The 40,447-nt window shown below is 33.7% G+C and carries 44 protein-coding genes and 1 pseudogene (1 of these 45 running past the window's edge); 23 read left to right on the forward strand and 22 right to left on the reverse strand.

The genetic code is table 11. The features are described 5' to 3' along the window. The 5 genes in view from DUZ96_RS04245 to DUZ96_RS04265 are tightly spaced (at most 10 nt apart) and all read right to left on the reverse strand, a layout consistent with a single transcriptional unit that may run on beyond the window. Positions 1 to 601: the 5' portion of a YgcG family protein gene (locus DUZ96_RS04245; RefSeq protein WP_114300712.1), read on the reverse strand. It extends 206 nt beyond the left edge of the window; the window shows 601 of its 807 coding nt (coding positions 1–601); its start codon is at positions 599 to 601; the stop codon falls past the left edge of the window. Next, on the reverse strand, positions 601 to 1,038 hold the full coding sequence (locus tag DUZ96_RS04250) for a TPM domain-containing protein (protein WP_114300713.1): 438 nt from the start codon (positions 1,036 to 1,038) through the stop codon (positions 601 to 603). Before DUZ96_RS04250 ends, DUZ96_RS04245 begins: the two co-directional genes overlap by 1 nt. 8 nt (positions 1,039 to 1,046) lie before the next feature. Next, positions 1,047 to 1,646, reverse strand: coding sequence for a LemA family protein (locus tag DUZ96_RS04255; protein ID WP_114300714.1), 600 nt, complete (start codon positions 1,644 to 1,646; stop codon positions 1,047 to 1,049). A 10-nt stretch (positions 1,647 to 1,656) separates the two neighbouring features. Next, entirely contained in the window at positions 1,657 to 1,986 is a 330-nt protein-coding gene (locus DUZ96_RS04260; RefSeq protein WP_114300715.1) for a MerR family transcriptional regulator, read from the reverse strand. A 1-nt stretch (position 1,987) separates the two neighbouring features. Further along, a complete protein-coding gene (locus tag DUZ96_RS04265) occupies positions 1,988 to 2,959 on the reverse strand; it encodes a M23 family metallopeptidase (protein WP_114300716.1) in 972 nt (323 codons plus the stop codon). Between the two features lie 133 nt (positions 2,960 to 3,092). Here DUZ96_RS04265 and alaS point away from each other — a divergent pair, with 133 nt between their 5' ends. Both alaS and DUZ96_RS04275 read left to right on the forward strand, forming a co-directional pair. Continuing rightward, positions 3,093 to 5,708 carry an alanine--tRNA ligase gene (gene alaS, locus DUZ96_RS04270; RefSeq protein WP_114300717.1) on the forward strand — a complete coding sequence of 872 codons (2,616 nt, stop codon included), beginning with the start codon at positions 3,093 to 3,095 and terminating at the stop codon, positions 5,706 to 5,708. A gap of 30 nt (positions 5,709 to 5,738) precedes the next feature. Next, positions 5,739 to 6,704, forward strand: coding sequence for a GSCFA domain-containing protein (locus DUZ96_RS04275; protein WP_114300718.1), 966 nt, complete (start codon positions 5,739 to 5,741; stop codon positions 6,702 to 6,704). A 343-nt stretch (positions 6,705 to 7,047) separates the two neighbouring features. On the opposite strand, the gene coaD is transcribed toward DUZ96_RS04275, so the two are convergent. Together coaD and DUZ96_RS04285 are read right to left on the reverse strand one after the other, a co-directional pair. Beyond that, entirely contained in the window at positions 7,048 to 7,512 is a 465-nt protein-coding gene (gene coaD / locus DUZ96_RS04280) for a pantetheine-phosphate adenylyltransferase (RefSeq protein ID WP_114300719.1), read from the reverse strand. A gap of 53 nt (positions 7,513 to 7,565) precedes the next feature. Next, the gene (locus DUZ96_RS04285) at positions 7,566 to 8,543 is read right to left on the reverse strand and encodes a D-alanine--D-alanine ligase (RefSeq protein WP_114300720.1); all 978 of its coding nucleotides are present in this window, start codon (positions 8,541 to 8,543) and stop codon (positions 7,566 to 7,568) included. 128 nt (positions 8,544 to 8,671) lie between these two features. Between DUZ96_RS04285 and DUZ96_RS04290 the strand changes: the two genes are divergently transcribed. From DUZ96_RS04290 to DUZ96_RS04320, 7 genes are all read left to right on the forward strand, one after another. Beyond that, entirely contained in the window at positions 8,672 to 9,220 is a 549-nt protein-coding gene (locus tag DUZ96_RS04290) for a PASTA domain-containing protein (protein WP_114300721.1), read from the forward strand. Between the two features lie 9 nt (positions 9,221 to 9,229). Further along, on the forward strand, positions 9,230 to 10,264 hold the full coding sequence (locus DUZ96_RS04295) for an RluA family pseudouridine synthase (protein ID WP_114300722.1): 1,035 nt from the start codon (positions 9,230 to 9,232) through the stop codon (positions 10,262 to 10,264). An 82-nt stretch (positions 10,265 to 10,346) separates the two neighbouring features. After that, positions 10,347 to 11,105 (forward strand): peroxide stress protein YaaA, encoded by a 759-nt coding sequence (gene yaaA, locus DUZ96_RS04300; protein WP_114300763.1) that lies wholly within the window; start codon positions 10,347 to 10,349, stop codon positions 11,103 to 11,105. Then, entirely contained in the window at positions 11,105 to 11,758 is a 654-nt protein-coding gene (locus DUZ96_RS04305) for a uracil-DNA glycosylase family protein (protein WP_114300723.1), read from the forward strand. The genes yaaA and DUZ96_RS04305 overlap by 1 nt, the downstream gene beginning before the upstream one ends. 122 nt (positions 11,759 to 11,880) lie before the next feature. Further along, positions 11,881 to 12,687: a tryptophan-rich sensory protein gene (locus tag DUZ96_RS04310; RefSeq protein ID WP_114300724.1), complete on the forward strand. Its 807-nt coding sequence runs from the start codon at positions 11,881 to 11,883 to the stop codon at positions 12,685 to 12,687. A gap of 120 nt (positions 12,688 to 12,807) precedes the next feature. Then, a complete protein-coding gene (locus tag DUZ96_RS04315; RefSeq protein ID WP_114300725.1) occupies positions 12,808 to 14,097 on the forward strand; it encodes a DEAD/DEAH box helicase in 1,290 nt (429 codons plus the stop codon). Between the two features lie 4 nt (positions 14,098 to 14,101). Then, positions 14,102 to 14,326 (forward strand): VF530 family DNA-binding protein, encoded by a 225-nt coding sequence (locus DUZ96_RS04320; protein ID WP_114300726.1) that lies wholly within the window; start codon positions 14,102 to 14,104, stop codon positions 14,324 to 14,326. 101 nt (positions 14,327 to 14,427) lie between these two features. Here the strand turns inward: DUZ96_RS04320 and DUZ96_RS04325 are convergent, their stop codons facing one another. From DUZ96_RS04325 to DUZ96_RS04370, 9 genes are all read right to left on the reverse strand, one after another. After that, complete coding sequence (locus tag DUZ96_RS04325) at positions 14,428 to 15,324, reverse strand: esterase family protein (RefSeq protein WP_114300727.1); 897 nt, start codon at positions 15,322 to 15,324, stop codon at positions 14,428 to 14,430. Continuing rightward, on the reverse strand, positions 15,321 to 16,205 hold the full coding sequence (locus DUZ96_RS04330) for an esterase family protein (protein ID WP_114300728.1): 885 nt from the start codon (positions 16,203 to 16,205) through the stop codon (positions 15,321 to 15,323). The genes DUZ96_RS04325 and DUZ96_RS04330 overlap by 4 nt, the downstream gene beginning before the upstream one ends. Before the next feature lie 318 nt (positions 16,206 to 16,523). After that, a complete protein-coding gene (gene trpA / locus DUZ96_RS04340) occupies positions 16,524 to 17,285 on the reverse strand; it encodes a tryptophan synthase subunit alpha (protein ID WP_114300729.1) in 762 nt (253 codons plus the stop codon). Position 17,286: 1 nt separating this feature from the next. Next, positions 17,287 to 18,468, reverse strand: coding sequence for a tryptophan synthase subunit beta (trpB, locus tag DUZ96_RS04345; RefSeq protein ID WP_114300730.1), 1,182 nt, complete (start codon positions 18,466 to 18,468; stop codon positions 17,287 to 17,289). Beyond that, the gene (locus DUZ96_RS04350; RefSeq protein WP_114300731.1) at positions 18,452 to 19,066 is read right to left on the reverse strand and encodes a phosphoribosylanthranilate isomerase; all 615 of its coding nucleotides are present in this window, start codon (positions 19,064 to 19,066) and stop codon (positions 18,452 to 18,454) included. Before DUZ96_RS04350 ends, trpB begins: the two co-directional genes overlap by 17 nt. After that, positions 19,063 to 19,848, reverse strand: coding sequence for an indole-3-glycerol phosphate synthase TrpC (gene trpC / locus DUZ96_RS04355; protein ID WP_114300732.1), 786 nt, complete (start codon positions 19,846 to 19,848; stop codon positions 19,063 to 19,065). Before trpC ends, DUZ96_RS04350 begins: the two co-directional genes overlap by 4 nt. Next, positions 19,845 to 20,837 carry an anthranilate phosphoribosyltransferase gene (gene trpD, locus DUZ96_RS04360; RefSeq protein WP_114300733.1) on the reverse strand — a complete coding sequence of 331 codons (993 nt, stop codon included), beginning with the start codon at positions 20,835 to 20,837 and terminating at the stop codon, positions 19,845 to 19,847. The genes trpC and trpD overlap by 4 nt, the downstream gene beginning before the upstream one ends. 2 nt (positions 20,838 to 20,839) lie before the next feature. Further along, the gene (locus tag DUZ96_RS04365; protein ID WP_114300734.1) at positions 20,840 to 21,406 is read right to left on the reverse strand and encodes an aminodeoxychorismate/anthranilate synthase component II; all 567 of its coding nucleotides are present in this window, start codon (positions 21,404 to 21,406) and stop codon (positions 20,840 to 20,842) included. Position 21,407: 1 nt separating this feature from the next. Beyond that, complete coding sequence (locus DUZ96_RS04370; RefSeq protein ID WP_114300735.1) at positions 21,408 to 22,808, reverse strand: anthranilate synthase component I family protein; 1,401 nt, start codon at positions 22,806 to 22,808, stop codon at positions 21,408 to 21,410. 234 nt (positions 22,809 to 23,042) lie between these two features. Here DUZ96_RS04370 and DUZ96_RS04375 point away from each other — a divergent pair, with 234 nt between their 5' ends. The 5 genes from DUZ96_RS04375 to DUZ96_RS04395 all read left to right on the forward strand — a co-directional run bounded on the left by DUZ96_RS04375 (position 23,043) and on the right by DUZ96_RS04395 (position 27,172). After that, positions 23,043 to 23,582: a TlpA disulfide reductase family protein gene (locus DUZ96_RS04375; RefSeq protein ID WP_114300736.1), complete on the forward strand. Its 540-nt coding sequence runs from the start codon at positions 23,043 to 23,045 to the stop codon at positions 23,580 to 23,582. Positions 23,583 to 23,588: 6 nt separating this feature from the next. Next, entirely contained in the window at positions 23,589 to 24,200 is a 612-nt protein-coding gene (locus DUZ96_RS04380) for a thioredoxin family protein (protein WP_114300737.1), read from the forward strand. Positions 24,201 to 24,325: 125 nt separating this feature from the next. Then, positions 24,326 to 24,637: a rhodanese-like domain-containing protein gene (locus tag DUZ96_RS04385; protein WP_114300738.1), complete on the forward strand. Its 312-nt coding sequence runs from the start codon at positions 24,326 to 24,328 to the stop codon at positions 24,635 to 24,637. An 18-nt stretch (positions 24,638 to 24,655) separates the two neighbouring features. Further along, complete coding sequence (locus DUZ96_RS04390) at positions 24,656 to 25,060, forward strand: rhodanese-like domain-containing protein (RefSeq protein WP_114300739.1); 405 nt, start codon at positions 24,656 to 24,658, stop codon at positions 25,058 to 25,060. 135 nt (positions 25,061 to 25,195) lie between these two features. Continuing rightward, entirely contained in the window at positions 25,196 to 27,172 is a 1,977-nt protein-coding gene (locus DUZ96_RS04395; protein WP_114300740.1) for a cytochrome c biogenesis protein CcdA, read from the forward strand. A gap of 2 nt (positions 27,173 to 27,174) precedes the next feature. Here DUZ96_RS04395 and DUZ96_RS04400 read toward each other — a convergent pair whose 3' ends face one another. From DUZ96_RS04400 to msrB, 3 genes are all read right to left on the reverse strand, one after another. Further along, positions 27,175 to 27,903, reverse strand: coding sequence for a nitroreductase family protein (locus tag DUZ96_RS04400; RefSeq protein WP_114300741.1), 729 nt, complete (start codon positions 27,901 to 27,903; stop codon positions 27,175 to 27,177). Positions 27,904 to 28,078: 175 nt separating this feature from the next. Continuing rightward, positions 28,079 to 28,627 (reverse strand): peptide-methionine (S)-S-oxide reductase MsrA, encoded by a 549-nt coding sequence (gene msrA / locus DUZ96_RS04405; RefSeq protein WP_114300742.1) that lies wholly within the window; start codon positions 28,625 to 28,627, stop codon positions 28,079 to 28,081. Further along, positions 28,627 to 29,079 carry a peptide-methionine (R)-S-oxide reductase MsrB gene (gene msrB, locus DUZ96_RS04410; RefSeq protein ID WP_114300743.1) on the reverse strand — a complete coding sequence of 151 codons (453 nt, stop codon included), beginning with the start codon at positions 29,077 to 29,079 and terminating at the stop codon, positions 28,627 to 28,629. The genes msrA and msrB overlap by 1 nt, the downstream gene beginning before the upstream one ends. A gap of 201 nt (positions 29,080 to 29,280) precedes the next feature. On the opposite strand from msrB, the gene DUZ96_RS04415 reads away from it, so the two are divergent. Beyond that, a complete protein-coding gene (locus tag DUZ96_RS04415) occupies positions 29,281 to 30,177 on the forward strand; it encodes an EF-hand domain-containing protein (protein WP_114300744.1) in 897 nt (298 codons plus the stop codon). A gap of 95 nt (positions 30,178 to 30,272) precedes the next feature. On the opposite strand, the gene DUZ96_RS04420 is transcribed toward DUZ96_RS04415, so the two are convergent. Both DUZ96_RS04420 and DUZ96_RS04425 read right to left on the reverse strand, forming a co-directional pair. Beyond that, complete coding sequence (locus tag DUZ96_RS04420; protein ID WP_114300745.1) at positions 30,273 to 30,779, reverse strand: nuclear transport factor 2 family protein; 507 nt, start codon at positions 30,777 to 30,779, stop codon at positions 30,273 to 30,275. Between the two features lie 25 nt (positions 30,780 to 30,804). Further along, the gene (locus DUZ96_RS04425; RefSeq protein WP_114300746.1) at positions 30,805 to 31,497 is read right to left on the reverse strand and encodes a hypothetical protein; all 693 of its coding nucleotides are present in this window, start codon (positions 31,495 to 31,497) and stop codon (positions 30,805 to 30,807) included. 270 nt (positions 31,498 to 31,767) lie between these two features. Here DUZ96_RS04425 and DUZ96_RS04430 point away from each other — a divergent pair, with 270 nt between their 5' ends. The 3 genes from DUZ96_RS04430 (at position 31,768) to DUZ96_RS04440 (ending at position 33,513) form a co-directional block, all read left to right on the forward strand. Next, positions 31,768 to 31,998, forward strand: coding sequence for a hypothetical protein (locus DUZ96_RS04430; protein ID WP_114300747.1), 231 nt, complete (start codon positions 31,768 to 31,770; stop codon positions 31,996 to 31,998). Positions 31,999 to 32,186: 188 nt separating this feature from the next. Then, entirely contained in the window at positions 32,187 to 32,660 is a 474-nt protein-coding gene (locus DUZ96_RS04435; RefSeq protein WP_114300764.1) for a T9SS type A sorting domain-containing protein, read from the forward strand. 7 nt (positions 32,661 to 32,667) lie between these two features. Beyond that, on the forward strand, positions 32,668 to 33,513 hold the full coding sequence (locus DUZ96_RS04440) for a DUF1566 domain-containing protein (RefSeq protein ID WP_147267053.1): 846 nt from the start codon (positions 32,668 to 32,670) through the stop codon (positions 33,511 to 33,513). Positions 33,514 to 34,110: 597 nt separating this feature from the next. Here the strand turns inward: DUZ96_RS04440 and DUZ96_RS04445 are convergent. After that, a complete protein-coding gene (locus tag DUZ96_RS04445) occupies positions 34,111 to 35,508 on the reverse strand; it encodes a hypothetical protein (protein ID WP_147267054.1) in 1,398 nt (465 codons plus the stop codon). Positions 35,509 to 35,843: 335 nt separating this feature from the next. Here DUZ96_RS04445 and DUZ96_RS04450 point away from each other — a divergent pair, with 335 nt between their 5' ends. From DUZ96_RS04450 to DUZ96_RS04470, 5 genes and pseudogenes are all read left to right on the forward strand, one after another. Further along, complete coding sequence (locus tag DUZ96_RS04450) at positions 35,844 to 36,314, forward strand: T9SS type A sorting domain-containing protein (RefSeq protein WP_258774316.1); 471 nt, start codon at positions 35,844 to 35,846, stop codon at positions 36,312 to 36,314. Further along, positions 36,311 to 37,552: a fibrobacter succinogenes major paralogous domain-containing protein gene (locus DUZ96_RS04455; protein ID WP_114300750.1), complete on the forward strand. Its 1,242-nt coding sequence runs from the start codon at positions 36,311 to 36,313 to the stop codon at positions 37,550 to 37,552. The genes DUZ96_RS04450 and DUZ96_RS04455 overlap by 4 nt, the downstream gene beginning before the upstream one ends. A 116-nt stretch (positions 37,553 to 37,668) precedes the next feature. Then, positions 37,669 to 38,589 (forward strand): DUF1566 domain-containing protein, encoded by a 921-nt coding sequence (locus DUZ96_RS12890; RefSeq protein ID WP_181855224.1) that lies wholly within the window; start codon positions 37,669 to 37,671, stop codon positions 38,587 to 38,589. 10 nt (positions 38,590 to 38,599) lie between these two features. Then, a complete protein-coding gene (locus tag DUZ96_RS04465; protein WP_114300751.1) occupies positions 38,600 to 40,165 on the forward strand; it encodes a beta-1,3-glucanase family protein in 1,566 nt (521 codons plus the stop codon). A 54-nt stretch (positions 40,166 to 40,219) separates the two neighbouring features. Next, positions 40,220 to 40,447: pseudogene (locus DUZ96_RS04470) on the forward strand (hypothetical protein); the annotation flags it as partial.

Raw genomic sequence — 40,447 nt, forward strand, 5'->3', positions numbered from 1 at the left:
TTTTCGAAATAGCAATGATTAATATTATGAAGACGATTAACATTATTATAAATAATTCAATAGGGAAGTCTGTTGTATTGCTCTGCCGTGTGCCTTGATATTCATCATTTAATACTTCAAAAATAGCTTCAGTTCCTCGGTCAAGTCCTCCAAAATAATCGCTTCTTTTAAAATAAGGGATTATTTCCCTATCAATTATTCGTTTGCTCATGGCATCAGTTAAAAGATGTTCTACGCCTTTTCCTGTATTAATACCAATTTTCCGGTCATTTTTAGCCAGTAGAATTAATACACCATTATCCTCTTTTTCTTGACCAATGCCCCATTTTTCACCCCATTGTGCACCCAGATAATTGATGTATTCGCCTTCAGTAGAATTTATAATAGCGACTACAATTTGTGTTGAGGTGGTGTCAGAGTACCTCACTAAATTCTGTTCTAAAGTACTTTTCTCTGAAGTATTTAATAGATTAATATAATCATAAACACTAGTTTGAAATTCTGGTTTGGGCGGAATTTCAAATTGGGCATAAGAGCAATGCACCGAGAAAATAACTATGACGATTGAAATTTTTGAAACGATGGGTTTTAAATACTGCATTAGCCTTTAGAAATTGTGTCATCTAATTCATTTCTATCACCATGCTCCCAAGGAAAGTATTCAGATAATTCTTGGCCAGCTTTAGAAACACCATCAATTAGTCCTTGTTTAAAATTCCCGTTTTTGAAATGTTGTTGAATTTTGTCTCTGGTTGAATTCCAAAAATTCTCACCAACTTTTTCATTGATACCTTTATCTCCGTAAACCACAAAAGATTTATTGTTAACTGCTACATAGATAAGTACACCATTTCTTTGAAGTGTATTATCCATTTTTAAAAAGTGGAAAACTTCAAGTGCATGATTAAATATGTCACCATTATAATTCTGCTCAATGTGTACACGTATCTCACCAGAAGTATTACGTTCTGCAATACGGATAGCTTCAATGATTTCCGTTTCCTCTTCTGATGTTAGGAAATCTTCAATATGTGGCATATGGTGAATTAATTAAATTCAAAGTTTACATCAGGAACTTTTTCGCTCCCAGGTTCTGCCTGATATCTTGGCATTTCTTCAAAACCGAATAATCCTGCTAATAACTTTCCAGGGAATTTCGTAGTATGTTTATCGTAGATGTTCACTGCTTCGTTGTAACGGTCTCTAGCAACATTAATTCTATTTTCTGTTCCTTCTTGTTGCGCTTGAAAATCTCTAAACTGTTGTGTTACTTTTAAATCTGGATAACGCTCAAAAGTTGCGATTAATCTACTAAATGAACCTTTTAATTGACTCTGAGCTTGTTGAAATTTCTCCAGGTTTTCAGGTGTTAAATCATCAATATTCACATTCACTGATGTTGCTTTGGAGCGTGCTTCAATTACTTCGTTTAAGGTTGTTCTCTCAAAATCTGCTGCGCCTTGCACCGTCTTAATTACCGTGCTGTATAAATCGCTTCTGCGTTGGTATGTACTTTCTACATTAGACCATGCGGTTTTTGCATCAGCTTCATATTCAACTGCAGTATTATTAAAACCTACTGCCCATTGATATATTCCAAAGGCAATAACTGCGATTACTATTACAGGGATTAACCATTTTTTCATATTGATAAGTTTAAAGTTGTGATTTAATTTTATTTAGTTGTGCCTTTATATTTTCAAGTTTTTCAATGATTTCGTACTTCTCTAGTGCTTGTTTTTTTTCTTCCTTTAAATGAATTTTAGCACCTTCTAAAGTAAATCCGCGCTCTTTTACCAAATGATAAATGAACTTTAAATTTTTAATATCATCTGGCGTAAATTTCCTATTCCCTTTTGCATTCTTCTTTGGTTTGATTACATCAAACTCCTTTTCCCAAAAGCGTATCAAAGAAGCGTTAACCTTAAATGCCTTGGCAACTTCCCCAATCCCATAATATCTTTTTTCTGGTAAATCTATGTGCATTCTAATCTAAGGATTGGTTTTCTAATGATGCTTTTTCCAGTAGTTTATCAAACTCTTCAGCTGATAGGTTTCCGTAATAGAAATTAATTGGGTTTATACGGATTCCGTCTTTAAAGACCTCATAGTGCAAATGTGGTGCTTCTGATCGACCTGTACTACCTACAAAGCCGATTAAATCACCGCGCTTTACGCGTTGATTTACACGTACATTATATTTAAATAGGTGCGCATATAAAGATACGTAACCAAATCCATGGTCAATACGGATATGCTTACCATATCCAGTTGCACTATTGTCTGCACGTTTTACAATTCCATCACCAGTTGCGTAGACAGGTGTGCCGCGTGGTGCTGTAAAATCCATTCCAAAATGAAACTTCCTCACTTTGGTAAATGGGTCAGTTCTAAAACCGTAACCAGAAGCAACTCGTGTAAGACTTACATTATTTACTGGTTGAATGGCAGGTATGGCTTCTAAAAATTTTTCTTTGTCTTCTGCAAGTTTGGCTATTTCATCCAATGATTTGGATTGTACTACTATAGCCTTTTCGAGAATATCTAATCGCTTATTTGTTTCAGCTATTAACTGTGAGTTATCAAAGCCTTCATACTTTTTATAACGATTAATACCTCCAAATCCAGCACGTCTTTGTTCATCTGGTATTGGATTGGCTTCAAAATATAGTCTATATATGGCGTTGTCACGTTCTTCAACATTTTCTAATGCCGCAATTGCATCATCCATTCTCTTGTTGAGTAGCTGGTACTGCAATTCCATATTTTGCAATTCACGAGCAAGTTCACGTTCTTTTGGTGATTCAACATATTGGCTCACAATGAAGAATGAAAGAAACCCAAACAATCCCGCAGCAGCAAGAAACAACATGATATATTTAAATGTTGTTCTTTTCCTACGTCTTATTTTGCGGTAAGAAAGTGTTTCGGAATCATAATAATATTTTACCTTACCCATATTGCAAATTATACTATTTTTACAGCTAATAAAAACATTTTGTAGCCCAATTTTATTAGCGTAACGACCAAAGATAAAAATTGTTTTGCAATTGTGGGAATTTAATATAGAATCAAGCTCTAATTAATTGTATATGAAATCTAAAGATATTCGTGCTAAATTTTTAAACTTTTTTAAAGGGAAGGAACATCTTATTGTCCCTTCTGCGCCGATGGTTGTAAAAAATGACCCAACACTGATGTTTGTTAATTCTGGGATGGCACCATTCAAAGAGTATTTTTTAGGTAATGCAGTGCCTAAGCAAAACAGAATTGCAGACACACAAAAATGTTTAAGAGTTTCTGGAAAGCACAATGATTTAGAAGAGGTTGGTTACGATACTTACCACCATACACTTTTTGAAATGCTTGGCAACTGGAGTTTTGGTGATTATTTTAAAAAGGAAGCGATTGCTTGGGCTTGGGAATTAATGACCAAAGAGTATGGTATTGATAAAGATATGCTTTATGTCACTGTTTTTGGGGGAAGTGATGATGATGATAAACTGGAAATGGATAATGAGGCTTTTGATATATGGAAACAATACATTGATGTAGATCGAATTTTAAAAGGTAATAAGAAGGATAATTTCTGGGAAATGGGTGAACAAGGTCCTTGTGGGCCGTGTAGCGAAATACATGTAGATATTCGTTCTGCTGAAGAAAAGTCAAAAGTAAACGGTAAAGATTTGGTAAATATGGACCATCCTCAGGTGGTTGAAATATGGAATTTAGTTTTCATGCAGTACAACCGAAAAGCTAATGGATCCTTGGAAGTATTACCTAACAAACATATTGATACAGGAATGGGCTTTGAACGTCTTTGTATGGTACTACAAGGTGTACAATCTAATTATGATACTGATGTTTTTACGCCGATTATTCGTGAGATTGAAACTATTACGAGTTCAAAATATGGTGAAGACGAAAAAATTGATGTTGCAATTAGAGTAATATCAGATCATGTAAGAGCGGTTGCATTTTCAATTGCAGATGGGCAATTACCTAGTAACACAGGTGCTGGTTATGTAATTCGTAGAATTTTGAGAAGAGCGATTCGATATGGTTTTACATTCTTAAACCAGAAAGAACCATTCATTTACAAGTTAGCAGATACTTTAGGGAATCAAATGGGTGAGGCATTTCCAGAAATTAAGTCTCAAGAACGACTTATTGAGAATGTGATAAAGGAAGAGGAGCACTCTTTTTTAAGAACATTGGATCAAGGCTTATTATTATTGGATAAGGTAATTGAAAATACTTCATCAAAGACTGTAGATGGCAGTAGAGCTTTTGAATTATATGATACTTATGGCTTTCCTTTGGACCTAACCCAATTAATTGCCAGAGAGAAAGGGTATGAAGTTGATGAAGCCGGTTTTGATTCTGAAATGCAAAAGCAAAAAAATCGCTCTAGAAGTGCTTCTGCAACCGAGACTTCGGATTGGGTGATATTGAGAGAAGACGATACGGAAGAATTTATAGGTTATGATACATTAACTGCAGATGTGAAGTTAACGAGATATAGAAAAGTAGTTTCTAAGAAGGATGGCGATCAATATCAACTTGTTTTTAATTTAACACCGTTTTACCCAGAAGGTGGTGGGCAAGTTGGCGACAAGGGATTCATTGAAGTTCCAAATGGTGATATTGTTTATATAAGAGATACAAAAAAAGAGAATAATCTTATTATTCATATAACCAAGCAATTACCAAGTCATTTAGAAGATACGTTTAAGGCTGTTGTTAATGACGAGCATAGAAGACTTTCAGCGAGCAATCATACGGCAACTCATTTGTTGCATCAGGCATTAAGAACAATTTTAGGAACTCACGTAGAACAGAAGGGATCTTTAGTAAAACCCAAAAATTTGAGATTTGATTTTTCCCATTTCTCTAAAGTAGATGCAGATCAGTTGCAACAAATTGAAGATTTTGTTAATGCAAGAATCCGTGAAAACTTACCTTTAGAAGAACAACGAAATATCTCAATGCAAAAAGCCTTGGATGAAGGTGCTATTGCTTTGTTTGGTGAAAAGTATGGTGATAGTGTAAGAGCAATACGGTTTGGTCAATCCATGGAACTTTGTGGTGGAACACATGTTAAACAAACAGGCGATGTTTGGCATTTTAAAATTAAATCTGAAAGTGCAATTGCCTCTGGAATAAGAAGGATAGAAGCCATAACCAATGTAGCTGTTGGTGAATATTTTGAAAATGTAGATAAACAATATGAAGCGATAAAACAGGTTTTGAAAAATCCTGCTGAACCTGCAAAAGCAATTCATAACCTTCAAGAAGAAAACGCAAGTTTAAAAAAGCAAATCGAAGCTTTGTTAAAAGATAAGGCGAAGAATTTAAAAGGTGATTTAAAAAATGAAATCACTGATGTTAATGGTATTCAGTATTTGGCCAAAAAAGTAGATTTAGATGCCAAAGGAATTAAAGATCTTTGCTTTGAGCTAGGCAATCAATCTAACAATCTTTTCTTGTTTTTTGGTGCAGATAATAATGGCAAAGCCCTACTTTCTTGCTACATATCCAAAGAACTTGTGGCGAGTAATGGCCTTAATGCAGGCACCATTGTAAGGGAACTTGGCAAGTACATCCAAGGTGGAGGTGGAGGTCAACCATTTTTCGCAACTGCAGGTGGTAAAAACCCCGCAGGAATAGAAGAGGCTTTAAAAGCTTCTGAGAACTATCTCAAATAGGTAAAAACATTTGATTTTGGAGTTTATACGATGGATTTACAAACTAAAATACCATTAAAAAGGCAAATACATAATCAGATTGATTATGATTCTAAGGCTCTCTTTCTTGGGTCGTGTTTTTCTGAGAGTATTGGTCAAAAATTTGAGTATTATAAACTACAAACTGTAATAAATCCATTTGGTATTTTATTTCAACCCTTAGCCATAGAAAACCTTATTACTAGGGCTGTTAATCAATCATATTATGAGAAAAATGAACTTCTAAAGGTTCAAGATCGTTGGATTTGCCTTGATGTACACTCTAGATTAGACAGAAGCTCAGAGGATGAAATATTGGATTTATTAAATCATCAAATAGATAAGACTGAACAACAACTTAGAACATCTTCACATATAGTGATTACCCTTGGTACTTCTTGGGTATATAGATTTATTGAAACCGATAGGGTTGTTGCTAATTGCCATAAGATTCCTCAAAAAAAGTTTTTGAAAGCGCTTTTGAAAGTTGAAGAAATTGAAGAAAGCCTACACTCTATAGTAAGTTTAATAAAATCAGTAAACAAAGAAGTTTCTATTTTATTTACTATTTCTCCGATACGTCATATTAAGGACGGAATAATAGAAAACAACCAGAGTAAATCTCACTTGATATCGGCTATTCATAATATCGTAGATCCACATCATAAATTGTATTATTTCCCAGCTTATGAAATTATGATGGATGAGTTAAGAGATTATCGTTTCTACAAAGAAGATATGATTCATCCAAGTCAATTAGCAATTGACTATATATGGGAAAAATTTAAGACTGTTTGGTTTACGGATGAAGGTTTGTCAATGATTGAAAGCATTGGAAAGATTCAGGCCAAACGCTCTCATAAACCATTTAACTCGGATTCTGTTGAGCACAAGAAATTTTTGGCTCAATTAAAATTAGATATTAACAATATTCATAAGAAATATCCTTTTATATCTTTTTTAGAATTAGATGAGTAACAATAAAAATCCACTTTAACATTTAAAATGTGTTTTTTATCGAAAAAACGGCAATTACATTTTAAATAATGTTATCTTAAGTTGCTATTAATCAAGTTTTTGAAAGCATCATTTATTTTTTGTATAAAACAAAAAATATTTGATGTTTTTTTTTGCCCTTGTTTATCTAATAGCTCGATTCAGTCTTTTTTTTACCAGATTAAAACTCTTTTAACTAGTACGTTCCCATCTATAGGCATTGGATTTCTTTATGGTTTTGGTGATTTATTTTGTTTGTCATTAAAAAATTTCACCCAGTGAAAATACTTTTAGTTAATTAATTTGGAAGTCTCCTAAATGGTTTTTAGTCTTGATCTGGAAATACTACACTATCTGGCACCAAAACGGAATAATTACCATTATTTCTAATGACGTCCCTAACGATTGATGATGAGATATAAGATGTTTTGGCCGCAGTTAATAAAAATACAGTTTCGATTTTTGAAAGCCTTCTATTGGTGTGAGCAATAGCTTTCTCAAACTCAAAATCTGCAGGATTTCTCAATCCTCTTAAAATAAATTTTGCATTTACCTCTTTGCAATAGTCTACTGTAAGACCGCTATAAGTCGTAACCTTTACTTTTGGTTGGTGTTTGAATGCTTCTTCAATAAACTTTTGACGCTCTTTAATTGAGAACATGTATTTTTTATCTGCATTTATACCAATAGCAACAATAATCTCATCAAATAGTTTTACACCGCGTTTAATAATATCGTAGTGCCCTAGGGTAATTGGATCAAAAGATCCTGGGAAGATGGCTCGTTTCATGCTATAATTTTTTATAAGCTATTGGTGTCGAAGTATTGATTAAGCAAATATAATTAATTCTGTAATGCCTCTTCAATGGCATTATTAAACAGAGCTTTTAAACTAATTCCTGCTTCATTAGCTTGTTGAGGTAATATACTTTCTTTTGTGAAACCAGGTACGGTATTCATTTCCAAGAAATAGGGATGGTCGTTTTTAAAAATAAACTCACTTCTGGAAAACCCTTTCATTTTTAGAATTTCATAAATACGTTTTGCCTCAGTATTTACTTTGTTTTTGTATTCCTCAGAGATTCTTGCTGGAGTAATTTCTTGAGACTTACCTTCATATTTAGCTTGGTAATCGAAAAAATCATTTTCTGAAACGATTTCCGTGATAGGTAATACCAATGTTTCTCCTTGGTAAGATATAACACCAACAGACACCTCTATACCATCTAAGAATTCTTCAATTATAATTTCATTATCCTCTTTAAAGGAAGCGTCAATGGCAGGTTTAAGTTCTTCTTTATTGTATACTTTAGAAACACCAAAACTACTACCTGCTTTATTGGCTTTAACAAAGCATGGTAAACCAACTTTGTTTATTATTTCATCTTCATTAATGCTATCACCGTAATTAAGGTAATAGTTTTCAGCAGTTTTTATGCCATAGGGTTTTAAAGTAGATATGAGATCCCTTTTGTTAAAGGTAAGAGTGGCTTGGTACATACTGCAGCTTGTATGTGGTATATCAAGCAGCTCAAAATAAGCTTGCATATAACCATCTTCACCAGGTGAGCCATGTATGGCATTAAACACACAATCAAATGTTACTTTATGGCCTTCAATTTTTACTGAAAAGTCATTCCTGTCTATTGTAAATTTGTCTTCATTATCATCAACATAACACCATTCATCTTTAAAAACATGAATTCTGTAGGCATCATATTTCTCCTTATCCAATGTTTCATATACCACATTACCGCTTTTAAGTGATATTTCATATTCACTTGAATATCCACCCATTATTATGGCAACATTTTTCTTCATTGTATCTTCTGAAAATCGATAATGTAAATGTATCATTTATTTTGAATAAACTAAATCATTCCTCGATACGTATATAAAATTTTATGACGTGATATATTTTATTAGTTTTGTCAATAATCAATTAATTCATGGGTTTAGTCAAATTTCTAACCAGCAAAGTATTTTTTAAACAATTAGCTTTGGCTATTGTAGCCATAGTGGTTTTAAGTTTTTTGGTCTTAAAATGGTTAGATATAACTACTAAAAATGGTGAATTCGTGGTTGTACCTAATTTAAAAGGTAAATCAGTAGAAACAGTTGAAATAGAACTCAGGGATAATGATCTGGTAATGCAAATTCAAGATTCGGCCAACTTTAATCCAAATTATCCAAAGTATTCTGTTTTAGAGCAGAATCCTGTGGCTGGCTCAAAAGTAAAAGAAGATCGTAAGATCTATCTTATTTTGAATGCTTCGGGTTATAGAAAGGTCGAAGTACCTAATATATTAAAACGAACATTAAGGCAGGCGAAACCTACTCTTGAAGCCTTAGAGTTTAAAATTGGTAAGATTACCTACAGAGATGCAATTGGTGAAGGTGTTATGTCAATGTCTCATAATGGCAAACCATTGAAACCAGGAGCTCTTTTGCCACTTACTTCTCAAATAGACTTAGTCGTTGGTAACGGCGAGTTATAAGCTATTGAAATGCCAAATATATCTGATTTAGATACTCAAGATGACCAACTTTACGAGCATTATGCTTTTAGGGTAGTGAAGGGTCAGCAATCTGTTAGAGTAGACAAGTATTTAATGAATTTTATGGAAAATGTAACACGCAGTAAAATTCAAAATGCAGTCAAAGACGGGTTTGTCTTTGTAAATGGCAAATCAGTTAAAGCAAGCTACAAGGTAAAACCTAATGATTACGTTACGGTTAAATTTGAACATCCAACTCACGAACAATTACTAGTTGCGGAAGATATTCCGATTGATATAGTCTATGAAGATGACGATGTTCTTGTAGTAAATAAACCTGCCGGTATGGTGGTTCATCCAGGCCACGGAAATTATTCAGGTACCCTCATTAATGGGTTAATATATCACTTTGAGAATTTACCGAATAATTCTAGTAATCGACCTGGTTTAGTACACAGAATTGATAAGGACACAACTGGTTTATTGGTTGTTGCGAAGACGGAATTGGCGATGACACATTTATCTAATCAGTTTGCAAAAAAGACAAGTGAACGGGAGTATATTGCTCTTGTATGGGGAAATGTTGAGGAGGATGAAGGTACAATTGAAGGAAATATTGGTAGACACCCTAAAAATAGACTTCAAAATACAGTTTACGAAGGAGAGGACGCTTATAAAGGCAAGCCAGCTGTAACACATTTTAAGGTCATTGAACGTTTTGGTTATGTTACTTTAGTGAGTTGTAGACTCGAAACTGGCCGAACACACCAAATCCGTGTGCACATGAAACATATTGGACATACGCTTTTTAATGATGAACGCTATGGTGGAGAAAAGATTCTGAAAGGTACCACCTTCACCAAGTACAAACAGTTTATTTCAAATTGTTTTAAAATTTTACCTAGACAAGCTTTGCATGCTAAAAGTTTAGGTTTTGAACATCCAAATACAGGAAAATTTTTGCGCTTTACAACTGAAATACCAGAAGATATCCAGTCTTGCATAGAAAAGTGGAGATCTTACGCAAAGCATCAAGATAATTAATAGTACCATTGTTAATATTTGTTGAATGTCATTTCAACTTTTTGAAGGACTTCGTAAATTTGCAATCAGAAAAAGCAACTATATGAAACTTGTAATATCACCTGCCAAATCTTTAGATTTTGAAAGTAATGTACCAACGACAAAATCGAGTGAATTTTGTTTTTCTGCAGAAGCAGAACGCCTCAATAAAATCCTAAAGAAAAAATCGCCTAGAAGTTTATCTCAACTGATGAATATTTCAGCAAATTTAGGTGAGTTAAATTATGATCGTAATCAAGAGTGGAGTTTGCCCTTTAATAAAGACAACGCAAGACCTGCAATGTATGCTTTTAATGGTGATGTTTACAGAGGATTAGATGCTTATACAATTGACAAGTCAAGTTTAGATAAGGCCCAAGATACAATAAGAATCATTTCTGGCTTGTATGGTATCTTAAAGCCACTAGACTTAATACAACCTTACAGATTAGAGATGGGAACTAAACTTCCTGTAGGAAGAAATAAAAACCTTTATGATTTTTGGCGCAAAAAAGTTACTCAAGCACTTAATGAGGAACTTAAGGAAGGAGAATTGTTCTTAAACCTAGCAAGTAACGAGTATTTTAAGGCTATAGATAAAAAAGCGCTTAAAGTACCTGTTATAACTGTGAGTTTTAAGGAATTTAAAAATGGGCAATACAAAACCATTGGTTTTTTCGCTAAATATGCAAGAGGGTTAATGGCTAGATATATTATTGATACTGATGCAAAGACACTTGATGATATAAAAGGTTTTAATTATGATAATTATGCGTTAAGTAATGAGTTATCAAGTAAAAACGAACTTGTTTTCACAAGATAATGTTTTTGCACAAGCATCCTTACCCACCATTTATTAATCAAGACACTACAAAACTAATTGTAGGCACTTTACCACCACCAAGATTTTCAACAGGACAATTGTTAGAAAAAGATGTAGACTTTTGTTATGGGAGCTGCTATAACTCCTTGTGGTTATACCTTGATAAAATTCATAATCTTAATTTAAGATATGACAATTCAATTAGGGCTATTGAACAACGTAAAGCGTTTTTGAAAATGCACAAAATTGGTGTTTGTGATATAGTAGCCAGTGGTGAACGTCAAAAAATAGATGCCTCAGACTTAGGCTTGTCAAATGTAATACTTAGAGACCTTATCGGTTATTTAAGAGAATTTAAATATGTAGATACTATTCTATTCATTGGAGGTAATAGTAAAAATGGTCCTGAATATTTCTTTAGGAAACTTATTAAGACCAATAATTTAAGATTAGAATTGGTTTCTAGCGAGATTCCTAGAATTCATCAATTTTCTATAGATAATCGAATAATAAAAACAGTCTCTTTAACTTCTTCTTCTGGTTCTGCAAATAGAGCAATTGGTAGTATGCAGTTATACAAGCAACTTAAGGCCAAAAATCCAAATTTTTCAACTTTTGATTTTAGAGTATTGCAGTATCAGGAATATTTTTAAGGACTGAGTATAGAAAATTAGTTTGTGATGATTATTATTTCTGTTTCAGACAAAAATCTTTGTTCAAATTCTAAAAATTACTAATGATTGATTAACTTGTATTACGAGTAACAACAATCATTGTGAAAAAAGCACTGCAAATCGGAAATGGGTTGGCATTGGGTTCAACTATTTTCATCAACTACTTATCAAATACTGGTTTAATTAATGATACAACTATTGGAGAAATGTCCAATGGTTATAGGTCTGTATTTACACCTGCAGGATACACCTTTGCTATTTGGGGTTTAATTTATCTATTGTTGATTTCATTTGCCATATATCAAGGGCGCAGCCTATTTGTACATGTCAAGGACGATAGTTTTGTTGAGAAAATCGGAATATGGTTTATTCTATCTTGTGTGTTTAATTCCTTTTGGGTATTTGCTTGGATTTATGAATACACTGGCTTGTCTTGTGTTTTAATCTTTTTATTACTTATTTCTTTGATCAAGATTGTAATTAATTTAGGCATGGAGCATAACGATGGACGTTTTCCACTTATGGCTTTTGTTTGGTGGCCTTTTGCCATATATTTTGGTTGGGTAACTGTTGCAAGTATAGCAAATGTGTCTAGCTACCTTATAAAGCTAAAATGGGATGGGTTTGGATTGCCAGATAATACCTGGACCATTATTATGATTTGTATAGCAGTGATAATAAATCTTTATGTAATGTGGAAACGCAATATGAGGGCATTTACATTAGTTGGTGCATGGGCATTGATAGGTATTGGTGTAGCTAATAGCGCAGTAAATGAGATTATAACAACAACTACATTTATTGCTGCGGCTATATTGATAACAACTAACGGAATTCATGGTTTTAAAAACCTCTCTGCAAATCCATTTGCAAAGTATAGGGAGTGGCAGGCAGAAAAGAAATCATAAAAATTATTATTTACAGCGAGTAAGGATAAAAATAACTGTAACTTCGCTGGACATAGCAAGGTGAGATTTTAATATGATATTCATCTTAAATGCCAATTCTGGCAAACTTAAAAAAGATGTATGTCATTTAAATCATTAGGCTTGTCGGAGCCTTTACTAAGAGCCATTAGAAAGAAAGGATACGAAACGCCTTCACCGATTCAGCAAAAAGCGATACCACCTGTTTTAGACGGAAAAGATGTTTTGGCTTCTGCACAAACAGGTACCGGTAAAACGGCAGGTTTTACATTACCCTTATTACAATATTTATCAGATAAGCCTCAGCAAAGAAATAGACCTATTCGTGCTTTGATATTAACACCAACCCGCGAATTAGCAGCGCAGGTTTATACTAATGTTAAAGAGTATTCGGAGTTTCTTAATATCCGAAGTACAGTTATTTTTGGTGGTGTTAAACAAAAACCGCAAGTAGCTACCTTGCGACAAGGTATTGATGTATTAATAGCTACACCAGGTCGTCTAATTGATTTGGAGAATCAAGATATCATATCTCTAAAACGAATAGAAATATTTGTTTTAGATGAAGCTGACCGCATGTTAGACATGGGATTTCTTCGCGATATTGAGCGCATTATGAAGTTGATGCCTAAGCGACGTCAAAATTTAATGTTTTCTGCTACATTTTCTAAAGACATAAAAAAGTTAGCATATTCCATATTACATAATCCAATACAGGTTGAAGCTACACCAGAAAATACAGCAGTTGAGATTATAAATCAAAAAGTATTTCGTGTTGCAAAGACTAAAAAAACAGGATTAATTATCAAACTTATTTCTGATGGAAACTGGAAGCAAGTTTTAGTATTTACTAGAACTAAACATGGCGCTAATAGACTTTGTAAAAAAATGATAAGCGCAGGTATTTCAGCTTCCGCTATTCATGGTAATAAAAGTCAAGGCGCGAGGACAAAAGCCTTAGCAGGATTTAAAAAAGGATCAATTAGAGTATTGGTTGCGACAGATATTGCGGCTCGTGGTCTAGATATTCCTTTGCTACCTCATGTTATTAATTTCGAGCTCCCTAATATTTCTGAAGACTATGTGCATAGAATTGGAAGAACTGGTAGGGCAGGGGCAAGCGGTGAAGCCATTTCTCTTGTAAGTGCAGATGAGACATCCTATTTACGAGGAATTGAGAAGTTGATTGATATGAAAATTGAAGTAGAGATTGTTGAAGGTTTTGAACCAGATCCTAGTGCTTCTACAGAACCAATAAAGCCGGGTCAAAATAGGCAGAGAAATAAAAACCCAAGGCAACCTTCAAACTCTAGAAACTCTAATAATCCAAAGAATTCTAACAGAAGCCGTAATAGAAATAGAAAACGCCGTCAAAAAGATAATAGAGGATAATAGAATGAGTATGCAACCAAATAACCTATTACATGGTGTTAAGTTAGAACAGATTATTCTTGAGCTTAAGGAACATTATGGATGGGAGTATATGGGTTTTCAAATTAATATTAGATGCTTTACTCATGATCCTTCGGTGAAATCTAGTTTAAAATTTTTGAGACGTACACCTTGGGCAAGATCTAAGGTTGAAAAAATGTACCTATATATGCTTCAAAATAAAAATTAAACCTTAATTACAACAATACCAAAATTTTATGATAACATTTTAGAATATTAAAAACATAATAATTCTGTTGATCAACTTATGGTCTAAACTGGCGGAGCACATTAATTCGGAATTAATGTAGATTTTCTCATGGAGTCACTGATAAAAATCAATCCTTCTGGTAGAGAATCTATCCAGAAATTCCAAGTATGGCCACCATCTTTTACTCGGAACTCATGTGGTATTCCTTTGTTTTTCAGTTTAATATGAAGCGATGTATTACCTATGGTTAAAAAATCATCATCACCACAATCAAAATAAATAGCTACAGATTTTAAGTCTTCTAAATCTTGAGTGTCTACAAAATTTAGTAGGTCAAATTCTTTAATCGCATCAGTATATCTCACTTCTCCTTTTTTGCCGATTACAGAAGGAGATATTCTACCAAAATATCTGTCAAAATGATTAGAATTATCATTTATGATTTCATCATAGGTTCTTACACTTGGACTAAAAGCTGCACAGGTACCAAAAAGCTCATGGTATTTTAGGGCGAGTCTCATGCTCCCAGCACCTCCCATGGAAAGACCACTAATAGCTCTATATTGTTTATCTTTAATTACATTGTATTTTTCTTCAACAAATGGTATAAACTCTTTAATAAGCATCTCTTCATAAGGATAGGAGCCATCATCTCTATTCATATATAATCTATCATCGCCATCTGGCATTACAATCACCATTGGGTTAATTTTTTCTGCCCTAATTAATTCGTTCACTATATCAGAAAGTAGGCCTTCCATGTACCAGTCGGTTTCATCTCCTGTGAATCCGTTGAGAAGATATAGAATTGGAAATTCTTCATCTGAGCTTTCATATTCTGAAGGTAAGTAAACAGAATATCTAATGTTTTTTCCCAATAGTTTGGAATCCATTTCAAGACTCAGCTTTACTTCACTTTGTGCAAATGATATAATACTAATGAAATAAAAAAGAGATAGAATTAAGATTTTTTTCATTTTGAAGTTCGCATTGAGTTACTAATAAAAACTAAACCAACCGGTAATGAATCTACCCAGAAATTCCAAGTATGCGCACCGTCCCTAACTCTATATTCATGTGGAATTCTTTTTTTGGTTAATTCTATATGAAGCATTGCATTACCTACCGCCAAAAAATCGTCATCCCCACAATCAAAATAAATATCCACTGATTTCAATAATCTAGGATCTTTGGTATCTATCATATCAAATAGATTGTAATCTTTAATAGTTGCATTTATGCGATCTTTGCCTTTAGCACCAATCAAGGAAGGTGATATTCTACCAAAATAGCCTTCAAAACTTTCTTGATTTTCATTTATTATTTCTTCTTCCGTTCCTATTGCTGCACTAAACGCCGCACAAGAACCGAATAGTTCGTGATATTTAAGAGATAGTCTTAGACTACCAGCGCCACCCATAGATAGACCACTAATACCTCTAAATTGCTTTTGCTTTTTTATTCTATATTTATTTTCAACAAATGGCATTAGCTCCTTAATAAACATATCTTCATAAGGGTAGGTGCCATCATCTTTATTCATGTATAATCTGTCATCACCATTTGGCATTACAATAACCACAGGTTCTATTTTATTGCCTCTTATAAGTTCATCTGCTATATCTTTTACATGACCAATTCTAACCCAGTCCGTTTCATCACCTGTATATCCGTTTAGTAGATATACCACTGGATACTCTTTTTTAGCGTCCTCAAATCCATGTGGCAAATACACTGAATATTTCACATCGGTATCTAATAATTTGCTCTTCATTGGAAGGCTTATCAAAAGCTTGCTCTGGGCAAACGTGGCACTTAGGATGAAAGAAGATAAAAGGAGTAAAATGGTTTTTTCCATTGTGAGAGTTTTACTTTATTGATTAAAAGAAGCTATCTCTCAAATATATCAATTTATACTTTGGAAAGGGTTGGCAGAGACAATTGAAATGAAGTAGTGTTGATTATTTTTTAAGTTTTATAATAATGAGTCGTATTAGCAGTATAAATGGGAAACCGTGTAATACCAAATCAAAATAATCCATAGGTTGCATACCCTTTGCACCACCAAAAAGCCATCTGAGTTTACCATTAATATGTGGTTCTGGGAAAAATGGTGCTAAGCCTAGTGTTAGACAAAAAAAGAATAATAATACGCCAGTCCGTTGTGAGCTTCATGTTAAATTATTGTTTTTACAAATTGGTCAATGGTATTAACGCCATTATCTGTAACGTGCTTAATAAAGGCACTTCCAATAATTGCACCTTTTGCATGTTTTGTGGCCTGTGTAAATGTATCACTATTAGAAATACCAAAACCTACAATTTGTGGGTTATTTAATTTCATATTTGCAATACGAGTAAAGTAGGCCTCTTGCTCATCACCAAATCCAGATTTGGCTCCTGTAGTACTTGCGGAGCTTACCATATAAATGAATCCGTCTGAAACTGAATCTATAAATCGAATACGCTCATCTGAAGTTTGTGGCGTGATTAAAAAGATGTTTATTAAACCATAGGATTCAAAAATACTTTTATAGTCAGAATGGTACACATCTACAGGCAAATCTGGAATGATAAGTCCATCGATACCAATTTCCTGACACTTCTTGCAAAAAGCATCAACACCATATTGAAGCATAGGATTAAAATAACCCATGATAATTAATGGGATACTAACTGTTTTACGGATGTCTTTTAATTGCTCAAAAAGAAGCTCACTAGTCATGCCATTTTTTAATGCCTGTGTAGAACTTGCTTGAATCGTAGGTCCATCAGCTAATGGATCACTAAAAGGCAGTCCTATTTCAATCATATCCACACCATTTTTTTCAAGGTTTTGTATGGTGGTCAACGTATCATCAATATTAGGATAACCGGCCGTAAAATATATGGAGAGTAACTTCTTGTCCTGCTCTAATTTCTTATTTATTCTATTCATTTTATAACTTAAAATAGTCAATATAATTCTGTAAATCTTTATCACCTCTTCCAGATAGGTTAACTACAATAATATCATCTGGATTGAAGGTTTTATGTTCAAATACTGCTAAGGCATGCGAAGTTTCAATAGCAGGTATAATACCTTCTAGTTGTGATAGCTCCAACCCAGCCGTCATAGCTTCATCATCTGTTATGGCAATGAATTCTGCTCTACCTGTTTTATATAAATTAGCATGCATTGGGCCAACGCCTGGATAATCCAATCCAGCAGAAATAGAATAAGGTTCTGTGATTTGACCATCATTCGTTTGCATTAATAAGGTTTTACTGCCATGAATAATACCTTCTTTTCCTAGAACAGAAGTTGCCGCACTTTCACCGGTATCTACACCTTTTCCTGCAGCTTCGACGGCGATGATATTCACATCTTTATTGTCTAAATAATGATAATAAGTGCCTGCAGCATTACTGCCTCCACCTACACAGGCAATAAGATAGTCCGGGTTTTCTGTACCTTCTTTTTCTTTAAGTTGGGTCTTGATTTCTTCAGATACAATGGCTTGAAATCTTGCTACCATATCTGGATATGGATGAGGTCCTACAACACTACCAACAATGTAATGCGTGTTTACTGGGTTGTTGATCCAATCTCTCATCGCCTCATTTGTGGCATCCTTTAATGTTCTACTTCCCGATAGTGCAGGTACAACTTTGGCGCCTAACATTTTCATACGTGCTACGTTTGGAGCTTGCCTAGCGATATCAATTTCACCCATATACACTACACATTCTATTCCCATAAGAGCACAAACGGTCGCAGTAGCAACACCATGTTGACCAGCACCTGTCTCAGCAATAATACGTGTTTTACCAAGTCGTTTTGCCAATAAAATCTGACCAATTGTATTGTTTACTTTGTGAGCACCAGTGTGATTTAAGTCTTCGCGCTTTAGATAAATTTTGGTATTGTATTTTTCTGAAAGTCGCTTTGCAAAATATAGAGGTGAGGGTCTGCCAACATAATCTTTTAATAACTGATTAAACTCTTCTTTAAAAGAAGGGTCTTCAGAAATCTTTATGTAATTCTGGCGAAGTTCTTCAATATTTGGGTACAGCATTTCTGGTATATATGCACCACCAAACTCCCCATAATAGCCTTTTTTGTTAATGTTGTAACTCATTTTTAAATTTTTCTAAATCATTAATGTTTTTAACTCCAGGGTTTATTTCAAATTTGCTATTTACATCTAAAGAATAGCAATATTTTGAAGCTGGACTATCTATAAAATCTTTAAGTTTTTCTACTTCTTTTAAACCAATTCCACCACTAAGAAAAAATGGTTTAGTTGATGGGTAATCCTTTAAAACATTCCAATTAAAAGTGTAACCATTGCCTCCAGGTAGTTTGCCTTTTGTGTCAAAAAGATAATAATCGCAGACCTCTTCGTAAGGTAATAGTACTGAAAAGTTAAATGAATCTTTTATTGAAAATACTTTGATTATTTCTGCGTTTTCAAGTTGAGAACAATACTCTGGTGATTCTTGTCCATGTAATTGAACCACATCTAATTTTTGTTTTTTTATTATACTTTGTAATGTTTCTAAGTCTTCATTTACAAACACTCCAACTTTTTTAATGGCTTGTGGTAAGTAAGGTAAATTACCATTAAAATATCTTGAGGATTTATCGTAGAATATAAACCCTAAAAAGTCAGGTCGCAGTTTTGCTACAGCCTCCATATTATTAAGATATTTCATTCCACAAACCTTCAGTTTCATGAGTTGATATTTTTTATAAATTGAGTTGCACTTTTACCTGGATTGTCTGTCTTCATAAAATTTTCACCTATTAAGAATCCTTTATAACCGTATGGTTGCAATTCTTTAATAGCCTCAATAGAGCTTATACCACTCTCGGAAACTTTTACAAATTCATCTGGTATAAAATCACTAAGTAGTTTAGATGTTTCTAGACTAACATTAAAGGTTTTTAGATCTCTATTGTTAACCCCTAGCATATCCAACGAAGGCATAATTGATTTATGTAATTCTTCCTCGTTATGCACTTCTAATAGCACATCGAGCTGCAATGATTTAGCAAATTCTGACAAAGACTTTATATTATCTTTTGTTAAAATGGCAGCAATCAGTAAAATTACATCCGCACCATACGCCTTTGCTTCTAAGATTTGATATTCGTCAATAACAAATTCTTTTCTCAATAGTGGTAATTGACAACTTGATCTTGCAATTATTAAATCGTCTAAAGAGCCACCAAAATACTTACCATCTGTTAATACAGACATACCACAAACTCCTGCATTTTCGTATCCTACTGCTACATCTTGTACATTGAGTTTGTAATTAATTTCGGCTTTAGATGGTGATCTGCGCTTGTGTTCAGCGATAATGCCAGAACTACTAGTTCTCAAGGCTTTTGAAAGGCTATGTGTAGGTCTATTAAATAGCACAGATGCTTCTAGTTGACTCGTTGGAATTAAAGCCTTACGAAGTTCAACTTCTTTACGTTTATCAAATACTATTTTGTCTAAAATGTTCATTTACTAAGTTCAATCAGTTTTGTTAAACATTGCTTTGCTTTACCACCAAACAAGGATTCTTTTGCCATTTCAATACCCGCTTTATGATCAATTTTATTGGCCGTTGCTATTGCTAAGCCCGAATTGGCGAGCACAACTTCGTTTTGGGCTATTGTACCATCGCCATTAATTATTTTTTTGAATAAACTTGAAGCGTCCTTTACAGTATCACCACCGAAAATTTCAGACTGATTGACCTGATTTAATCCAATTTCCTTCGGACTAAAGAGTAATTCTGAATCATTGGTAATGACCTTTGTTTTTCCTGTTAAGGATATTTCATCATAGCCATCTAATGCATGAACGATGGCGTAGTACTTATCTGTTTCTTGGTATAGATAACCATAAAGCCTTAACAACTCTAAATTAAATACACCCACCATTTGGTTTTTTGGAAATGCAGGATTTACCATTGGTCCTAGCATATTAAAAAAGGTCTTAACGCCTAATTCTCGTCGAATTGGTGCTACATTTTTCATAGCCGGATGAAACAGTGGTGCATGTAAAACACAAATGTTAGTCTCATCAATGCTTTTTCTTAGAAAGTTAATGTCATTGGTAAATTTGATGCCTAAATTCTCCATTACATTTGAAGAGCCACAAGTTGATGAAACTCCATAATTTCCATGCTTAGTAACTTTCACACCTGCACCTGCAGTTATAAAAGATGACAATGTTGAAATATTAAAAGTATCCTTTCCATCACCTCCTGTACCACATAAATCTATAGTGTCAATTCCATCAAGTTCAACAGGAATGCATAATTCTAAAAGTGCATCTCTGAATCCTCTTAATTCTTCAATAGTGATACTACGCATCATATAAATCGTAAGAAAAGAAGCAATTTGACTCTGGTTATACATTCCTTTTGAAATATTTACCAAAACGGCTTTAGCCTCATCACTACTGATGCTTTCTTGATTTATGAGTCTGTTTAAAATTTCTTTCATAATTAACTATTCACCCAGTTTTCAAGTATTTTTTTTCCATTAGGTGTAAGAACAGATTCAGGGTGATATTGTACAGCTTTCACATCGTATTCTTTATGCCTTAATGACATTATTTGACCATTTTCATCAAAAGAAGTCGCCTCTAAACTATCTGGTAAAATCGCACTTACAACCCAAGAGTGATATCTGCCTACTTCAAATGTTTTGTCTAATCCTTTAAACAATACCTCATCATCAACTGATAATGTTATATCTGTGGCAACACCATGATAAACCTGATCTAGATTATCCAGTGAGCCACCAAATACCTCTGCTATAGCTTGTTGGCCAAGACATACGCCAAAAATACTTTTGGTAGATGCGTATTTTGCAATAATATCTTTTAAAAGACCGGCTTCATCTGGTATACCAGGTCCTGGTGACAAAACAATTTTATCAAAAGCTTCAACCTCATCTAGAGTTAATTTATCGTTTCTTTTTACAGTTACCTTGCATTTTAAATCCTCTAGGTAATGTACCAAGTTATAAGTGAAACTATCGTAATTGTCAATAACTAAAACTTTTTTCATCTTAAATATCTTTAGCTTGTTCTATAGCATTGGTTAATGCACCAAGCTTGTTGTATACTTCTTGTAATTCACTTTCTGGTTCAGATTTTGCAACCAATCCAGCACCAGCTTGCCAAAATAATTTATGGTTTTTACTTAAAAACGTCCTTATCATTATGGCGTGATTGTAATTGCCTTCAAAATCCATAAAACCAATCGCGCCTCCATAATATCCTCTGCTGGTTTTTTCATATTTTTCTATGAGCTGCATCGCCATATGTTTTGGAGCACCACTTAAAGTTCCTGCAGGAAATGTATCTGCAACTACTTGCATAGTCTCAGTTCCTTTGTTTTTTATGCCAGTGACCTTACTGACAAGGTGAATAACATGTGAGAAGAACTGTACCTCTCTATATGTTTCTACCTTAACGTTATGACCGTGTCTGCTTAAATCATTTCTCGCCAAGTCAACAAGCATTACGTGTTCACTATTTTCCTTATCGTCGTTTATTAAACTTTCAGCCAGCTCAGCATCTTTTAAATCGTTTCCTGTACGTCTAAATGTGCCAGCAATTGGATGTATTTCTGCTTTCCCATCGCTTACAATAAGCTGTGCTTCTGGTGAGCTTCCAAAAATTTTGAAATTGCCGTAATCAAAATAGAATAAATAAGGAGATGGATTTATACTTCTTAGTGCTCGGTATACATTAAATTCATCGCCACTAAATTTTTGAGAAAATTGTTTAGATAATACAAGTTGAAATACATCACCTCGCGCACAATGTTTCTTTGCAAGTTCAACATGTTCTTTATATTCATCATCAGTTAGATTAGACTCTATATCGCCATCAGTATCAAAATCATAAGATGCATATTGCCTCGTTTGAATTAGCTGAAGTAGTGTTTCAATATTATTTTCGGTATCAAAGCAATGTGCAAAAATATAGGCCTCATTTTTAAAATGATTAATGGCGATTATATTTTGGTAGACCGCATAATAAATCTCTGGAATTTCTATAGAATCTGGTTTGTTTGAGATTTTTATATCCTCAAAATATTTCACAGCATCATAGGCGGTATACCCAAAAATACCGTTGTTTATAAATTTAAATTCTTTATTATTTTCAACTTTAAAAAGCTTTGTGAATTTTTGTATTTCTTCAACAACGCTAACTGTTTTTACGTGGTTGATCTTTGAGCTTCCATCTGGATAATTCTGACATATTGTTTCGTCTTTAACTTCTATTGATGCTATTGGATTACAGCAGATATAAGAAAAACTATTGTCATTAGCGTGGTAGTCACTACTCTCTAACAAAATACTGTTAGGGAATTTATCTCGAATTTTAAGATATATACTAACAGGTGTGATAGTATCTGCAAGTATCTTTTTATAGTGTGTATATAAACTAAATGTTTTCATTGATTGTTAATTAAAAAAAGGCCTGTCGTGAATGACAAGCCTTTTTTCTATATTTTATACATACAAGGTGTTAATTCACAGACGTCGAGTTTGAGAAATTCCACCACCAAGTATGAGTAATTATTGTTTTCATTATGTGTCAAATATAGAAATGATAATTTTTATTATCAAACTTTTGAATTAATTTTTTGTTAATTATTCCAAGTCATAAATTTTGATTAATAACTTTAGCCTATGAAACAAATTATACTGGTTGTTTTCTTACTATTTGTAGGATGTAAAAATGAAAATCCTCAAATTGAAAAGAAGGTTGATAAGGTAACTGCTGAAGTTGTTGAACCTGGTTCAGAAAGTATTGAACTTGAGATTTATGATTACGATGGTTTAGAACCGTTAATTAACAAAAAAGATGACAATATTCATGTGGTAAATTTTTGGGCTACTTGGTGTGCGCCCTGTGTAAAAGAGTTACCATATTTTGAAGTAGTTAATGAAAAGTATCAAGATAAAAATGTCGAGGTTTTATTAGTAAGTTTAGATTTCCCGAAGAATTACGATTCTAAACTCAAACCATTTATGAGCAAGCACAAATTACAATCTAAGGTTGTTGCATTTGATGATACAGATCAAAATAGATGGATACCTGCTATTAACGAAAACTGGTCAGGAGCAATTCCGGCTACAATAATTTATAATAATGAAAAGCGCCTTTTTTACGAAAGGTCATTTACTCAAGAGGAGTTAGAAAACGAATTAAAACAATTTTTAAAATAAATACTCATGAAAACTTTAAAGGTACTTTCACTAATAGTAATTATGACCGTTGTTTCGGCATTTACAGTTAAGCCAGATACAGATGGTTATAAAGTTGGTGATTTAGCAACAGACTTCAGTCTGGAAAATATAGATGGTAAATTGGTATCTTTATCAGACTACATAGACGCAAAAGGATTCATTGTTATTTTTACCTGTAATACTTGTCCATATGCCGTAGCATACGAGGATAGAATTGTTGCATTAGATAAAAAATATGCTTCAAAAGGATTTCCTGTAATTGCAATCATGCCTAATAACACTGATGTAAAACCTGGTGATAATATGGAGGCAATGAAAGCTCGAGCTAGAGCAAAAGGATTTACATTTCCGTATTTAATGGATAAGGAACAAAAGATTTATCCACAATATGGAGCAACTAAAACACCTCATGTATATATTTTAGAAAAAACAAGAAAAGGTAATGAAGTAAAATATATTGGTGCAATTGATGATAACTACAAAGATTCGGCATTAGTAACAACAAAGTATGTTGAAGATGCTGTAGATACATTGCTAGATGGTGGTGACGTTAAGGTAAAAGAAACACGCGCTATTGGATGTTCAATCAAAGTGTAATGTATTGAATATTTGATTGTCATAAAAAATAGAAAAAAATCAATCTGAAGTTGTAAAACTTCGGGTTTTTTTTCGTCTATATCATAAGGAAATGTTAATTTTGTTGAAGTAAAAAGCTATAAAAAGTGAATTTATCGCAAAAAGATTGGACAAAACAACTAGAAGAAGACAATAATTCGGTTGTTTTAGATGTTAGAACTCAGAACGAAGTTGACGACGGAATTATACCAAATGCAATTCATATAGATATTTATAAAGGTCAAGGATTTATTGATGAAATTAATAAATTTGATAAGTCTAATAATTACTATGTGTATTGTAGATCAGGTGGTCGTAGTGAGCAAGCATGTGCAGTAATGAATCAACTTGGTTTTGAAAACGTCTTTAATTTATCTGGAGGTATACTTGATTGGAAGGGTGATATTATTCATCAATAATTAAATATTAAGATAGTCATGAAAAGATTTTTTTATATCTGTTTTTTAATTCCCGTACTTTGTTTTTTAGTAAGCTGTATGGATACTAAAAACACTGGAATTAAATTAGTAACTGCAGAAGAAATGATATCTATTTTAGAATCGGAAGATGTTCAGGTTATAGATGTGAGAACACCAGAGGAGTACGGTGAAGTGCATATTTCAAATGCTCAAAATATTGATTATTTTTCACCTACTTTTGAGGAAGATATAACAAAGTTAGATAAGGAGAAACCAGTTATCCTATATTGTAAAGGTGGCACAAGAAGCGCAAAATGCGCAAAGAAAATGGAAGAAGCTGGTTTTGAAAAAATCTATGATCTCGAGGGAGGTCTATCCAGGTGGCAACATTCTGAAGAACTCGAGCTTGAAGTAAAATCATAAAAACATAACCGAACAATTTGTTCGGTTTTTTTATGTTATAAAAGTATCATTGTAATTCTTAAGGTTTTTATAAATTACGCGACTGTTTATCAATATTAGAATTACAACAATTACATTTATGTTAACGCTTTATTTATGAAGATTAAATCCCTATTATTTTACGTATTAATTGCGTTTTGTTTTTCATTTCAATTAAATTCTCAGATTTTAGAACCTGTAAAGTGGGAGTCAAAGGTTGAGAAAGTTTCAGAAAATGAGTATAAAGTCATTATACAAGCTAATATTGATAAGGGCTGGTACATTTATTCCCAGCACCAACAATCTAAAGAAAGTTTTGCACCTACAACATTCTTTGAATTTACAAATCAGGAAAATAATTATACTCTAATAGGTGAGTTCGCTGAGCCCTCTGTAGCGCCAATATTTGATAAAATATTTGAAGAAAACGTTGTAAAATTTAAGGACACTGCCGTATTTGAACAATTGATTGCAATTAGTAATTCTGAACTTAGCCAATTTGATCTTATTGTAGAATACCAAACCTGTGACGATTCTAAATGTATTCCTGGTGATTACACTTTCAATATTTCATTAGATGGCTCCGATATAACCAAAGAAATTGCCGAGATCGATAATAGGAGCAAGGAATTATCTGAGTCATTCAATCTTAATGTAACAGGTTGGGATAAATTTGAAAGCCAAACCATTAAAAAGAAAGGTAATTTTTCGATTTTTTTATTGGGTTTTCTGGGTGGATTAATTGCATTGTTAACCCCTTGTGTGTTTCCAATGATACCTTTAACCGTTTCATTTTTTACTAAAAGTGCAAACGATCCAAAGAAAGGTTTATTTAACTCGATCCTTTATGGTTTTTTCATTTTCATAATTTATGCGCTATTGAGTATTCCTTTTCATGTATTAGATTCTTTAGATCCTGGAATATTGAATAATATCTCTACTAATGTTACTCTTAACATAATATTCTTTATAATTTTTATAGTATTTGCCTTTTCATTCTTTGGTTATTTTGAATTAACACTGCCACAATCATGGAGTGCAGCTATGGATAGTAAAGCCAATAAAATTGGTGGATTTATTGGAGTATTTTTTATGGCCTTAACCTTGGCTATAGTGTCATTTTCATGTACAGGTCCAATATTGGGAACGCTTTTGGGAAGTTCATTAACAGCAGATGGTGGTGCTATGCAATTAACTATGGGAATGAGTGGATTTGGTTTAGCTTTGGCCTTACCGTTCTCCTTATTTGCTATGTTTCCTAAATGGCTTAATTCGTTGCCAAAGTCTGGTGGATGGCTAAATACGGTTAAAGTAGTGCTAGGTTTTATTGAATTAGCTTTAGCACTTAAGTTTTTATCTAATGCAGATTTGGTTGAGCATTGGGGACTTCTTAAACGTGAAGTGTTTATTGGTCTGTGGATATTTATTGGTATTGGATTGGTCCTATATCTATTTGGGAAAATAAAGTTTCCACATGATGGGCCTCTGCAAAAACTAAGTAAAGTAAGAATAACAACAGGTATTTTGGTTATTGCATTTGTAATTTACCTTATACCAGGATTGACAAATTCAGCTCATGCAAACCTAAAATGGTTAAGTGGTTTCCCGCCACCTGTGTTTTATAGCCTATATGAAAAATCATCTGAATGTCCATTAGATCTTAACTGCAATAAGGATTTAAGTGAAGGCTTGGCACAAGCTAAGGCAGAGAATAAACCTATTTTACTAGACTTTACTGGTTGGGCTTGTGTTAACTGTAGAAAGATGGAAGAGCAGGTTTGGAGCGCGTCTAATGTTTATGATATACTTAGTGAAAATTATGTCATAATTTCGCTGTATGTAGACGATAAAAAAGCATTGCCTGAAGAAGATCAATTTCAGTATTTAAGAAGTAATGGATCGGTTAAGGAAATAGAAACTATAGGCGATAAATGGGCAACTTTGCAAACGATTAATTTTGAGAACAACTCACAACCCTATTACGCATTATTAGACCATGACATGCAATTGCTAAATACTACAAATGCCTATGAACCTGACGCAGATGCATATTACGATTGGTTAAAAAAGGGACTGGAAAATTTTAAGAATTAAGGTTATACTTCAAAATATACCTCTTTGAAAGGGATTCTAAATCTTGGACCATAAATACCTTTATCATCTCTAATGCCACATCCAATCACCATATTTATTTCAGCACCACTTGGAAGGTTGAGTATCTTTTTAACCCTTAATGTATCACTACCTTCCATCGGGCAAGTATCATAGCCAATTGCTGCCATACTGGTCATAAAATTTTGAGCAGCTAAGCCAGCGCTTTTATGGGCGACAATTCGCATATCACTTAAACGTGTTTGTCTGTAAATAGGCTTGAATATACCAACAATCTGAAAAATAAAAAATTTAATATATCCTAGTATACCAAGAAAGTCCATGTAAATCGTAGGTATGAGTTTTTTATAATAATTAGTGGCCATTTTTTTACGTTTTAAATCACGTTCGCTCAGTCCTTCTTTGTTATATACTCTATTCAAAAAATCAATATTTGCATTAGCTCGTTTTTGCCACAAATCTTTTCTTGTCACAACAACTACCAATTGTTGGGCTGTCCTTGCAGCGCTTTGATTGAAACATGCTTCTGCAAGTAATTTTAGTTTTTCTTTGTTGGTAACATGATAAAATTCCCAGAGCTGAAGATTGCTACTCGTTGGTGCTAAAGAGGCATTTATAAGGCATTGTTTTACTTTGTCTGTATCAATCGGTTGTTCTGTATATAACCGAGTTGATCGTCTATAAGCAATAGCTTCTGTAACTGTTTTTTCCATGCGCTTTTAGTTTTTATTAATTTATAGATTGAGTCACTATTACACGATCCATATTAACATTAAAGTTTAGTACTTTAAATACGTATTCGTCTTTTAGATTTGACGTTGTGTTTTCTTTTTTTATAAAGTGATTTGAGGCGATTCATTTTCAAAAACACCTGAGTGAAATTTAAATTTAATTAATGCTTTTTAACTTGTCAGCATGGAGTTTTCTCAATTTCATAAGTTTTGGTTTAATTACAAAACTACAATACCCTTGTTGCTGATTGTTTCTATAATAGTTTTGATGCTCTTCTTCAGCTTCATAAAATATTGTGGCTTCAGTTATTTCCGTTACAATGGAATCTTCATAATATTTGCTCAATTCATTGACTATAGTTTCTGCAATTTTTTTCTGCTCTTCACTATGGTAAAAAATTACTGAACGATATTGCGTACCACGATCTGCACCTTGTCTATTTAATGTAGTAGGATCGTGCGTAGTCATAAATATTATGATAATATCTTCGTACGTAATCACATTCGCATCAAATGTGATTTGAATCACTTCGGCATGACCAGTCAATCCTGAGCATATTTCTCTATAGGTTGGTTTCCCAGGTACGTTACCACCAGAATAACCAGAAACTACTTTTTCAATACCTTTAACTTCTTGGAAAACTGCTTCTGTACACCAAAAACATCCTCCGCCAACTACGGCAACTTGTAAATTTCTGTGATCCATTAAGCAATATCCTTGTCTAATGTCATTGACTCTGAATTTATGCAATAACGCAATCCACTTGGTTCCGGTCCATCAGGGAAAACATGCCCTAAATGTCCATCGCAGCTATTGCACATTACTTCAACTCTTACCATTCCATAAGAGGAGTCCTTCTCATATTTAATTGCATTCTCCGTTATAGGTTGAGTAAAACTTGGCCAACCTGTTCCTGAACTAAATTTTATTGTACTATCAAACAAAGGCATATTACAGCAAACACAGTTGTATTTACCTTCGTCATAGATACTGCAAAGTGCTCCACTATGTGGTCTTTCTGTACCTTTTTGTCTCGTAATTCTAAACTGTTCAGGAGTGAGTTGAGCTCTCCATTCTGATTCTGTTTTTTCAACTCTTCTGTCTGGAGTTGGATTTCCATTAACCGAAAAATTTATAATATCTTTCCATGTTAGCATACCTTTTTATTCCTTTCGTTTTTAGTTAATAAATATGCTTTTATTGAATATGTAAAGATAGACGAAGTATTGTCAAAAAACTTACAAAATTCTGTTAAGGGTTTACTTCTTAGATTATTATTCATTAGTGTTTTAAGGCAAGAATATTAGTGTAATTTAGAAATAAGTGTATATTCGTAAGGCAAATAATATACAATTGTGATGAAAGTTTTAACAAACCTACTTAAAGCTACATTCTTTTTTATAGGGTCATTTATCATAGCTCAAGACACTACCGAACAACGTACGGTTTTATTTAATACCATTGATACTGATGGTAATGAAGTTATAACCAATCGTGAAATGCGTACATTTTACAGAGGTAAGCTCAATACCTTCGGCGAACCCATTGATGCCAAACGGTTGTTTTATGCTTTTGATGCCAATAGAAATAGTATCATAACACTAAATGAATATGTCAAAGGACCTGATTTTAAATTGGCAACTAAATATAGAGATCGTTGGCAGTATCCAGAACGTTTTCAAGAGGAAGTTAGCATCGAAGATAATTTGAGTGAAAGTGAAAAGGCGATAACAAAATTCACTAGAATTGATATTGACAAGGATGGTAAGATAACACTTGATGAAATGGTGGATTTTAATAAAGGTAAGATTGATAATATTACTGGCGAGTTAATTAATGGTAAATTGATTTTTTATGCCTTGGATGCTAATGAGAATGATGAAATAAGTATGGATGAGATCATGTCTAAACCAGATATGAAATTAGGTTATGAAAAAATAAAATCAAACAGAACAGAAGTGGGAGGTGCTGATTCGATTGCAGAACCAACCTCGAGTGATGAAGATTATGTTAATCAACGTATCACCTTATTCTTTCAATTGGATTTAGATAAAAATTACAAAATAAGTCTAGAAGAATTACAGACTTATTATGAAGGTAAAAAAGATAAATTAGGTAAACCAATAAATGCAAAATTAAGATTTTATGGTTTAGATACTTATGAAGACGGTTCAATAGAACTTGAAGAATTTACTAAGAAGATTGATTTTGTCTATGCTACATTTAGATTAAAAGAGGTAGAAAAAGAAAATTAGAAGACATAGTCCTTAATATTTTTTAATTTAAAATCCTGTAACTTAAAAATTACAGGATTTTAAATTTAAAAATTCTTAAGTCTTTCCGATCAATTTTATTCTTGAGGTTTTGGTCTTGAGTAAACATAGATTTTTTTAATATTTTCTCCTTCAAACATAATATCGTGTATATGGTGTTCTACAGTCTCATTACCTTGTTCGTCTTTAAATTTTATATCATTTCCAGAAGTTAACCAATCTTGAAGGACACCATTCTCATCCTCACCTTTATTGGCAATCATCCATTTTACGGTCCATTTGGGATTTGCTTGTGAATTAAACCATTCCTCGAGAAATTTAATGTGGGCCTCATTCCCTTCAATTACTGTTCCGTTAGGAGGATATCCTTGCCATTTATCAGAATTTATTTCAGCTATTTTTTTTAAATCTCTATTATTATGAGCATCTATATAATCAATCCAGATTTTCTGATGTTCTATTTTACCTACTAGAATTTCACTAGAAATACCCTCAGAATTTATTGTCGATCCTATAATTTCAGATTTATTTTGGCAGGCAAATAAGAAGAAGGTTGCTAAAAGAAATACTATGTTATTTTTCATATTTTAAATTGTCTTATTTTTTTGTTTAGTTATATGTTTTTATTTCTGCCCTTGTCCAAGTTTGAGAAAATTCTGAAATATCGTCAACAGCCTCTGAAAATTCGCTAAACGCTTTAGACTCATCTTCATTTTTAGGTCCAAATCTAAACGCTGAGTTTAAATCAGGGTAGGTACCATATATAATAAGATTTTCCCCATTGCTCGTGCCATGTGTAAATTGCGCTAAGCCCACAAATCCCGGAAAATCAAATGTTTTCATAAGCGTTTTAAATGCCGAAGTGAACAAAGGAACATTTTTGCTTTTAATTTTGAATATCCACGCTTGACCAATGGGATTAAACTCATCTTGGTTATATGCAGTTATGACATTGCCTGCTGAAGCTCTCACTTGTTTAACATAAGGCCTAACTAAATCTAAATAATCTTCCCATTCACCTCCGTTGAGAGATGTTCTTAGTTCTGCAAGAGTTTCCGAAGAGGGGCTTACAAAACTCAAAATATGGGTGCCTTCAAAACCTATTCCTTTTAATGGTATACGAGAAAATGTCATTGAGACACCATCAGGAAAGTTTTTATTAGAATAGTAGTCATCAACGATATTTTCAAATTGATTAGTATGTTGCCCATTAACATCTAAGATCACATCATACCAAAATAATTCCTGTGCAGATAATGATATAGTAAGTAAAAAGGCGAAAATAAAGAATTGGTTTTTCATAATATTATTAATTGTTATTTACAAGTAATAAATATAGATTATTCTACTCATTAATAAAAATAAAAGACAGATGATTCATAATACTTTTTTTTTACAAAATCGTTCATCGACATAAAATGTTTATTCAAGGAAACTTCAATGCATTTTGTCGATAAAAAATTTCTTTCCGTGAAATATTAAATATAATTCTTCAGGAGGTTATAATGGTAAAAAATCAGTGCAAGCATTTTTAAATCTGGTTTAACCTAAATAATTGAAATAAAACTTGTAATGACATCAATTGAATTTAATTTACTAGATACAAGCGCTAAAATGGCTGTGGTAAATCAATCTGGTTACCTGTTGCATAGTTCATACAGTGATAAAACATATTGCAATTGTTATGCGATAGATACATTTTTCGTAGAGGTAACATATGGCTCGAGAAACTATATTATTTTAGGAATTAAAGCCTTTAAGAATGCATGTCAACTTGATAAACATTCTAACGTTAGTGAATAAAAAAACAGTTCATCTAAAGTAATTGTCTATTCGGCGTTTGCAAACAGTCACTCATCGATTATTTAAATTAAAAAGATAAATAAAAAGTTCTTTTAAGCAATATAACTAACTTAAATACTAACGTTGAAGTGTCAGATTGGTAGGTCTGGCACTTTTTTTTATACTTACGTTTAATGAAAAGACCATTTATGAAAACCACATTAGTTATAATATGTACATTACTAACATCATTCTTTATACAATCCCAAGAAGTTTTAGCGATTTCTGGAGGCGAGGCTACAGGGAGTGGAGGAACTTCTAGCTATACTCTAGGTCAGGTGTTTTATACAGCCACCAATGCCAGTACCGGTAGCATCAGTCAAGGAGTTCAACAAAGTTTTGAATTCTTTACACTAAGCAATCCACAATTGACAACAGTTAATTTAAAAGCTGTAGTTTATCCGAATCCTTCATCAGATTATGTGGTACTAAATATTACAGATACCGCTCTTACTGATTTAAGCTATGTTCTTGTAGATATTAGGGGTCAAGTTATATCTAACCAAAAAATTAGCAGTTTAGATACTCAGGTAAGTTTGCATGGACTTTCAATAGGCACTTATGTTTTGAAAGTGAGTAAAAAAAATAGCGAATTAAAAACGTTTAAAATTATAAAAAAATAAATATCAGATGAAAATAATTTACACTTTAATAGTAGCATTATTACTAAGTATAACAAGCTTTGCACAATCACCAGACAAGATGAGTTACCAGGCAGTAATTAGAGATGCAAGCGGAGCTTTAGTTAGTGATTCAGCAGTAGGGATGCGCATAAGTATTTTACAAAATACAACCACAGGAACAGCGGTATATGTAGAAACCCATACTCCAACTTCAAATGAAAATGGACTTGTCAGTATTGAGGTTGGTACCGGCAGTACCTCAGATGATTTTAGCACAATAGATTGGAGCGCTGGTCCTTATTTCATACAAACTGAGACCGACCCAATAGGGGGGAGCAACTATACCATCACAGGGATAAGCCAATTAATGAGTGTTCCTTTTGCATTGCATGCAAAGGTGGCTGAGAGTGTTGTTTCACCAACATATTCGATTGGATATTCGCCAGAGCTAGGAGGTTATATTTTTATGCTCTCAGCGGATGGCAAGCACGGTTTGGTTTGTGAAACAATAGATCAGGGATTATCAACATGGTATAACGCTCAAAATTTTATATCCGACCCTTCAAATCATTCAGAAATCGGTCAAAATTTTACAGACTGGAGACTGCCCACAAGATACGAGTTAGCTCAAATGTTTGCACAAAAGGCAGACATCGAATCCGTTGGAGACACATTTGGATCAAAGACCTATTGGACCTCTACTCAAAGTGATGGAGATTATAATTCTGGAACGACAGGAATGCCGTATCTAGAAACTGCTTGGAGACAAAACTTCTTTTCTGGAAGTCAATTTAACAGTTATTCTTTTACTTTAGGTGATGCTTTCTTTGTACGTTCTGTTCGAGCGTTTTAAGCCATAATTTCACAAATAATAAATCTCAACTATTGGGTTGTCTTATAGTTGAGGTTTTTTGAGGAGTTGTCAAGATTACCAAATCCATTTTCTCTTGAATCTCGCACTGAATTAACGTTTCATCGTGGAGCCAAGAGGAGTAAAATCGAACTATTTTGGGGAGGATTTCGAATTATTTTGAATCCAACGCTACGGCTAAAAGTAGTGCGGTTTCTAACTCAAAAACTTTCAAGCCGAGTTCTATTTTATGTTTTAAATTTTATACATGATGTAACTTTAAAGATAGCATTACTTTTAGCTATTGTTAGGCAACGTTTTTCCTAATTCATTCTTTAAATCGACAATTTCATCGGGGCTAAATGTAGTGCGACTTTTCACGTTCGATATTGTAGCCTAGCTAGAGGCTGTTTGATTACCATTCTGAATAAACTTCCTCACACTTACCATCAATGCACTTTTCAATATTTGTTAATCTTCCAATTTCAGGAATAATTATTTATAGTTTTCGCCATGCAAAACAGCAGAAACAAAACTGTAAAAAATGCGATTTTTTTCATTAGGCTCTGGTTTTAATTTGTTTAAATTCAGCTTTTATTTTTATCGATTAGTTGCACACCTCCTTGAACAATAAAAATGTGAAGTGAAACTAATCGAGTAGGTATAATTCATTCCATCAGCACTTTCATCCTCATTTTGTATCAATTCAAGTAGATCTTCTAATTCATTCATTTGATATTCGTCATTTTTCAGTCTGTATATATCGCTAGAACTATAAGTTCCAATTGGTTGTTTAAATGCATCTATTAATTCAAATTCTTCATTACACCATGAACACTTATAATCTTTTATACTCTCAATTATTGGAAATTTCGAGCGAACCTTGTATCTTCCTTCTCCTTCTTTCCGTTTTTCCTGCGCGACATCTTTTTTCTCTGCTCCTCCATTGAGGAAAGTAATGCAGTTTTCTTCGTTTTTAAATTTATAATATAGGTGGTTTTCTAATTGACTAAGTGTGAATTCTCCATATTTTGGACTTGGATTTTCGTTGCTCGTATAATAGATTTTGTAAATGAGAATGCCATCAACATTAACAGGGAAAATTGGCTCATCAGTTGTTAGGTCAAACAAAGTATACGGTCTTTTCCATCTAACATTAGCAATATCTTTTCTGGTATGCTGATCTCTATATTGAACCCATTCATAATCTGTACCGTTCCATTTAAACGCATCGCCATCACTATCAATAAAGAATTCACCCTCTTGTGTAATACTATTATCCTCGAATTCTTGTTTTATGTGAGCTAAAGAACCTATCTCAAGTTTTACTTCATGCACCCGCTCATAACCTGTACGGTCAGCACCTTCATAGCCATCTGAAACATCATTGCTGGTAATTACATCGTTTTCGTATGGTGTAATACAAATTACAGTTCTTTGATCATGGTCATAGCGTATTGATTTAGTAGGACTGAAAGGATTAGATATTGACAATATTAAAATGCCGTCATTGTATTCAAAATCTATAATATCGGCTTCAAACGTTATATCATCATCCGTTCCATAAACATTTTCTATTTCTCTCCTGGTCATTTCACCGTAATTTTTTTCAATTTTTATACGACCGTTTGTGTAATTTGACCACTTATTATATGTTGTAGAAAGAGAAGTACCTATAGCTGATTCATCATCTATGTATATCTCACTAATGTTTGAAAATAAGTTTGAATTAGCTGTCCAGGAAAATTGATTTGGTTTTACAGATTTATCATCTCCAAACATTGACGAAACGCAAATTTCTTCAATTTGAATATTACCTTCTGCATATTTATTAAATATATTTTGAGTATCTACTTCTTCAGTATTTGAATTAATACTTTCTAATTTTTGCAATCTATTCTCTAATTCTTTGATACGGTTACTTTGCTCTTGACTGTTTGTATTATTAGAACAACTCAAGAGAAACGGTAGCCAAAGTAAAAGACAGGGATATTTCATGCACTAAAATTAAGGTTAACGAATGGATAAACACAATTGTCTTTATATCCATAATGTTTGTTCTTACAAATCTAGAATAATTTTATTTAATATTAGATTTTTAAGATATCGTATCATTTACCGAATTTTCAATTAATTTAATGAAAAAATATTCCCTAAAATAAAATTTATTTTAGGGAATAATGCCGTGGAGGAGAAGGGAGTGAAGTCGAACTTTTTTAGGTCTGATTTAGTAGAATTAACATGAATTTATTTTGCTGTTCTGGTTTTTGAACGTAAATTATTTTAGTGTTGTAAGATTTTATTCATTAAATTTAAAAATAAATTATATAATGATGCAAAAATATCTTTTATTTCTATTCGCTCTTGGCCATTGTTTTACAACACAATCACAATCAAAAATAGTCACATCTGGAGGAATTGCTACGGGTAACGGCACGGTGAGTTATACTGTTGGTCAAGTTTCTTATAATGAATACTCTAACACCAGTGGTAGTGTGTCAGAAGGTGTGCAGCAAGCCTTTGAGTTTCAAACTTTGAGTAATCCAGAACTAACAACGGTTAATTTAAAAGCTGTAATCTATCCCAATCCCACCACCGACAATGTGATGCTCTCTGTTACCGATAGTGCTCTTACTAATTTAAGTTACCTGCTTATTGATGTTCAAGGTAAGGTGCTTTCCAATGGACAGGTGACCATAGCAGATACCCAGATAATGATGCAGGATTTAGCTACAGGGATGTATGTCCTAAAAGTAAACCAAAACAATAGAGCATTAAAAACATTTAAAATCATTAAAAAATGAAAAAACTATGCACCATTTTAGTTGCCCTATTAATCACTGCTACAACCTTTGCACAAGCCCCTGAGAAGATGAGCTATCAAGCAGTGGTTAGAGATGCATCAGGAGCCTTAGTAAGTGAACAAGTAGTTGGTATGAGAATACAAATTAAACAAGGCTCTGAATTTGGAGCCTCAGTTTACGTAGAAACCCAAACGCCAACAACTAACGCAAATGGGTTAGTAACTTTAGAGATAGGAACAGGAACTGTAATTACAGGATCATTTAATAGTATTGAATGGGACAACGGTCCATATTTTATAGAAACAGAAACCGACCCTACAGGAGGGAGTAATTACAGTATAATAGGCAACAGTCAATTACTGAGTGTTCCTTATGCCTTGTATGCCAAGAATAGTGGCAACAGCACACCAACAACGCATAATTTAGAAGCCGTACTTTCAGAAAACAACTCCGCCAACAACCAACAGATAAAAGATTTACAAGATCCAACAGAGGCTCAAGATGCCGTGACTTTATCTGTTTTATTGGAAAAAATAGCAGAGCTTCAAGATCAAATTGTTAATGCACAGATAGGCTCAATAACAGACGTTGACGGCAACACATACGGTTATCTTACCTACGGCGGCCAAGTTTGGACCGTAGAAAACGCCGAGATGGTAACCTATAGAGATGGCACGCCTATTCCAGAAGTTACTGATAATGCAGAATGGGAAAGTCTTACCACAGGAGCTTGGAGCTATTATGACAACGACCCCACAAAGCCAAGGCTTTATAACTGGTATGCCGTGATGGGTATTCACGATGTAGCTTCATTGACAGATGCATCATTAAGAAAAGAATTTGCACCAGAGGGCTGGCACGTACCATCAGATGCCGAGTGGACAACGCTTGAAGAACACCTCATAGCCAACGGCTATAATTATGATGGCACCACCACAGGAAACAAAATAGCCAAGTCGATGGCATCTACTACAGGATGGAACAGCTCAACAAATGAAGGAGCAATAGGCAACGACCAAAGTTTAAACAACGGTAGTGTCTTTAACGCCTTCCCTGAGGGTTACCGTTACAACAATGGTGCGTCCAACTCTGAGGGTTACGATGCATTCTTTTGGAGTTCCACTGAGAACAATACAATTAACGCATGGGTCCGCATCCTGTACGTCAATGACAGTAACTTATACAGGAACAACTACCTCAAGCAAAGCGGCTTTTCAGTGCGTTTTGTGAGGGATTAAAAAACTTGACTCTTGACTCTTTAAGGGGCTGCCTTAAAAGCAGCCCCGTCTTTTACAATCAGCGCCTTACGGCACACGTACTGTTAGAGCTTTTTAACAAATAAAATCATTAAAAAATGAAAAAACTACACACCATTTTAGCAGTAATATTAATAACTGCAACAACCTTTGCCCAAGCCCCTGAGAAGATGAGTTACCAAGCTGTTGTAAGAGACAGTGGTGATGCATTAGTAACAAACCAAGCAGTAGGCATGCAAATAAGCATTTTGCAAACTACAGCAACAGGAATAGCAGTTTATGTAGAAACCCAAACACCAACCACTAACGCTAATGGTTTAGTGAGTATAGAAATAGGGATGGGTTCTGTGGTCTCAGGAGATTTCTCTGCGCTTGATTGGTCTGCTGGCCCTTATTTTATAAAAACAGAAATAGACCCAACAGGAGGTTCTGGTTATACCATAACAGGCACCAGTGAGTTGTTGAGTGTTCCTTATGCTTTGCATGCCAAAACTGCAGAAAGTGTGACTTCCACATGCGGGCTTGCAATTGGCGACACCCACCAGGGCGGCATTATCTTTTATTTAGACGCCTCGGGCTGTCATGGGTTGATAAGTGCGCCAAGTGATCAAAGCACGGGGATTCAATGGTATAATGGTAGCAATATAAAAACTAATACGTTTGCTAATGGTATTGGTGGTGGTTTTGGAAATACTTACGGAATTATAGATGTACAAGGTTCCTGTGGTGGTCAGCCTCCAAATTGCTACGCAAGTGGCTTGTGTAGTGAATTAATTTTAGGAGGTAGATCAGATTGGTATTTACCTTCCATATATGAATTAAAATTACTGTATGAAAATATAGGACAAGGAAATGCACTAGGTTTAGGCAATATTGCGGGTTTAGCTGATGCTCTTTATTGGAGTTCTACTGAAAAATATGATCTTTTTAGTCACTCTCTTGATGTTTTAAATGGCGGTACTATTTTAGGTAGAGGTAAGAACTTCGCCCTCTATGTTCGTGCTATTCGGGCTTTTTAGTTATTAAATTATGAAAGAATTACTAAAAAATAACAATCAAATAAATACTAAAATTTTCCTTACAATACTACAATTATTTGTAATCGGCATAGTATCTGGACAAACCACAATTCCTTATGAAGTAATTAATAACTCACCACATTTCTCAGATAATGAAATTTATATTGGCCTTGTGGGGCAAACCACTAGTTTGGGTCCAGTGTGGGTTGATTTCAATAATAACGCAATTGATAACCCTGCTTTAATACCAATAAACGACACTTATAACACTTTACATATAGAACCAGGCGATTGGGGGTATGCAGATATGTTCACGCCGTTAAGTGAAATAACCGATGGGACACTTCACATACCAGCAATTTTTGGATGCCGTATGTATATTTCGTTTGTTAATCCCATGTATATACATTTTTTTGATAGTGGCGGTTATACAGGTCCAGATCTACAAAACCCTGCAGATCCAAATAGTAATATTCGCTTTGAAATTATAGAGTTAACCTGGTCTTCGGCTGGTTTATGGACAAACACGACCCGTGTTGATGCTTATCAGTATCCAATGGGACTAGAAATATGGGGAACCCCTGAATCAAACAATGCATACAAAAAAGCAGGTGAATTAATTTCTCATGAAGAGATTATTAATTTATTTCAACAAGCGTTTCCTATTGGTGATGATTTTTATCCCTGCTACAGTGAAAATGACTTGATAGGACCATCAAATCTGCCAGGTATTATCGAACAGCCATCAAAATTAGAAGAATTTAAGGAGGGTGGTGTTTCTGAATTTTATTTCCAAGATTATATTGATGCAGTTTGGTCGTATTTTAAGGATAATGAATTGGCTGTGAGTATCCCTAACTGGGGGGTGTTTCGAGGTTACGTTGAAGAAGGTACCGATATTTTAAAAATGAGTAATGAAAATAATGTGGAAGCATGGATTAATGGTAAGCCAAATACTCAAGAAGTAATTGAAGCAAAAGGCAAATTAGCTGAAAATGTACTAGAAACCCCAAGTAATGATGCTGATCTTGTTTTTCAGGCACAATTTTGTGCTGCCATGAATAGAGGGGTTATTGATTACACAGTATCTTCAGGGGTATTACAAGATTGGAGCAATGAGCTGTTTTTTTTCAATAACAACTTTACTCATAATCAATATGTCGCGTTTTTTCATCAAGAAAATATAGCTTATGATTCCAAGACATATGCCTTTGCTTATGATGATGTGTTTGACCATTCATCTACTTTACAAACTTCGATACCTGACCGTGCTAAAATAACAATTGGCGGGTTTAATGACAACACATTAAGTAATGAGGACTTATCAGAAAACTCGCTATTAACAATTACCTATCCCAACCCTGCAACAGATGTGGTTGTATTGGCATTAACAGATGCGAATTTAGTTGGTATGAGCTATGCCATGTATGATTTGCAAGGCAAAGTGGTTGCAAAAGGCTTAGTCACCCAAAATAACACACAAATAGGGATGCAACAATTGGCCCTTGGCACATACATTCTTAAAGTAAATCAAAACAATAAAGCATTAAAAACATTTAAAATCATTAAAAAATGAAAAAACTGCACCCCATTTTAGTTGTTCNCAACCTCTGCCCAAGTCCCTGAGAAGATGAGCTATCAAGCAGTGGTTAGAGATGCATCAGGAGCCTTAGTAAGTGAACAACTTGTCGGTATTGAGATAGAAATATTGTACTCGCAATATGGAGGAACAGCATATATTGAAACACATTTTGTAAATACTAATGCAAACGGGTTAGTCACTTTAGAGATAGGCACAGGTGGCACAGGAAATGTTTTTAATGACTTCTCTGCTATTCAATGGGATACTATTGATGGA

The sequence above is a fragment of the Winogradskyella sp. KYW1333 genome, assembly GCF_003335675.1.
Taxonomy (GTDB): Bacteria; Bacteroidota; Bacteroidia; order Flavobacteriales; family Flavobacteriaceae; genus Winogradskyella.

What these genes read in the sequence shown, in the direction of transcription:
- DUZ96_RS04380 (WP_114300737.1), top strand. Translation starts at nt 23,589, where the DNA reads ATGAAAACTTTAAAGGTACTTTCACTAATAGTAATTATGACCGTTGTT.
- DUZ96_RS04375 (WP_114300736.1), top strand. Translation starts at nt 23,043, where the DNA reads ATGAAACAAATTATACTGGTTGTTTTCTTACTATTTGTAGGATGTAAA.
- DUZ96_RS04370 (WP_114300735.1), bottom strand. Translation starts at nt 22,808, where the DNA reads ATGAAAACATTTAGTTTATATACACACTATAAAAAGATACTTGCAGAT.
- yaaA (WP_114300763.1), top strand. Translation starts at nt 10,347, where the DNA reads ATGAAACTTGTAATATCACCTGCCAAATCTTTAGATTTTGAAAGTAAT.
- DUZ96_RS04260 (WP_114300715.1), bottom strand. Translation starts at nt 1,986, where the DNA reads ATGCACATAGATTTACCAGAAAAAAGATATTATGGGATTGGGGAAGTT.
- DUZ96_RS04305 (WP_114300723.1), top strand. Translation starts at nt 11,105, where the DNA reads ATGTTTTTGCACAAGCATCCTTACCCACCATTTATTAATCAAGACACT.
- trpD (WP_114300733.1), bottom strand. Translation starts at nt 20,837, where the DNA reads ATGAAAGAAATTTTAAACAGACTCATAAATCAAGAAAGCATCAGTAGT.
- DUZ96_RS04440 (WP_147267053.1), top strand. Translation starts at nt 32,668, where the DNA reads ATGAAAATAATTTACACTTTAATAGTAGCATTATTACTAAGTATAACA.
- DUZ96_RS04255 (WP_114300714.1), bottom strand. Translation starts at nt 1,646, where the DNA reads ATGAAAAAATGGTTAATCCCTGTAATAGTAATCGCAGTTATTGCCTTT.
- msrA (WP_114300742.1), bottom strand. Translation starts at nt 28,627, where the DNA reads ATGGATCACAGAAATTTACAAGTTGCCGTAGTTGGCGGAGGATGTTTT.
- DUZ96_RS04450 (WP_258774316.1), top strand. Translation starts at nt 35,844, where the DNA reads ATGCAAAAATATCTTTTATTTCTATTCGCTCTTGGCCATTGTTTTACA.
- DUZ96_RS04445 (WP_147267054.1), bottom strand. Translation starts at nt 35,508, where the DNA reads ATGAAATATCCCTGTCTTTTACTTTGGCTACCGTTTCTCTTGAGTTGT.
- DUZ96_RS04365 (WP_114300734.1), bottom strand. Translation starts at nt 21,406, where the DNA reads ATGAAAAAAGTTTTAGTTATTGACAATTACGATAGTTTCACTTATAAC.
- DUZ96_RS04395 (WP_114300740.1), top strand. Translation starts at nt 25,196, where the DNA reads ATGAAGATTAAATCCCTATTATTTTACGTATTAATTGCGTTTTGTTTT.
- DUZ96_RS04455 (WP_114300750.1), top strand. Translation starts at nt 36,311, where the DNA reads ATGAAAAAACTATGCACCATTTTAGTTGCCCTATTAATCACTGCTACA.
- DUZ96_RS04415 (WP_114300744.1), top strand. Translation starts at nt 29,281, where the DNA reads ATGAAAGTTTTAACAAACCTACTTAAAGCTACATTCTTTTTTATAGGG.
- DUZ96_RS04250 (WP_114300713.1), bottom strand. Translation starts at nt 1,038, where the DNA reads ATGCCACATATTGAAGATTTCCTAACATCAGAAGAGGAAACGGAAATC.
- DUZ96_RS04285 (WP_114300720.1), bottom strand. Translation starts at nt 8,543, where the DNA reads ATGAAGAAAAATGTTGCCATAATAATGGGTGGATATTCAAGTGAATAT.
- trpA (WP_114300729.1), bottom strand. Translation starts at nt 17,285, where the DNA reads ATGAATAGAATAAATAAGAAATTAGAGCAGGACAAGAAGTTACTCTCC.
- DUZ96_RS04265 (WP_114300716.1), bottom strand. Translation starts at nt 2,959, where the DNA reads ATGGGTAAGGTAAAATATTATTATGATTCCGAAACACTTTCTTACCGC.
- DUZ96_RS04420 (WP_114300745.1), bottom strand. Translation starts at nt 30,779, where the DNA reads ATGAAAAATAACATAGTATTTCTTTTAGCAACCTTCTTCTTATTTGCC.
- DUZ96_RS12890 (WP_181855224.1), top strand. Translation starts at nt 37,669, where the DNA reads ATGAAAAAACTACACACCATTTTAGCAGTAATATTAATAACTGCAACA.
- DUZ96_RS04320 (WP_114300726.1), top strand. Translation starts at nt 14,102, where the DNA reads ATGAGTATGCAACCAAATAACCTATTACATGGTGTTAAGTTAGAACAG.
- coaD (WP_114300719.1), bottom strand. Translation starts at nt 7,512, where the DNA reads ATGAAACGAGCCATCTTCCCAGGATCTTTTGATCCAATTACCCTAGGG.
- DUZ96_RS04330 (WP_114300728.1), bottom strand. Translation starts at nt 16,205, where the DNA reads ATGGAAAAAACCATTTTACTCCTTTTATCTTCTTTCATCCTAAGTGCC.
- DUZ96_RS04465 (WP_114300751.1), top strand. Translation starts at nt 38,600, where the DNA reads ATGAAAGAATTACTAAAAAATAACAATCAAATAAATACTAAAATTTTC.
- DUZ96_RS04350 (WP_114300731.1), bottom strand. Translation starts at nt 19,066, where the DNA reads ATGAAACTGAAGGTTTGTGGAATGAAATATCTTAATAATATGGAGGCT.
- alaS (WP_114300717.1), top strand. Translation starts at nt 3,093, where the DNA reads ATGAAATCTAAAGATATTCGTGCTAAATTTTTAAACTTTTTTAAAGGG.
- DUZ96_RS04430 (WP_114300747.1), top strand. Translation starts at nt 31,768, where the DNA reads ATGACATCAATTGAATTTAATTTACTAGATACAAGCGCTAAAATGGCT.
- DUZ96_RS04295 (WP_114300722.1), top strand. Translation starts at nt 9,230, where the DNA reads ATGCCAAATATATCTGATTTAGATACTCAAGATGACCAACTTTACGAG.
- msrB (WP_114300743.1), bottom strand. Translation starts at nt 29,079, where the DNA reads ATGCTAACATGGAAAGATATTATAAATTTTTCGGTTAATGGAAATCCA.
- DUZ96_RS04325 (WP_114300727.1), bottom strand. Translation starts at nt 15,324, where the DNA reads ATGAAAAAAATCTTAATTCTATCTCTTTTTTATTTCATTAGTATTATA.
- DUZ96_RS04400 (WP_114300741.1), bottom strand. Translation starts at nt 27,903, where the DNA reads ATGGAAAAAACAGTTACAGAAGCTATTGCTTATAGACGATCAACTCGG.
- DUZ96_RS04435 (WP_114300764.1), top strand. Translation starts at nt 32,187, where the DNA reads ATGAAAACCACATTAGTTATAATATGTACATTACTAACATCATTCTTT.
- trpB (WP_114300730.1), bottom strand. Translation starts at nt 18,468, where the DNA reads ATGAGTTACAACATTAACAAAAAAGGCTATTATGGGGAGTTTGGTGGT.
- DUZ96_RS04390 (WP_114300739.1), top strand. Translation starts at nt 24,656, where the DNA reads ATGAAAAGATTTTTTTATATCTGTTTTTTAATTCCCGTACTTTGTTTT.
- trpC (WP_114300732.1), bottom strand. Translation starts at nt 19,848, where the DNA reads ATGAACATTTTAGACAAAATAGTATTTGATAAACGTAAAGAAGTTGAA.
- DUZ96_RS04315 (WP_114300725.1), top strand. Translation starts at nt 12,808, where the DNA reads ATGTCATTTAAATCATTAGGCTTGTCGGAGCCTTTACTAAGAGCCATT.
- DUZ96_RS04425 (WP_114300746.1), bottom strand. Translation starts at nt 31,497, where the DNA reads ATGAAAAACCAATTCTTTATTTTCGCCTTTTTACTTACTATATCATTA.
- DUZ96_RS04275 (WP_114300718.1), top strand. Translation starts at nt 5,739, where the DNA reads ATGGATTTACAAACTAAAATACCATTAAAAAGGCAAATACATAATCAG.
- DUZ96_RS04290 (WP_114300721.1), top strand. Translation starts at nt 8,672, where the DNA reads ATGGGTTTAGTCAAATTTCTAACCAGCAAAGTATTTTTTAAACAATTA.